Source organism: Aureimonas sp. SA4125 (assembly GCF_019973775.1).
Taxonomy (GTDB): domain Bacteria; phylum Pseudomonadota; class Alphaproteobacteria; order Rhizobiales; family Rhizobiaceae; genus Plantimonas.
Window position 1 is genome coordinate 736,757 of the sequence record NZ_AP025032.1, and the last position, 56,269, is coordinate 793,025.

Annotated in this window: 47 protein-coding genes, 2 tRNA genes and 6 pseudogenes (2 of these 55 cut by a window edge); 31 read left to right on the forward strand and 24 right to left on the reverse strand. The window is 66.0% G+C overall.

Going from position 1 to position 56,269, the window contains the following annotated elements; genetic code table 11:
• From Sa4125_RS03345 to Sa4125_RS03355, 3 genes are all read right to left on the reverse strand, one after another.
• On the reverse strand, positions 1 to 1,499 hold the 5' portion of the coding sequence (locus Sa4125_RS03345) for a sugar ABC transporter ATP-binding protein (RefSeq protein ID WP_224007491.1). Its footprint begins 31 nt before the window's first position; only the first 1,499 of its 1,530 coding nucleotides appear in the window; it begins with the start codon at positions 1,497 to 1,499; its stop codon lies off the left edge, out of view.
• Positions 1,500 to 1,551: 52 nt separating this feature from the next.
• Positions 1,552 to 2,556: an ABC transporter substrate-binding protein gene (locus Sa4125_RS03350; protein ID WP_224003663.1), complete on the reverse strand. Its 1,005-nt coding sequence runs from the start codon at positions 2,554 to 2,556 to the stop codon at positions 1,552 to 1,554.
• A gap of 168 nt (positions 2,557 to 2,724) precedes the next feature.
• Entirely contained in the window at positions 2,725 to 3,399 is a 675-nt protein-coding gene (locus Sa4125_RS03355) for a GntR family transcriptional regulator (RefSeq protein WP_224003665.1), read from the reverse strand.
• 333 nt (positions 3,400 to 3,732) lie between these two features.
• On the opposite strand from Sa4125_RS03355, the gene Sa4125_RS03360 reads away from it, so the two are divergent.
• On the forward strand, positions 3,733 to 5,661 hold the full coding sequence (locus tag Sa4125_RS03360) for a methyl-accepting chemotaxis protein (RefSeq protein WP_224003667.1): 1,929 nt from the start codon (positions 3,733 to 3,735) through the stop codon (positions 5,659 to 5,661).
• Positions 5,662 to 5,713: 52 nt separating this feature from the next.
• Entirely contained in the window at positions 5,714 to 7,429 is a 1,716-nt protein-coding gene (locus Sa4125_RS03365) for a PAS domain-containing methyl-accepting chemotaxis protein (RefSeq protein WP_275967462.1), read from the forward strand.
• Positions 7,430 to 7,451: 22 nt separating this feature from the next.
• Here the strand turns inward: Sa4125_RS03365 and Sa4125_RS03370 are convergent, their stop codons facing one another.
• The 6 genes from Sa4125_RS03370 to Sa4125_RS03395 form a co-directional block, all read right to left on the reverse strand.
• The gene (locus tag Sa4125_RS03370; RefSeq protein ID WP_224003669.1) at positions 7,452 to 7,877 is read right to left on the reverse strand and encodes a DUF3830 family protein; all 426 of its coding nucleotides are present in this window, start codon (positions 7,875 to 7,877) and stop codon (positions 7,452 to 7,454) included.
• A gap of 53 nt (positions 7,878 to 7,930) precedes the next feature.
• Positions 7,931 to 8,578: an aspartate/glutamate racemase family protein gene (locus tag Sa4125_RS03375; protein ID WP_224003671.1), complete on the reverse strand. Its 648-nt coding sequence runs from the start codon at positions 8,576 to 8,578 to the stop codon at positions 7,931 to 7,933.
• 142 nt (positions 8,579 to 8,720) lie between these two features.
• Positions 8,721 to 9,602, reverse strand: a complete 882-nt coding sequence (locus Sa4125_RS03380) for an ABC transporter permease (RefSeq protein ID WP_224003673.1) — start codon at positions 9,600 to 9,602, stop codon at positions 8,721 to 8,723.
• A gap of 2 nt (positions 9,603 to 9,604) precedes the next feature.
• Positions 9,605 to 10,483: an ABC transporter permease gene (locus Sa4125_RS03385; RefSeq protein ID WP_224003675.1), complete on the reverse strand. Its 879-nt coding sequence runs from the start codon at positions 10,481 to 10,483 to the stop codon at positions 9,605 to 9,607.
• Positions 10,484 to 10,720: 237 nt separating this feature from the next.
• Positions 10,721 to 12,010, reverse strand: a complete 1,290-nt coding sequence (locus Sa4125_RS03390; RefSeq protein WP_224003677.1) for a PotD/PotF family extracellular solute-binding protein — start codon at positions 12,008 to 12,010, stop codon at positions 10,721 to 10,723.
• 35 nt (positions 12,011 to 12,045) lie between these two features.
• Positions 12,046 to 13,038 (reverse strand): ABC transporter ATP-binding protein, encoded by a 993-nt coding sequence (locus Sa4125_RS03395; protein WP_224003679.1) that lies wholly within the window; start codon positions 13,036 to 13,038, stop codon positions 12,046 to 12,048.
• Between the two features lie 245 nt (positions 13,039 to 13,283).
• Here Sa4125_RS03395 and Sa4125_RS03400 point away from each other — a divergent pair, with 245 nt between their 5' ends.
• Together Sa4125_RS03400 and Sa4125_RS03405 are read left to right on the forward strand one after the other, a co-directional pair.
• A complete protein-coding gene (locus tag Sa4125_RS03400; RefSeq protein ID WP_224003681.1) occupies positions 13,284 to 14,051 on the forward strand; it encodes a GntR family transcriptional regulator in 768 nt (255 codons plus the stop codon).
• 130 nt (positions 14,052 to 14,181) lie between these two features.
• Positions 14,182 to 14,931, forward strand: a complete 750-nt coding sequence (locus Sa4125_RS03405) for a GntR family transcriptional regulator (protein ID WP_224003683.1) — start codon at positions 14,182 to 14,184, stop codon at positions 14,929 to 14,931.
• Positions 14,932 to 14,955: 24 nt separating this feature from the next.
• Here Sa4125_RS03405 and Sa4125_RS03410 read toward each other — a convergent pair whose 3' ends face one another.
• Positions 14,956 to 15,372 (reverse strand): nuclear transport factor 2 family protein, encoded by a 417-nt coding sequence (locus Sa4125_RS03410; RefSeq protein ID WP_224003685.1) that lies wholly within the window; start codon positions 15,370 to 15,372, stop codon positions 14,956 to 14,958.
• 235 nt (positions 15,373 to 15,607) lie between these two features.
• Between Sa4125_RS03410 and Sa4125_RS03415 the strand changes: the two genes are divergently transcribed.
• From Sa4125_RS03415 to Sa4125_RS03465, 11 genes are all read left to right on the forward strand, one after another.
• Positions 15,608 to 16,396 (forward strand): ABC transporter substrate-binding protein, encoded by a 789-nt coding sequence (locus tag Sa4125_RS03415; protein ID WP_224003687.1) that lies wholly within the window; start codon positions 15,608 to 15,610, stop codon positions 16,394 to 16,396.
• Positions 16,397 to 16,845: 449 nt separating this feature from the next.
• Positions 16,846 to 17,520: an amino acid ABC transporter permease gene (locus tag Sa4125_RS03420; protein ID WP_224003689.1), complete on the forward strand. Its 675-nt coding sequence runs from the start codon at positions 16,846 to 16,848 to the stop codon at positions 17,518 to 17,520.
• Complete coding sequence (locus Sa4125_RS03425) at positions 17,520 to 18,254, forward strand: amino acid ABC transporter ATP-binding protein (protein ID WP_224003691.1); 735 nt, start codon at positions 17,520 to 17,522, stop codon at positions 18,252 to 18,254. Before Sa4125_RS03420 ends, Sa4125_RS03425 begins: the two co-directional genes overlap by 1 nt.
• Before the next feature lie 38 nt (positions 18,255 to 18,292).
• Positions 18,293 to 19,513, forward strand: a complete 1,221-nt coding sequence (locus Sa4125_RS03430; RefSeq protein ID WP_224003693.1) for a cysteine desulfurase-like protein — start codon at positions 18,293 to 18,295, stop codon at positions 19,511 to 19,513.
• Positions 19,514 to 19,524: 11 nt separating this feature from the next.
• Complete coding sequence (gene hydA, locus Sa4125_RS03435) at positions 19,525 to 20,937, forward strand: dihydropyrimidinase (protein ID WP_224007493.1); 1,413 nt, start codon at positions 19,525 to 19,527, stop codon at positions 20,935 to 20,937.
• 299 nt (positions 20,938 to 21,236) lie between these two features.
• Positions 21,237 to 22,265 (forward strand): ABC transporter ATP-binding protein, encoded by a 1,029-nt coding sequence (locus Sa4125_RS03440; RefSeq protein ID WP_345944334.1) that lies wholly within the window; start codon positions 21,237 to 21,239, stop codon positions 22,263 to 22,265.
• The gene (locus Sa4125_RS03445) at positions 22,265 to 23,386 is read left to right on the forward strand and encodes an oligopeptide/dipeptide ABC transporter ATP-binding protein (protein ID WP_224003697.1); all 1,122 of its coding nucleotides are present in this window, start codon (positions 22,265 to 22,267) and stop codon (positions 23,384 to 23,386) included. Before Sa4125_RS03440 ends, Sa4125_RS03445 begins: the two co-directional genes overlap by 1 nt.
• Positions 23,383 to 24,885 carry an ABC transporter substrate-binding protein gene (locus Sa4125_RS03450; protein ID WP_224003699.1) on the forward strand — a complete coding sequence of 501 codons (1,503 nt, stop codon included), beginning with the start codon at positions 23,383 to 23,385 and terminating at the stop codon, positions 24,883 to 24,885. The genes Sa4125_RS03445 and Sa4125_RS03450 overlap by 4 nt, the downstream gene beginning before the upstream one ends.
• Positions 24,886 to 25,003: 118 nt before the next feature.
• Positions 25,004 to 25,948: an ABC transporter permease gene (locus Sa4125_RS03455; protein WP_224003701.1), complete on the forward strand. Its 945-nt coding sequence runs from the start codon at positions 25,004 to 25,006 to the stop codon at positions 25,946 to 25,948.
• Positions 25,945 to 26,838 (forward strand): ABC transporter permease, encoded by an 894-nt coding sequence (locus Sa4125_RS03460; RefSeq protein WP_224003703.1) that lies wholly within the window; start codon positions 25,945 to 25,947, stop codon positions 26,836 to 26,838. Before Sa4125_RS03455 ends, Sa4125_RS03460 begins: the two co-directional genes overlap by 4 nt.
• A 57-nt stretch (positions 26,839 to 26,895) precedes the next feature.
• Positions 26,896 to 28,695, forward strand: a complete 1,800-nt coding sequence (locus tag Sa4125_RS03465) for a gamma-glutamyltransferase family protein (RefSeq protein ID WP_224007497.1) — start codon at positions 26,896 to 26,898, stop codon at positions 28,693 to 28,695.
• An 83-nt stretch (positions 28,696 to 28,778) separates the two neighbouring features.
• Here Sa4125_RS03465 and Sa4125_RS03470 read toward each other — a convergent pair whose 3' ends face one another.
• The 4 genes from Sa4125_RS03470 to Sa4125_RS03485 all read right to left on the reverse strand — a co-directional run bounded on the left by Sa4125_RS03470 (position 28,779) and on the right by Sa4125_RS03485 (position 33,598).
• Positions 28,779 to 29,987: an IS256 family transposase gene (locus tag Sa4125_RS03470; RefSeq protein ID WP_223998301.1), complete on the reverse strand. Its 1,209-nt coding sequence runs from the start codon at positions 29,985 to 29,987 to the stop codon at positions 28,779 to 28,781.
• A 324-nt stretch (positions 29,988 to 30,311) separates the two neighbouring features.
• On the reverse strand, positions 30,312 to 31,592 hold the full coding sequence (locus tag Sa4125_RS03475; protein ID WP_224003705.1) for an FAD-binding oxidoreductase: 1,281 nt from the start codon (positions 31,590 to 31,592) through the stop codon (positions 30,312 to 30,314).
• Between the two features lie 295 nt (positions 31,593 to 31,887).
• Positions 31,888 to 33,120 carry an NO-inducible flavohemoprotein gene (gene hmpA, locus Sa4125_RS03480; protein WP_224003707.1) on the reverse strand — a complete coding sequence of 411 codons (1,233 nt, stop codon included), beginning with the start codon at positions 33,118 to 33,120 and terminating at the stop codon, positions 31,888 to 31,890.
• Between the two features lie 34 nt (positions 33,121 to 33,154).
• Entirely contained in the window at positions 33,155 to 33,598 is a 444-nt protein-coding gene (locus Sa4125_RS03485) for a group III truncated hemoglobin (RefSeq protein ID WP_224003710.1), read from the reverse strand.
• A 103-nt stretch (positions 33,599 to 33,701) separates the two neighbouring features.
• On the opposite strand from Sa4125_RS03485, the gene Sa4125_RS03490 reads away from it, so the two are divergent.
• Positions 33,702 to 34,202 carry an Rrf2 family transcriptional regulator gene (locus tag Sa4125_RS03490; protein WP_224003712.1) on the forward strand — a complete coding sequence of 167 codons (501 nt, stop codon included), beginning with the start codon at positions 33,702 to 33,704 and terminating at the stop codon, positions 34,200 to 34,202.
• Positions 34,203 to 34,418: 216 nt separating this feature from the next.
• Here the strand turns inward: Sa4125_RS03490 and Sa4125_RS03495 are convergent.
• A tRNA-Pro gene (locus Sa4125_RS03495) sits at positions 34,419 to 34,495 on the reverse strand.
• Between the two features lie 288 nt (positions 34,496 to 34,783).
• Positions 34,784 to 35,992: an IS256 family transposase gene (locus Sa4125_RS03500; RefSeq protein ID WP_223998301.1), complete on the reverse strand. Its 1,209-nt coding sequence runs from the start codon at positions 35,990 to 35,992 to the stop codon at positions 34,784 to 34,786.
• Positions 35,993 to 36,169: 177 nt separating this feature from the next.
• On the opposite strand from Sa4125_RS03500, the gene Sa4125_RS03505 reads away from it, so the two are divergent.
• Positions 36,170 to 36,244: transfer RNA gene (locus tag Sa4125_RS03505), tRNA-Gln, on the forward strand.
• A gap of 171 nt (positions 36,245 to 36,415) precedes the next feature.
• Here Sa4125_RS03505 and Sa4125_RS03510 read toward each other — a convergent pair.
• Positions 36,416 to 36,880: pseudogene (locus Sa4125_RS03510) on the reverse strand (shikimate dehydrogenase); the annotation flags it as partial.
• Between Sa4125_RS03510 and Sa4125_RS03515 the strand changes: the two are divergent.
• The 5 genes and pseudogenes from Sa4125_RS03515 to Sa4125_RS03535 form a co-directional block, all read left to right on the forward strand.
• A pseudogene (locus Sa4125_RS03515) lies at positions 36,880 to 37,119 on the forward strand (hypothetical protein); the annotation flags it as partial. The pseudogenes Sa4125_RS03510 and Sa4125_RS03515 overlap by 1 nt on opposite strands.
• Positions 37,017 to 37,568 (forward strand): annotated as a pseudogene (pcaG, locus tag Sa4125_RS03520) (protocatechuate 3,4-dioxygenase subunit alpha); the annotation flags it as partial. The pseudogenes Sa4125_RS03515 and pcaG, both read left to right, overlap by 103 nt.
• 76 nt (positions 37,569 to 37,644) lie before the next feature.
• Positions 37,645 to 38,379 carry a 3-oxoacid CoA-transferase subunit A gene (locus tag Sa4125_RS03525; RefSeq protein WP_224003714.1) on the forward strand — a complete coding sequence of 245 codons (735 nt, stop codon included), beginning with the start codon at positions 37,645 to 37,647 and terminating at the stop codon, positions 38,377 to 38,379.
• Positions 38,376 to 38,609: pseudogene (locus Sa4125_RS03530) on the forward strand (CoA-transferase); the annotation flags it as partial. The gene Sa4125_RS03525 and the pseudogene Sa4125_RS03530, both read left to right, overlap by 4 nt.
• Before the next feature lie 50 nt (positions 38,610 to 38,659).
• Positions 38,660 to 39,004 (forward strand): annotated as a pseudogene (locus Sa4125_RS03535) (lyase family protein); the annotation flags it as partial.
• A gap of 118 nt (positions 39,005 to 39,122) precedes the next feature.
• Here Sa4125_RS03535 and Sa4125_RS03540 read toward each other — a convergent pair.
• Positions 39,123 to 40,187: a LacI family DNA-binding transcriptional regulator gene (locus Sa4125_RS03540; protein ID WP_224003716.1), complete on the reverse strand. Its 1,065-nt coding sequence runs from the start codon at positions 40,185 to 40,187 to the stop codon at positions 39,123 to 39,125.
• 179 nt (positions 40,188 to 40,366) lie between these two features.
• Here Sa4125_RS03540 and Sa4125_RS03545 point away from each other — a divergent pair, with 179 nt between their 5' ends.
• The 7 genes from Sa4125_RS03545 (at position 40,367) to Sa4125_RS03575 (ending at position 47,895) form a co-directional block, all read left to right on the forward strand.
• Positions 40,367 to 41,377 (forward strand): ABC transporter permease, encoded by a 1,011-nt coding sequence (locus tag Sa4125_RS03545; RefSeq protein ID WP_224003718.1) that lies wholly within the window; start codon positions 40,367 to 40,369, stop codon positions 41,375 to 41,377.
• A gap of 36 nt (positions 41,378 to 41,413) precedes the next feature.
• Complete coding sequence (locus Sa4125_RS03550; RefSeq protein WP_224003720.1) at positions 41,414 to 42,421, forward strand: substrate-binding domain-containing protein; 1,008 nt, start codon at positions 41,414 to 41,416, stop codon at positions 42,419 to 42,421.
• A gap of 130 nt (positions 42,422 to 42,551) precedes the next feature.
• Positions 42,552 to 44,099, forward strand: a complete 1,548-nt coding sequence (locus Sa4125_RS03555) for a sugar ABC transporter ATP-binding protein (protein ID WP_224003722.1) — start codon at positions 42,552 to 42,554, stop codon at positions 44,097 to 44,099.
• Positions 44,100 to 44,101: 2 nt separating this feature from the next.
• Positions 44,102 to 45,145, forward strand: coding sequence for an ABC transporter permease (locus Sa4125_RS03560; protein ID WP_224003724.1), 1,044 nt, complete (start codon positions 44,102 to 44,104; stop codon positions 45,143 to 45,145).
• A 5-nt stretch (positions 45,146 to 45,150) separates the two neighbouring features.
• Complete coding sequence (locus Sa4125_RS03565) at positions 45,151 to 46,152, forward strand: dihydroxyacetone kinase subunit DhaK (protein ID WP_224003726.1); 1,002 nt, start codon at positions 45,151 to 45,153, stop codon at positions 46,150 to 46,152.
• 9 nt (positions 46,153 to 46,161) lie between these two features.
• Complete coding sequence (locus Sa4125_RS03570) at positions 46,162 to 46,806, forward strand: dihydroxyacetone kinase subunit L (RefSeq protein ID WP_224003728.1); 645 nt, start codon at positions 46,162 to 46,164, stop codon at positions 46,804 to 46,806.
• 42 nt (positions 46,807 to 46,848) lie between these two features.
• Positions 46,849 to 47,895, forward strand: a complete 1,047-nt coding sequence (locus tag Sa4125_RS03575; RefSeq protein ID WP_224003730.1) for an aldo/keto reductase — start codon at positions 46,849 to 46,851, stop codon at positions 47,893 to 47,895.
• Here the strand turns inward: Sa4125_RS03575 and Sa4125_RS03580 are convergent.
• Positions 47,892 to 50,006 (reverse strand): glycosyltransferase family 2 protein, encoded by a 2,115-nt coding sequence (locus Sa4125_RS03580; protein WP_224003732.1) that lies wholly within the window; start codon positions 50,004 to 50,006, stop codon positions 47,892 to 47,894. The two genes, Sa4125_RS03575 and Sa4125_RS03580, sit on opposite strands and share 4 nt — an antisense overlap.
• Positions 50,007 to 50,123: 117 nt before the next feature.
• Here Sa4125_RS03580 and Sa4125_RS03585 point away from each other — a divergent pair, with 117 nt between their 5' ends.
• Entirely contained in the window at positions 50,124 to 50,963 is an 840-nt protein-coding gene (locus Sa4125_RS03585; RefSeq protein ID WP_224003734.1) for a transporter substrate-binding domain-containing protein, read from the forward strand.
• A gap of 119 nt (positions 50,964 to 51,082) precedes the next feature.
• Positions 51,083 to 52,741 carry a lysine--tRNA ligase gene (locus Sa4125_RS03590; protein WP_224003737.1) on the forward strand — a complete coding sequence of 553 codons (1,659 nt, stop codon included), beginning with the start codon at positions 51,083 to 51,085 and terminating at the stop codon, positions 52,739 to 52,741.
• Here Sa4125_RS03590 and Sa4125_RS03595 read toward each other — a convergent pair.
• From Sa4125_RS03595 to Sa4125_RS03615, 5 genes and pseudogenes are all read right to left on the reverse strand, one after another.
• On the reverse strand, positions 52,704 to 53,567 hold the full coding sequence (locus Sa4125_RS03595; protein WP_224003739.1) for a hypothetical protein: 864 nt from the start codon (positions 53,565 to 53,567) through the stop codon (positions 52,704 to 52,706). The two genes, Sa4125_RS03590 and Sa4125_RS03595, sit on opposite strands and share 38 nt — an antisense overlap.
• A 13-nt stretch (positions 53,568 to 53,580) precedes the next feature.
• Positions 53,581 to 54,228 (reverse strand): helix-turn-helix transcriptional regulator, encoded by a 648-nt coding sequence (locus Sa4125_RS03600; protein WP_224003740.1) that lies wholly within the window; start codon positions 54,226 to 54,228, stop codon positions 53,581 to 53,583.
• Between the two features lie 115 nt (positions 54,229 to 54,343).
• Positions 54,344 to 54,775, reverse strand: a pseudogene (locus Sa4125_RS03605) (DsbA family protein); the annotation flags it as partial.
• 66 nt (positions 54,776 to 54,841) lie between these two features.
• Positions 54,842 to 56,050: an IS256 family transposase gene (locus tag Sa4125_RS03610; protein ID WP_223998301.1), complete on the reverse strand. Its 1,209-nt coding sequence runs from the start codon at positions 56,048 to 56,050 to the stop codon at positions 54,842 to 54,844.
• Between the two features lie 109 nt (positions 56,051 to 56,159).
• A protein-coding gene (locus Sa4125_RS03615) for a hypothetical protein (RefSeq protein ID WP_224003742.1) crosses the window boundary here: on the reverse strand, positions 56,160 to 56,269 show its 3' portion. It continues 76 nt past the right edge of the window; 110 of the gene's 186 nt are visible here — the last part of the coding sequence; the start codon falls outside the window, past its right edge; the stop codon is at positions 56,160 to 56,162.

Genomic DNA, 56,269 nt, shown 5'->3' on the forward strand with positions numbered 1-56,269 from the left:
TCGTGGCTGCTCTTCATGAAATCGTTGGAGGCGACGAGCCTGCCGGAGCGGAAGACGTGCAGCCGGTCTGACAGTTCGTAGACCTCGGGCAGGTAGGAGGAGATGAGGATGATGCCGGCGCCGCGCTTCAGGAGCGCGCCGAACAGGCGGTAGATCTCGGCCTTCGTGCCGACGTCGACGCCGACCGTCGGCTCGTCGAAGATGAAGAGCTCGGCGCCGTGGTTCAGCCATTTGCCGATGACGATCTTCTGCTGGTTGCCGCCGGACATGGAGGAGGCGAGCGAGTGCCGGCTCGGCGTCTTGATGCCGAGGCTCTTGATCTGCTCGTCGGCGGCCTCCGCTTCCAGCTTGCGCGACACGGTGAGCCCCCGCGTCAGCCGCTCGTAGATCGGCAGGTTGAGGTTGAGGCCGATCGGCAGGTTCATGCAGAGGCCCTGGTCGCGCCGGCTCTCCGGCGCCAGCGCGATGCCGAGGCCGATCGCCTTGCGCTCGCTCGAGATGTCGACCTTCTCGCCCTTCCAGAAGGTCTCGCCCTTCGTCTTGGCGGTGCGGCCGTAGAGGCCCATGACGAATTCCGACCGCCCGGCGCCGATGAGGCCGTAGAGACCGACGATCTCGCCCGAGCGCACCGACAGCGAGACGTCGGAAAAGCCGGGTCCGGAAAGGTCGCGGACGTCGAGGATGGTCGCGCCCAGCGCGATCTTTTCCTTGTGGTAGATCTGTTCGAGCGAGCGGTTGATCATCAGCGCCACGAGCTCGGCGTCGTTGGTCTCCGAGATCATCCGCGTGCCGACATGGACGCCGTCGCGCAGCACCGAGACGCGGTCTGCCAGCTCGAACACCTCCTCCATGCGGTGGCTGATGTAGACGATCGTCACCCCGTCCGCCTTTAGCCGGCGGATCAGCGTGAACAGCTGGTCGGCCTCCTGGCGCGTGAGATAGGCGGTCGGCTCGTCGAAGATGAGGAATTTCGTGCCGCGCAGCGAGGCCCTGGCGGTGGCGACCAGCTGCTGCTGGCCGATGGTCAGCGAGCCCAGTTCGGCGCCCGCCGGCAGGCGAAAACCCATGTCGTCGAGGATCGCCTGAGCCGCGCGGGTCATTTCGCGCTTCTGCAGGAGGCCGTATCGGACCCTCTCGTCGCCGAGAAAGATGTTGGCGGCGACCGACAGGTGCCGGCAGAGCACCACTTCCTGGTGAACCGCATTGATGCCGAGGTCGATCGCATCCTGCGGAGTGGCGAGTGCCGCGGGGCGACCCTGCCAGATGACGTCGCCGCTCGTCCGGCGGATGACGCCGGTGAGGAGCTTGATCAGCGTCGACTTGCCCGCGCCGTTCTCGCCGACGATGGCGTGGATCTCGCCGGCCTCGAAGGCAAGGCTGAGGGGCTTCAGAGCGAGGACCTGCCCGTAGCTCTTTTCGAGGCCCCTCAGTTCCAGAATGGGCGCGCCGGGAGGCGCGGTCGCGTCAGCCGGGGAGCCGTGGCTCCCCGGACGCAAGATGGTCTTTTCTGTCACGCGCGCTCCTCCCGGCGTTCCCTTGATGAACGAAGGCTCAGTTCACTTTGGGATTGAGGAGTTCCTGCGAGCGCGGCTCTTCCATGTTGGCGGTGGTGATGAGGTTCGCGCCGGTGTCGACGTTCTTCTCGACCGTCTCGCCCTTGGAGACGGCGAGCGCCGTCTTGATGCCGTCATAGCCCATCCGGTAGGGATCCTGGACGACGAGGGCCGAGATCACGCCTTCCTTCAGAAAGCTGACCAGCTTGTCGTCGCTGTCGAAGCCGACCAGCGCGACCTTGTCCTGCGCCTTGTTCTCGGCGACCGCCTGGCCGGCACCCTGAGCCATGATGAGGTTCGAGGCGAAGATCCCGACGAGGTTCGGGTTGGCTGTCAGGAGATCGGTCGTGATGTTGAGGCCGGTCGAGGCCTGTCCGTCGGCATATTTGTCGGCGACGAGGTTGAGGCCCGGATACTTCTCCTTCAACTGCGCGACAAAACCTTCCTTGCGCTGTTCGAGCGAGCCGGCGCCGGGCGCATTGGTGATGAGCGCGACGTCGCCCTCGGCCTTGCCGCCGTGTTTGGCAGCAATCGCGGCCGCGAGGCCGTCGGCCGCGATGCGTCCGCCCTGGACGTTGTCGGTGGTGAGGAAGGACGAGAACTTGTCGGAAGACGCCGACGAGTCGATGCCGATGATCGGAACGCTGGCGGCAGCCTCCGTGATCGGGGCGCCGAGAGCGTCCTTCTCGGTCGGCGCGATGACGATGGCGGCCGGCGAACCGGAGACGGCGTTTTCGAGGATGGAGACCTGGCCGTTGATGTCGGTCTCGGCCTGTGCGCCGAGTTCGGGCACGGTGACGCCGAGGTCCTTGCCCGCGGCGCGGGCGCCGGCGAGGACGATCTGCCAGTAGAAGGACGTGGTGTCCTTGACGATGATCGGGATGGTGACGTCGGCAGCGGAAGCCGAGCCAGACGGCAGCAGGCCGGACGTGGCGACAAGCGCAGCGGCAGCGGTTCCAAGCAAAGCACGACGGCTCAGTGCGGAAAGTTTCGTGAACGACATGGATTTCCTCCCAGAAATGATTGCGCACTTGAATTGCGACCCACGCCGGCGCTGAGCGTGAGGCGATCTCTCTCCCCGTCACCGCCCTCCCGGACGGCGGCTTCGTACTCACATGGCCGTGCCGGCGAAAGCTCCCTGCCTCCCCGTGCCGGCTCTTGCCCCGGTCCCCTAGCGCACGGGCAACTCGTCCGGTCGCCGGGCGATGAGATCGTCGCGGCTGGAGACGAGATGATCGCGCAAGGCAGCGACCATCTCCTCGATCCGGCCGCCGGCGAAAGCGTCGATGATCCGCTGGTGCTCCCGGCTCATCCGCTCGAAAACGTAGGTCTCTACCGAATAGGTGCGAACGGTCTGGATGCGCAGCTGAATGGATTGATGCCAGCCGGTCAAGACCTCGTTGCCGCCGAGCTTCATGATCATTTCGTGGAACTCGCGGTCGAGCGCGATCGCCTTGACCAGAACGCCCTGGCTGCGCGCCGGCATCAGCCGGAGCTGCGCCTGGCAGAGATCGGACGCCTTGCGGATGAAGGCTGCGTCGACCCGCGACGCGGCAAAACCGGTGCTGAGCGCATTCGTCTCGAGAAGAATGCGCGCCTCGTAGATCTCGCCGATGTCGGCGACGCTGAAGCGGCGCACCAGCGATGCCCGGCGATCGGTGCCGGTGACGAGACCGTCGCGTTCCAAGAGCGCCAGCGCCTCCTTGATCGGCGTCTGGCTGACGGCCAGTTCCTGCGCGAGCTCGTCCGGGAGCAGTCGCTGGCCGGCACTGAGCTCGCCCGACAGGATCTTGCTCTGGATCTCCGCATAGGCCTGGCGTGCCAGTGTCGGCCGTCCGATCGTCATTGCGCTCCCTTCCGGTGTCGCGCCGAGATCAACACGCCTGTGGAAACGCCGTCAAATAAAAAATTTTCTATCGAGTTTTTCCGGTCGGCATGAGAGCCATAGTGACGGCAACTTCGGCCGTTCCGCCCGCCTTGCGCGCCGCCCTTCGATGCCGGGAGGGCGACGATGTCGCTGGGGCATGTCACCGACATACAGGATATGAATGGTGTGCATTGCTTTAAAGCGGCCGTGATATGCTTGGGCAGTCAATAATAACCTGGAAAATTTTATAATTTGGTTCATAATATGAGCGTAGAAATGGATAGGTATTTGACCATTTGATAAGGCGGACTGATGTCATTCACTTCACTCTCCATCGCCGGACGACTTCGTCTTGTCATGTTTCTGGCGGCGGCCGCCTTTGTTGTGATGGCAGCGATGGCGTGGGTGCAGGGTCAGAGGGTGATCGACAGCATGACGGTCGCCGACACGCTGCGTGACGGACTGGGCGACATCTCTGTCGCGCGCCTCGCCAATGTCAGGCTGGTACTGGCCGCCATGGACAGCATCATCGACCGGGACGACGGCGCTGTTTCCCCCGAGCGCCTGAAGATCATCAGCGACGAGTTCCAAACCCTGCGCCAGATGGCCAAGGACGGGCCCTCGCTCGCCGCGACGCTTGGCATGACCGGCGGCATGGACGGCTTTGCCGCCAATGTCGAAAGCCTCGCCGAGGCGATTTCGACGACGCTGCCTGCGCTGATCGGCGATCGTGCGCCGATGGAGGCCTTCGCTGTCATCGACGACACCATCGACGGCTCGGGCGAGCAACTCTCCAACACGCTGACGCTGCTCCAGGAGAAGGCCGATGCGCGGCTCGCGCAGGAGATCGCCACCGCCGACGAAGCCGCACACAACGCCTTTTACTTCCAGCTCGGCGCAGCGATCGCTGCCTTTCTGATCATCATACCTCTGATGATGATCATCTCGCATTCGATCGTCAGTGCGATCCACTCGCTCGGCCTCAGCATGTCTGCCTTGACGCGCGGCGACCATGATTCGCCGGTCGTCGGCCAGGACCGGTCGGACGAGATCGGCGCGATGGCCCGGGCGGTTCAGGTGTTCAAGGCCGCCGCCATCGAAAACAAGCGTCTGGCGGCCGAGGCGGCATCTGCGCGGGCGGCGCAGGCAAGCCAGCGCGAGCGGCAGTCGGCCATCGATCAGTCCAAGGAAGAGGACCTGCGCACCTTCGTGCACGCGGTCGAGAACAGCTTCGACGCTCTGTCGGCGGGCGATCTGACGGTGCGCATGGATCAGGCCGTGGCGCCGGAGTTCGAGCCGATCCGGGAGAAGTTCAATGCCAGCGTCGCCGAGCTGGAAGCCGCCATCGGCGGCGTCGCCGGGGGCGTGGCGACGCTGCGCACCGGTCTTGCCGAAATCTCCGTCGCCTCCAACGACCTCGCCCAGCGCACCGAGCAGCAGGCGGCGAGCCTCGAGGAGACGGTCGCGGCGCTGTCGGAAGTGACGACGGGCGTCAACCAGACGGCGGAGGGCGCAGCCCAGGCCCAGGTCGGCGCGACGGCGGCGCAGAAGAATGCCGAGAAGGGTGGCGAGATCGTCGCCAAGGCGGTCGCGGCGATGAGCCAGATCGAGCATTCCTCGGAGGAAATCGGCAAGATCATCGGCGTCATCGACGAGATCGCCTTCCAGACCAACCTTCTGGCCCTCAACGCCGGCGTCGAGGCGGCGCGGGCGGGCGAGGCGGGCCGCGGCTTTGCCGTCGTCGCGCAGGAAGTGCGCGGGCTCGCCCAGCGCTCGGCGGAAGCGGCCAAGGAGATCAAGGCGCTGATCTCGACCTCGTCGAAACAGGTCGGCGAGGGCGTCGAGCTGGTGACGGCGTCGGGCAAGTCGCTGGATGCCATCGTCACGCAGGTCGCGGAGATGTCGGCGGTCGTCGCCGAGATCGCCCGCAGCGCCAAGGAGCAGGCGATCTCGCTGCGCGAGGTCTCGGGCGCCGCCGACCAGATGGACAAGGTCACGCAGCAGAACGCCGCGATGGTCGAGGAGGCGACGGCCGCGGCGCAGACGCTGTCGGACGAGACCGACGAGCTCGCCGCCATGGTCGAGCGCTTCACCACCAGAACCGGCCACGGCGGCAAGGCCGCCCCGGCGCGCAGCCAGCCGTCCCGCCCGGCCGCCGCTCGCCCGACAGCCCGCCCGGTGACGCAGATGCGCACCACCGGCCAAGCCGCCCCGGCGGCCGACAGCTGGGAAGAGTTCTGAGCCTGCCTGCCACCACTGCGTATTTCCTTGAGCCACAGCTGGAACCCATGACATGACCCTGTTCGCTAGTCGTTCGGACGATATTCTGAGGGCTCTGGGCCGATCGCTTGGTGTCATCGAGTTCGATCCCTCGGGAAAAGTGCTGGCCGCCAACGCGAATTTTTGCGCGCTGATGGGGTACGAGCCGAGCGAGATCATCGGACAGAAGCACCGCATCTTCGTCGAGCCGGGCGATGTGATTTCGCAGGACTACCAGTCGTTCTGGCCAAACCTTGCCGATGGCTCCTTCCTTTCCGATGAGTTCAAGCGCATCGGAAAGGGCGGCAAGACCGTCTGGATCCAGGCGAGCTACAATCCGATCACTAACAGCAAGGGACGGGTCTATAGGGTCGTGAAGTTCGCGACCGACATCACCGACGCCAAGCGGCGGGCAATCGAGGATGCCGGCAAGCTCAAGGCGCTGTCCGATTCACAGGCGATCATCGAGTTCACGCCGGATGGCGACATCCTCTCCGCCAATGAGAATTTCCTGCTGACCGTCGGCTATTCCCTCGACGAGGTGAAGGGCCGCCATCACCGCATCTTCGTCGATCCGGCCTATGCGGCAACCCCGGCCTACGGCGCGTTCTGGGACGAATTGCGCGCAGGGCGCTTTCAAGCGGCCGACTTCAAGCGATTCGGCAAGGGCGGCAAGGCGGTCTGGATCCAGGCCTCCTACAATCCGATCCGCGACGAGAATGGCGTGGTGGTGAAGGTCGTGAAGTTCGCCACCGATCTGTCCGACCGGATGATGGCCGTGTCGTGCCTTGGCGAGGCTCTCGGCCGCCTGGCCGACGGCGATCTGGCCCAGCGTCTGGAACGTCCCTTCATTCCTTCGCTGGAATCCCTGCGGGAGAATTTCAACGCGTCGCTGGAAAAGCTGCAACTGGCGATGTCGTCGGTCAGCCGCAATGCCGATGTCATTCATTCCGGCTCTGCACAGATCATGACTGCCTCGGAAGATCTCTCGCAGCGCGCTGCGCAGCAGGCCGCAGCCCTGGAAGAGGCCTCCGCGACACTGTCGGAAATGACCAGCACCGTCAGGGATTCGAGCCTGCGCGCCGAGGAAGTCGGCTCCATCGTGTCGCAGACCAAGCAGGACGCGGAAAAGTCGGGCACCGTCGTCGAACAGGCCGTCTCGGCCATGGCGGCGATCGAGCGGTCCTCCGAGGAGATCGGCAAGATCATCGGCGTCATCGACGAGATCGCCTTCCAGACCAATCTCCTGGCGCTGAATGCCGGCGTCGAGGCGGCGCGGGCGGGCGAGGCGGGCCGTGGCTTTGCCGTCGTCGCCCAGGAAGTGCGCGGCCTCGCCCAGCGCTCGGCCGAGGCCGCCAAGCAGATCAAGGACCTCATCTCGATGTCCGGCAAGCAGGTCGATTCCGGGGTGAACCTCGTCGGCCAGGCCGGGACGGCGCTTCGCGGCATCGTCGCCAGCGTCGTCACCATCGACGCCCTGATCGCCACGATCGTCGAGGCCAGTCGCAGCCAGACCTCAGGTCTCGCCGAAATCAACGGTGCGGTCGGAACCCTCGATCAGGGCACGCAGCAGAACGCTGCCATGGTCGAGCAGTCGACCGCCGCAAGCAACGAACTGGCGAGCGAGGCCGCGGCGATGCACGCGCTGTTGTCGCACTTCAAACTGGGCGCCGCCGGCGGGCGCCGGCCGGCTGTTCACGCTCTTCGCGACAGGGTCGCGCAGGCCTATCCCGCACGCCGAAAGGGGTGACGGTCGGGAGGGCCGCGTCTCCTCAGGCGGCGATGCCGCCCGTCTCCCTCAGCCGGATCGTTTTTGCCCCGGTCCACAGCGTTTCCCGCCCAAGCCGCGCGAGATCGTCGAGGCCGTCGGTGATGGTCAGGAAATGGTTGCCGGCGAGCGGTCCCGCCTTCGAGGCGAAGGCGACGGGGCCGTAGGCGAGGAGGAATTCCGTTTCGCTGACGCCGCCGGGATAGAGGATCATCTGGCCGGGCGCCGGATGGCTCGTGGCATTCTCGTAGCCGAGGCCGAAATCATGGGCGCCCAGCGGAATCCAGCAGGCCTCGCCCGACCAGCGGACATGGATGATGCGCTGATCGTAGGGAAGGATGCGGCGCACGGCCGCGACGGTCTGCGGCGCCGCCTCGGTCTCGAAGCGGGCGGAAAAGCGGATGCCGTCGATCTCGACCGTGACGGTCATGGTGTCGCTCCTCAAAGCAGGTTCGCCGTTTCCTCGTGGGCAGGGAGGACTGTCTATGCCCGAACGCGGCCTTCGAGAAGGCGGACGGCGGCGACCACGCCGTCGACGACGGGCAGGCCGAAACGCGCCGCATACGCCTGCGCCAAATCCGCCATGCCGGCACAGCCGAGGACGATGGCGTCGGGGCGGTCCTCCGCCAGCGCTTGGGCGATCTCCTCGGCGACCGTTTCGCGCGCCGCCGAGCCTTCGCGCTCCAGCGCCAGCACCGGTACTTCCGAGGCGCGCACCTTGATGCAATCCGCCGCCAGCCCATAGGTCTCGATATTCTCCTGGATCACCGGGATCGAGACCGACAGCGTCGTGACCACGCAGAAGCGCCGCCCGCCCGTCCGTGCTTCCAAAAAGGCCGCCTCGCCGATGCCGACGACGGGCTTGTGCGTCAGGCGGCGGGCTTCGAAGAGGCCGGTGTCGTCGAAGCAGGCGATGGCGAAGCCGTCCACGGCGTCGGCATGCTCGGCCACCAGCGCCAAAAGCCCGGGCACCGCTGCCTCTCCGTCTTCCGGTCCTTGGATCGAGGCCGGCCCCGTGCGGGAGGTGAGGGCGACGATCTCGGTATCGGGCGCCGCGGCAGCCCGCGCTGCCGCGGCGATCTTGTCCGTCATCGACGCCGTCGAATTGGGGTTGATGAAGCACAGGCGCATCGGGAACTTTCGGAGCAGATCATGGCCGCGAAAAGCGCGACGAGGTTACAGTAGGACGGGGCGGTAGGGGGCAGTTTAAGCGGCGGCAGTCAGCGCGAGCCCCGCACGGACTGCTCTGTCCCAGCCGTCGACGAGGGGCGGCCTAGACGCCCTTGCCGGCATCGGAGGCGCCACGCGTCCGGCGTCGGCGAAGGAGAAGGCCGGTGCCGAGCGTCAGGCCGATGACGAGGAAGGAGATCGCCGTCGTCATCGTCCCGAGCGCGTAGATCGCCGGCGTCGTGACCGTCGAGGTGAGGCCCTGGAGTTCCAGCGGCAGCGTGTTCGGCCCGCCGATTGCCTGGCTGGTCCTGGCGATCTCGTCCCAGGAAAGGGTGAAGCCGAACAGCGCGACGCCGATGAGATAGGGCGAAATGATCGGCAACACGACATGGCGAAAGGTCTGCCAAGGCGTCGCGCCGAGATCGCGCGCGGCCTCCTCATAGGCCGGATTGAAGCGGTTGAAGACGACGAACATGATCAGCATGCCGAAGGGCAGCGTCCAGGTGAGATGGGCGCCGAGCGCCGAGGTGAAGAGACCCATGGCCGACTGGAAGCCCGGGCCGGCGAGACCCGTCGATTTCAGGAAATCGTCGACGATGCGAAATTCCAGCGCGATGCCGAGCGAGACGACGATCGATGGCAGGATGAGACTTGCGATGGCGATGTAGAAGAGCAGCGTCGAGCCGAAGAAGCGGCGGCGGAATGCGAGGCCTGCCAGGACCGAGATCACCACCGTCAGCACGGTGACGGCAAGGCCGAGGCGGAAGGACCGGCCGAAGGCGGCCCAGACGTCGACGACGCCGAGCCCTTCCCACAAGACGCCGAACCAGTGCAGCGAGACGCCGTTCATCGGGAAGGTCATGCCGCCCTGCGGCCCCTGGAACGACAGGATGACGATGGTCAGCGTCGGCCCGTAGAGGAAGGCGACGAACAGCGTGAAGAAGGCGGCGAGGACGTAGAAGGTCGGGGTGCGGCTCTCACCCATGCTCAGAGTTCCTTCCGGATGTCGACGACCCGTGTCAGGGCGAAGATCATGATGAGGACGGTGAGGAGCAGCACCACGGCGTTGGCCGCGGCGATCGGGAATTGCAGGTAGCTGATCTCGACCGAGATGGTCTTGCCGACCGAGGCGATCTGCTGGCCGCCCATGAGGCCGATGGTGATGAAGTCGCCCATGACGATGGTGACGACGAAGATCGAGCCGATGGCGATGCCGGTCTTTGACAGGGGGATGATGACGTTCGTCAGCGTCTGCCAGCCGGTGGCGCCGGCATCGCGCGCCGCCTCGATCAGCGACCGGTCGATGCGCAGCATGGAATTGTAGATCGGCACCACCATGAAGAAGGTGAAGAGGTGGACGAAGGTGATGGTCACCGAGAACTTCGAATAGAGCAGCCAGTCGAGCGGCATGTCGATCGCCCCGATATTCTGCAAGGTCTGGTTGACGAGGCCCTCGCGCCCGAGCAGCGGGATCCAGGAGATCATCCGGATGACGTTGGAGGTCCAGAACGGGATGGTGCAGACGAGGAACAGCACCGACTGCACCGCCTTGCTGCGCACCTCGAAGGCCAGGAAATAGGCGACGGTGAAACCGATCAGAAGCGTCAGCACCCAGACGATGACGCAGAAATAGAGGGTCGAGAGATAGGTCTTGAAGGTCGTGCACAGGTCCGGCAGCCGGACGATGCAGCGGTCGAACACGTCCATGTAGTTCTGTACGACGAAAGCCGGCTGGATCGAATAGTTCTCGTAGGTCCAGAAGCTGACGACGAGGATGAAGACCAGCGGGATGACGAGGAACAGGAAGAAGACCAGCGCCAGCGGCAGGGCCTGCAGATAGGGGGCGATGCCGACGCGTGTGCTCATGGGAGGATCCGGGTGCGAGGTCGAAGCTGTTGATCTCCCCCCTTGAGGGGGAGATGGCCGGCAGGACAGAGGGGGTGAGCCGCCGCTGGCGCCCCTCCATCTTGCCGGTCCCGGGGCGCGAGGTCCCGGAACCAAAGTCGACGCGGAGGGTGGAAGCGCCGGCGCTTGACGGCGCCCCCCTCTGGCCTGCCGGCCATCTCCCCCTCAAGGGGGGGAGATCAGCCAGCTTCCGCCGCCTTACGCGGCGACGAACTCGTTCCACTTGCGGACCATGTAGGCGTCCTCGTCCATGACGGCGTTCCAGCAGGCGACGGCGCCCATCCGCTCCTCGTAGGAACCGCCGTCGCGCTTGGCGCCTTTCAGGGCGATGGTCTCGCCGGACGGGGACTTGATGTCCTGCTCGGCTTCCTTGCCCTCCATCCAGTAGGCCCATTCATAGGGCTCCATGGCCGCCTTGGCGGTCGGCAGCACGCCGGAATAGTAGCCCTGGCGGTTGAGGAAGGCGCCGGCCCAGCCGGACAGGAACCAGTTGACGAACTCGTAGGCCGCGTCGAGTTTTGGTCCTTCGAGGGTGGCGGGCAAAGCAAAGCCCGAGGCCCAGGCGCGATAGCCCTCCTTCAGCGGCTGGAAGACGCAGTCGATGCCCTTGCCGCGCACGGCGGTGACCGCCGGCGACCACATCGACTGGATCACCACTTCGCCCGAGGACATGAGGTTGACGCTCTCGTTGAAGTCCGACCAGAGGGCGCGGAACTGACCGGCCTGCTTGGCCTCGATCAGCGTCGCGATGGTCATGTCGATCTCGTCGCGGGTCATGTTGCCCTTGTCGGGATATTTGTACTTGCCGGTCGCCTCGATCGCCATCGCGGCGTCCATGATGCCGATCGAGGGAATGTTGAGGATCGAGGCCTTGCCCTTGAATTCGGGGTTCAGCAGCTCCGACCAGCTCTCGATCGGCCGGCCGATCAGGTCTGGGCGGATGCCGAGCGTGTCGGCATTGTAGGTGGTCGGGATCAGCGAGATCCACTGCGTCGGTTCGGTGGCGAATTCCTTCGACTTGTTCTCCTTGAGGTAGAGAACCTCCCAGGGCGCGGTGCCCTGGTCGCCGATCTTCTTGCCGCCGATCTCGCCCTTGGTGAAGACGGGCGTGATGTTGTCGAATTCCTTGATCTTGGTCGCGTCCATGCCCATCAGATTTCCCGACGGCACGAACTTCTTCAGCGAGAAGTATTCGGTGTCGACGATGTCGAACGTGTTGGGCTGGGTGATGATCCGCTTGGTCACCTCGTCGGTGGTGACGGGCACGTATTCGATGGTGATGCCGAGGTCTTCCTTGACCTTGTCGGCAATCTCCTTCGACTGGTTCACCGCCGTGCCGAGATAGCGCAGGGTTTTCGCCTCCTGCGCGCGGGCACTGCTGACATAGGGAAAGCCGGTGATCTTGCCGGCGCCGATGGTGCCGGCGACGGCGGCCGTGGTCTTCAGGAAGCTGCGGCGGCTGACGCCGGAAAAGAGCTTGTCGGTCATGTCTGTCCTTTGGTTCTTGCGGGGACGGGAAGGGTTCAGGCGTTGGCGGAGAGGACGATCTCGTCCTCCCGCGCCCAGTGGATGGTGCGGCTGTCGCCGAGTGCGGCGGGGTCGGGGAAATACAGTTCCTCCGGGATCACGGCGGTGATCTCGCCGGCGTCTGGCGTGGCGAGGACGACGGTGACCGAGGCGCCCTGGTATTCGACGCCGCGCACTTCGCCGGACAGCGTGCGCGTCGCTTCGCCGCCCTGGCCGAGGCGGATGCGGTCGGCGCGCACGGTCAGCGGCCGGCCCTCCATCGTCACGACGTTATGCCCGCCCATGAAGCGCGCGACGAAGGCGGTGCGCGGCCGATGGAAGACGTCCTGCGGCGTGCCGGACTGCTCGATCTTGCCGTCCTTCATGATGACGACGAGATCGGCCAGCGCCATGGCCTCGTCCTGGCCATGCGTCACGTGCAGGAAGGAGATGCCGAGCTCGCGCTGCAGACGCTTCAGTTCCGTGCGAACGCGCAGGCGCAGGAACGGGTCGAGCGCCGACAAGGGCTCGTCGAGGAGGAGAATGCCCGGATCGGTGACGAGTGCGCGGGCGAGCGCCACGCGCTGCTGCTGGCCGCCGGAGAGCTGCGCCGGCATGCGCTCGGCGAACTTGCCGAGATCGACGAGTTCCATCACCGCGCCGGCCTTGGCATAGCGCGCCGTCTTGTCCTGCCCGCGCATCTTCAAGGAGAAGGCGATGTTGTCGCGCACCGTCAGATGCGGGAACAGCGCGTAGTTCTGGAACATCATCGCCGTGCCGCGCTGCGACGGGGGCAGGTTGGTGATGTTGGCATTGCCGAGGATGATGTCGCCCGTCGAGGCGATCTCGTGGCCTGCGATCATCCGCAGGGTGGAAGACTTGCCGCAGCCGGATGGTCCGAGAAAGCAGCAATAGGTGCCGGCGGGAACGCGGAGGTCGACCGCGTCGACGGCGACGGTTTCGCCGTAGCGCTTGGTGACCTTGATCAGTTCCAGCTTGCCGTCGCTCATGCATGTCTCCGGGCTATCCGTTCTCTCCCATGCATCGGCCGTGCCAATTCTCGCGCGGCCGGCTTTTGACGAGGATGGTAGGCAAGGCAGAGGGTTAGGCGGGGCGGCTGTCAGGGGGATCTGTCGCATTCGTCGGCAGCTTGCCGGTTCATCTGCACAAATTGTGTACAATTTTTGTGCGCGATTTTCTTTTGCACTGCAAAGGTGCTTCTGCCATCCTAGAGGCATCAGCGAAGGATGGGGACATGGCGGAGCCTTCGATGGCGCGGCAGAGCGGGGAGGCGTCATGGAAGCCGATCCACGACGCGCTGCACGACGCCATCATCCGCCATCGGCTGGATCCCGGCGCCAAGCTCGTCGAGGACGAGATCGCAGAACTCTTCGGCGTCTCGCGCACCATTGTCCGGACGGCGCTGCAGGCGCTGGCACGCGACGGCGTCGTGGTGATGCAGCGCAACAGGGGGGCGAGCGTGGCGCATCCGCCGCCGCAGGAGGCGCGCGAGATCTTCGAGGCCCGAGCGCTCGTCGAGCCGGAGATCGCGGCGATGGCGGCAGCGCGATTTGCCGCCGGCGATAGCGAACGGCTCCGCGGCTGCCTTGCTGCCGAGCATGCCGCCGTTGCCGCCGACAATCCGCGCGAGGCGGTCTATCTCTCGGCTAAATTCCACCGCGTCATCGCGGATCTTGCCGGCCATGCCGTGCTGGCGTCCATCCTTGGCGACCTCCTGTCACGCTCCTCGCTGGTCATCGCTCTCTACTGGCGGCGCCCGGAGGCGATGTGCGAGAGCCGCGCCCATCACGCCATCGTCGACGCGCTGGAGGCCGGCGACGGTGCGCGGGCGGCGTCGCTGATGCGCCGCCATCTCGCCGAGCTTCTCGCCGGGCTCGACCTGTCGGAGCGGCCAGTCCGGCGGTCGAGCCTGTCCGAAGCGCTTTTCTCTCCCTTGCGAGAAGCCGGTTCCGTCCCGACGCCGCCGACGCTGCCGCGGCTGCAGCGTTCACGAGAGGGGTAGAGATCGCATTCGATTTGATCAGAAAGTGCATGCATAACTGTGCGCGATCTAGGCATTTGAGTGCGTGCATTGCGTTCGCGTGCAGTGCGGCGCTATCACCGGAGGACGACTGGCGAGAGAGCGGATCGGCATGCGAGGCGACGGCGACATCAAGAAGGCGACGGCGGACAAGGTCGGCACCATCTGCCGGGCGATCCGCCGGGCGATCCTGGAGCGGGCCCTGGCGCCGGCCGACAAGCTGCCGGAAGATTCGCTCGGCGAGCGTTTCGGCGTCAGCCGCACCATCGCCCGTCACGCCTTGGGGCAATTGGCGTCCGAAGGCCTGGTCGAACTCCGACGCAACCGCATGGCGGTGGTCGCGACGCCCTCCTTCGAAGAGGCACGCGACGATTTCGACATCCGCATCGAGCTCGAGCGCCTCGTCGTGCGGGCTCTCGTCGGCCGTCTGACGCCGGCCCAGTTGCGCGACCTCGAAGCCCATCTCGCCGCCGAGGAGGCCGCGCATGGTGGACCCGAGGCGAACTCCATCCGCCTTGCCACGGAGTTCCACGTCCTTCTCGCCGAGATGACGAAGAAGCCGATCCTCATCCGCTATGTCAGCGAGATCGCCTACCGCTCCTGCCTGGCGCTCGCCACCTTCGGTCGGCCGCATTCGTCGGAATGCGCGGTCAGCGAGCACCGGCGTTTGCTGGAGGCCCTCGCTTCCGGCGATGGCGAAAGGGCGATGGCGCTGATGGCCGAGCATCTCGACGCCGTCGCCCAGCGCGCTCTTCTCACCGCGCCCGAGCCGCGCGGCCGCGACCTGATGGACATCCTCGCGCCCTATGCCGAGGCGGTGCAGCCGCAACCGAAGAGCGGCCAGGCATCCGCCAAGACCTGAGCCGCCGCGGAGAAAGGCCCGGCCTCAGCGGCGAAGTGCTGGATCGAGGATCCATTCGGCGCTGTCGTTCCACACGTCCATCTTGACGATCCGTCCGTCCCTGACGACGAAGCGGTCGACATAGCGGTTGCCGTCGAAGGGCGTGCCATCCGGCCAGGCGCCATAGAGATAGCCGGTCGAATAGACCACGGTCTCGCCGTGCCCCGGCGCCACGTCGAACCGCAGCATGCGCTTCTTCACCCAGGCATAGCGGCCGGCGTTCACCGAGGTCGGACCCCGCGGATGATCGAATTCCCGCCCGCCGGTGAAGGTGATGGTGCAGCCCGGCGCCATGTATTGCGCGGCCGCATCGGGATCGGGAATCATCGACGCCTCGAGATAGTCGTGAACGATCTGCGCATCGGCTGTGAGCGCTCCGCCGAGCGGATTGGATGCAGTCATCGCGTTTTCCTCTTCACATCGCTGAAAAACAGTCATACAGTTTGACCTAGAAAATGCATGCAGAATTTTTGGGCAGTTTTCCCCGGTTTACGCCACAAATTAGGCATCGCCTGCTCTGCCGACCGGACGCGGTCGTCATTCCACCTGCTTCCGCCCGCCGTGCCTGTCTCTGGATCCGCCTTCGACGCCCGAGACCTCGTCGCCACCCTCTGCAACCCAACGACTGGAGAAACCGATGCGCCTGAAACTCCTTGCCGCCGCGATCGCGACTTTCGCGCTCGCCCATCCCAGCTTTGCCGAGAGCCTGAAGGTCGGCGCCAACATCGGCAATGTTCCCTGGGAGTTCCAGGACGAAACCGGCCAGAATGTCGGCTTCGAGATCGAACTGGCGACGGAAGTCGCCAAGCGGATCGGCTACGAGGACATCGCCATCGAGAACATCCCGTTCAACGGCCTGTTCTCCGCGGTCCAGTCCGGCCGCGTCGATACGGCGATCTCCTCGATCACCATCACGGCCAAGCGCCTGTCCTCGGTCTCCTTCGCCCAGCCCTATTACGACAGCGACCAGTCGCTCTCGGCGCTGACGACCTCGGACGTGAAGGGCACGTCGACCCTGAAGGGCAAGATCGTCGGCGTCGATACCGGCTCGACCGGCGACATCTATGCGACGGAAAAGCAGGCCGAGCTCGGCATTGCTGACATCCGCCGCTACGAGGGTCTCGCCCCCGCCATGCTCGACCTCGCCGCCGGCCGCATCGACGGCTACATCTCCGACATCCCGGCCGTTGCCTACTACATCAAGGACAAGCCGCAATACGCCGTGGTCGAGCGCATCAAGACCGGCGAGCAGTATTCGATGATGTTCGCCAAGGACTCGCCGCTCACCGCCAAGGCCAGCGAGGCGATCTCGGCGCTGAAGAAGGAGGGCTTCATCTCCAAGCTGCACGAGAAGTGGTTCGGCACCGTGCCGGAGGCCACGACCAGCTCCGTCGCCGAGGCCGAGACGCCGAAGACCACGGACTGATCGGGACGAGACGCCACTCTTCTCCCCGCCGGGGAGACGATGGACGTCGCGCAGCGACGGCTGGATCAGGGGGTATGCGTCCGGCGAGAAGGCATCGGTTCTGACCCGGCGCTCCCCTCATCCCGCTGCCGCGACCTTCTCCCCAAAGGGGAGAGGAAGCTATCGATACAGGCCGCGACCGTCTTCCAGTAAAGCGCTGACCTTTGATGTCGTCATCCCGGGCTTGACCGGGGACCCCTGCCGAGACGCTGTCATTGCCAAATCGGGTCCGGATATTGCACCCGGTCCACCGTTCTCGATTGTGTTCGACGGTTTGGCATGAATCCCGGATCAAGTCCGGGATGACCAATCTTCAAAGGAAGCGGCAAGCTTCGAGCCACCGCACCGCTACTCTTCGCGCTCATTCGCAATGACCGAACTTCCACCACCCCACCGACCCGAAAGCCCGAATGGATATCGTCACCACCTTCTTCAACGTCGACGTGCTCTGGCAGAGCCTGCCGCGACTCTTCGAGGGCCTGTGGGTGACGATCGCGCTGGGCGCGCTGTCGATCGCGCTCGGGCTCGTCGGCGGCATGGTCCTGGCGCTCGTCCGGCTTTATGGCGCGGCGCCGTTCCGCTTTCTGGCGGTGGCCTATATCGACGTGTTCCGGGCGCTGCCGGTGCTGGTCTGGCTGGTCATCGTCTACTACGCCTTTCCCTTCATCGGTATCCGCTGGTCGCCCTTCGTCTCCGCCTGCTTCGCGCTGACCACGGTGTCGAGCGCCTACACTGCCGAGATCTACCGTGCCGGCATCGAGGCGATCCCGCGGGGCCAGTTCGAGGCGGCGCAGTCGATTGGCCTTTCCTCCTGGCACGTGATGCGCGACGTCGTCCTGCCGCAGGCCATCCGCATCGTCATCCCGCCGCTGACCAACAACTCGATCAACGTCATGAAGGACACGGCGCTCGCCTCGGTCGTGGCCCTGCCGGACCTGTTGAAGCAGGCGACGCAGTCGCAGGCGCTCGCCGCCAACCCGACACCGCTGATCGGTGCCGCGATCCTCTATCTCCTGCTTCTGCTGCCGCTCGTGCGCCTCGTCGCGCGCTTCGAAAGCCGCTATTCCAGACGGGAGGCGAGATGATGGAGCCGCTCATCCGCATGCGCGGCGTCGGCAAGCGTTTCGGCCAGTTCGACGCCCTGAAGAATGTCGATCTCGACGTCGCCGCGGGCGAGGTCGTCGTGCTGCTCGGCCCGTCCGGGTCCGGCAAGTCGACGCTGATCCGCTGCATCAACCACCTCGAGGAATATGACTCCGGCGACGTCTTCGTCGGCGGCATCCGCGTCGAGCGTGGCCGCAATCTCCTGAAGGTACGCCAGCAAACCGGAATGGTTTTCCAGGCCTTCAACCTCTTCCCCAATCTTTCCGTACTCGACAATGTCGCGCTCGGCCCGGTCCGCGTAAAGAAACTGTCCTGGGAGGCCGCCCGTGAGAAGGCGCAGGCGTTGCTCGCTCGTGTCGGCATCGCCGAGCAGGCCGAAAAGTTTCCGACGCAGCTTTCCGGCGGCCAGCAGCAGCGCGTCGGCATCGCCCGGGCGCTGGCGATGGAGCCGCGCATCCTCCTCTTCGACGAGCCGACCTCGGCGCTCGACCCTGAAATGGTCGGCGAGGTGCTGGACGTGATCAAGCGCCTGGCCCATTCCGGCGTCACCATGGTTCTCGTCACGCACGAGATGGGGTTCGCCCGCCAGGTCGCCGACCGCATCGTCTTCATGGAGGCCGGCGAGATCAAGGAGATCTCGAGGCCTGACGTGTTCTTCACCGCGACAACGAACGAGCGGGCGCGCGCCTTTCTCGACGCCGTCCTCAACCACTAGTCAGACTGACGGCGCCCGGCGCCAGACAAGGCAGACGCATGACCCTCGATCTCGATTTCGTTCGCTCCCAGTTCCCCGCGCTCGCCGGCGAATGGGCCTTCATGGACAATGCCGGTGGCAGCCAGGTGCTCCAGCGCGTCGCCGACCGGATGAGCGATTATCTCCTGACGTCGAACGTCCAGACCGGGGCGAGCTACGCACCGAGCCAGGTGTCGACAGCCCGCGTCGGCGAGGCGCGCAAGGCGTTCGCCACGTTCATGAACGCCGCCGACGCCGGCGAGATCGTCATGGGCCCGTCGACGACGATTCTCATCCGCTTCCTGTCCGAGGCGATGACGGGCCGCCTGCAGCCGGGCGACGAGATCATCCTCACCAACACCGACCACGAATCCAATATCGGCCCCTGGCTGAAGCACGCCGACCGCGGCGTCGTCATCAAGTTCTGGAAGTGCGATCCCGAGACCTTCGAGCTCGACCTGGCCGACCTCAAGGCGCTGATGACGGAGAAGACGAAGTTCGTCTGCGTTACCCATGCCTCGAACATCCTCGGCACGATCAACCCGATCGCCGAGATCGCCGGGATCGTCCATGCCGGCGGCGCGGAACTCTGCGTCGATGCCGTCGCCTATGCCCCGCACCGCGCCATCGATTTTGCAGCGCTCGGCGCCGACTACTACATCTTCAGCGTCTACAAGGTGTTCGGGCCGCATTTCGCGGTCATGGCCGGCAAGCGCGACAAGCTGCTGCAGCTCGACAACATCTACCACTATTTCTTCGACAAGAGCCGCGTGCCGCACAAGCTGGAGCCCGGCAATGTCAGCTACGAGGCGGCCTGGGCCTCGGTCGGCGCCGCCGACTATGTCGAGGAACTCGGCACGCGGGGAGGGGCTCCGGCCGGCCGGCCGGCCATCGAAGCGGGCTTTGCCGCCATTGCCGAGCAGGAGCGGGCGCTGACGGCGCAGCTGATGGATTTCCTCACCAGCCGCAATTCCGTCCGCATCATCGGCCGCACCTCCACCGCGATCGCCGACCGCGTCTCGACCGTCAGCTTCACGGTCGGGCAGGAGAACTCCCGCCGCATCGTCGAGGCCGTCGACGGCCACAAGGTCGGCATCCGCCACGGCGACTTCTACGCCAAGCGCCTCGTCGAGGAGCATGGACTTGCGGCCCAGGAGGGCGCCGTGCGCGTGTCCATGGTGCACTACAACACCGCAGCCGAAGTCGACCGGCTGATCGCCGCCCTCGAGCCGAACCTCTGATGGCGGCCGGCATGGAATTCGACCTCGTCATCGCCGGCGGCACGGTGGCCACGGCCTCCGACATGTTTTCCTGCGATATCGGCATCAAGGACGGCGTCATCGTCCAGCTCGGCCGTGATCTCGGTCCGGCGAAGGAGACCATCGATGCCGCCGGCAAATACGTGCTGCCGGGCGGCATCGACAGCCATGTCCACATCGCCCAGCCCTCGGGCGAGGGCATCGTCATGGCCGACGGCTTCGAGTCCGGCACGCGCTCCGCGCTCTTTGGCGGCAACACGACCATCATGCCCTTCTGCCTGCAGCAGAAAGGCGAGAGCCTTCGCGAGGCGCTCGGCGCCTATCACGCTCTCGCGGAAGGCCAATGCTACACCGACATTTCCTTCCACCTCATCGTCTCGGATCCCACCGCCGCGGTTCTGGGTCAGGAACTGCCGGCGCTCGTCGCCGATGGCTACACCTCGTTCAAGGTGTTCATGACCTATGAGAACCTCCGGCTGAACGATGCCGAGATCCTCGCCACCATGGACGTCGCCCGCCGCACCGGGGCGCTGGTCATGGTCCACTGCGAGAACGAGGACGCGATTCGCTATCTCATCGGCCGGCACGAGGCGGAGGGCGAGGTGCGCCCGCGCGCGCACGCGACGACGCGGCCGGTGGCGGCGGAGCGCGAGGCGACGCATCGGGCGATGTCGCTGGCCGAGATCGTCGACGTGCCCGTCGTCATCGTCCACGTCTCGAACGGCGCGGCGATCGAGGAGATCCGGCGGGCGCGGGCGCGCGGTCGCAAGGTGGTGGCCGAGACCTGTCCGCAATATCTGATGCTGACCGCCGCCGATCTCGAGGGCATGGACTGGGAGGGCGCGAAGTTCGTCTGCTCGCCGCCGCCGCGCGACGAGGCCGAGCAGGAGGCTTGTTGGAACGGCCTGGAGGAGGGGACCTTCGACCTCTTCTCCTCCGACCACTGCCCGTTCCGCTACGAGGATGCGCAGGGCAAGCTGAACCCGAAGGGCGCCGCCAATTTCCGGCACATCCCGAACGGCATCCCCGGTGTCGAGACGCGCCTGCCGATCCTCTTCTCCGAAGGCGTCATGAAGGGCCGCATCGACCTGCCGCGCTTCGTGGCGCTCACGGCGACCAATCAGGCCAAGGTCTACGGCCTCTATCCGCAGAAGGGCACGATCGCCGTCGGCGCAGACGCGGATATCGCGATCTGGGACCCGGCCGCGGAGCGCGTCATTCGCCATGCCGACCTCCACGACGGCGCCGATTACACGCCTTATGAAGGCCTCTCGGTAACCGGATGGCCGACGACCGTCGTCCTCGGCGGCAGGGTCATGGTCCGGGACGGCGAGCTGGTCGGAAACAAGGGCGACGGCGCCTATCGCAGCCGCAGTCTGTCCAGCCTGACCGCAGTCCGCGGATGAAGGTCGCGTCGCGCCAACGCCTTGCACGCCGGTGCCCGTTATATGGGCGCGCAATAAACTTGGGCATATGTGGTTGACACCACCTCGCACTCGGCTAGGCTGACGTCACATACCGGCCCCGACCTGCCGGACTGGCATCCCCGCCTCGCCACCTTCCCGGGTTTATTCGGGGCGGGTGCGCGAGGCTATTTTTTTGGGAGCAACTGTTTGAAGCCGACAGAAATCCCACCCGTCCTGGCGCAGGCCGAGAACCGGCGACGTGCAAGCCGCGACGCTTTGCAGGCGGCAGTGTCTTGGCGGTGGGCAACGGTGCGCGCGGCGTGGTGACGCCAAGCGGTCCGGACAACGTGGTGCTGGCGGTTCGCGGCCTGTCGATCCGCTTCCAGCCCGGCGCCAATCTCGTCGAGGGCGTCGACCTCACCGTTCGGCGCGGCGAGACGCTCTGCATCGTCGGCGAATCCGGCTGCGGCAAGAGCATCACCGCATTGGCGCTGATGGGCCTCCTGAAGATGCCGCCGGCCGAGATCACCGGCGGCACGGCGCACTTCGAGGGCGCCGACATGCTGACCCTTAGCGAGGACGCTCGCTCGGACCTGCGCGGCAACAGGATCTCGATGATCTTCCAGGAGCCGATGACCTCGCTCAATCCCGCCTTCACCATCGGCGACCAGATCGCCGAGAGCATCGTCCGGCACCGCAAGGTGCCGGCGAAGGAGGCGGCGGCGCTCGCGCTCGACATGCTGCGCAAGGTCCGCATCCCCGCGCCGGAGACGCGTTACGGCAACTATCCGCACCAGATGTCGGGCGGCATGCGCCAGCGCGTGATGATCGCCATGGCGCTTGCCAACAGCCCGCGCCTCCTCGTCGCCGACGAGCCGACGACGGCGCTCGACGTCACCATCCAGGCGCAGATCCTCGACCTGATCAAAGCTCTGCAGGACGACACCGGCACGGCGGTCATCATGATCACCCATGATCTCGCCGTCGTCGCCGAGACCGCCGACCATGTCGCGGTCATGTATGCCGGCCACATCGTCGAATCCGGCCCGGTGGCCGAGATCTTCGCCGATCCGCAGCACCCCTATACGATCGGACTGATGGGCGCGATGCCCTCGCTCGGCCGGCGCGAGGCGCAGCTGACGACGATTTTCGGAACCGTGCCGTCGATCGAGCGCATGCCGACCGGCTGCCGCTTTGCGCCGCGTTGCCCCTTCGTCCAGACGCGCTGCACGGAGGCCGCGCCTCCTCTCGGCTCCATCGGCAAAGGCGGCCACCGGGCCGCCTGCTGGTATGCGCCGCTCGAAACCCATTTCGCCGAGGTCGCGTGATGGCCGTCCAGGCCCCGATCCTCGAGACCGTGTCGCTGGTCAAGCATTTCGGCGGCAAGCGCCAGCTCTTCTCGCGCTCCCCGTTGGTTCAGGCGGTCGGCGGCGTGTCGCTGAAGGTGATGAACGGCGAGACTTTCGCCATCGTCGGGGAATCGGGCTGCGGCAAGTCGACCCTCGGACGATTGATGATCCGGCTCCTGGAGCCGACGTCAGGCGACGTCATCTATGCCGGCCGCAATCTCGGCAGCCTGACGAAAGCCGAGATGCGCGGGCTCCGGCGCGAGTTGCAGATCGTCTTCCAGGACCCCTTCGCCTCGCTCAACCCGCAGATGAGCGTCACCGACATCGTCGGCGAACCGCTCTGGCTGCACGGCATCGGCGACAAGTCCGAGCGGCGCGACCGGGTGATGGAGATCTTCCGCACCGTCGGCCTGCGCCCCGACATGGCCGACCGCTATCCGCACGAATTCTCCGGTGGCCAGCGCCAGCGCATCGGCATCGCCCGGGCGCTCGCCGGCGAGCCGAAGCTGATCCTCGGCGACGAGCCGGTGTCGGCCCTCGACGTCTCGATCCAGGCGCAGATCGTGAACCTCCTGGAGGAGCTGAAGGAGCGGCTGAAGCTGACGCTGATCATCGTCGCCCATGATCTGGCCGTCATTCGCCACATGAGCGACCGCGTCGCGGTGATGTATCTCGGCGAGGTCGTCGAGATCGCGGCCACCGACGCGCTCTTCGACACGCCGCTGCATCCCTATTCGCAGGCGCTGCTCGACGCGATCCCGGTGGCGGCCGCGGGCCCGCCACGTCAGCGCACGCCGCTGCAGGGCGACGTGCCGAGCCCGACGAAACCGCCCCCCGGCTGCCGCTTCCACACCCGCTGCCCGCATGCGAGGCCCCTTTGCCGCGAGGCAAGGCCCATCCTGGAAACGCCTGCCGATCAAGGCGGCCGCCAGGTCGCCTGCCATTTCTGGCGTGAGATCCAGGCTGCCGGCGGCACGCCGAAGCTGAGCCCTCCTTCCAATCCTGTCCTGGCACAGCGTCTCGGCCTTTACCGCGCCCGCCAGGGTGGCCACGCCGGCCTCATCTCCGACACGACCTCGACAGAAAAGGAACCCGCATGAACAAGTTCAGATGGATGCTTCTCGCGTCCTGCCTTCTCGCCACCTCCGCGGCCTCGGCCCAGACGCTTCGCATCGGCCTGAAGGAGGATCCGGACGTCCTCGACCCGCACCGGGCCCGCACCTATGTCGGCCGCATCGTCTTCACCTCGCTCTGCGACAAGCTGATCGACATCACGCCCGACCTGAAGTTCGCACCCCAGCTGGCGACGGAATGGTCGTGGAACGAGGCCCAGACCGAACTCACCTTCAAGCTGCGCGAGGGCGTCACCTTCCATGACGGCGCGAAGTTCGATTCCGCGGCGGTGAAGGCCAATATCGAGCGCGCGCTGACGCTGCCCGACTCCAACCGCAAGAGCGAACTCTCCTCGGTCGAAAGCGTTTCCGCTCCCGATCCGCTGACCGCGGTGATCAAGCTGAAGCAGCCGGACGCGACGCTGCTTGCGACGCTTTCCGACCGCGCCGGCATGATGCTGTCGCCCGCCGCCTTCTCGGGCGACGCCGACTTCTCGCAGAAGCCTGTCTGCTCCGGCCCTTACGAGTTCGTCAGCCGTGTCCAGAACGACCGGATCACCCTGAAGAAATTCCCGGGCTACTGGAACGCCAAGGAATACCCAATCGAGGAAGTCGCCTTCATCGCGATCACCGACGCGACGGTGAAGCTGGCAAACCTTCGCTCTGGCGATATCGACATGCTCGAGCGCCTCGCGCCGACCGACGTGCCCTCGGTCAAGGAGGACACGAGCCTTGCATTCGTGCCGGTGACGGGTCTCGGCTACCTGTCGATCCGCTTCAACACCGCCAATGGCGAGCGGGCCAAGGGTCCGGCCGGCGCCGACAAGCGCGTGCGCCAGGCCTTCCAGCTCGCCATCGGCCGCGACGTCATCAACGAGGTCGCCGGCAACGGCATCTATCCGCCGGCGCTGCAACCCTTCCCGCCGTCGAGCCCCTATCACAGCGACAAGTTCCCGCCGGTGGCACGCGATGTCGAAAAGGCCAAGGCGCTCCTGGCCGAGGCCGGCATGCCCAATCCGAGCTTCGAGCTCGCCTTCGGCACCGGCAGCGACAATCAGCAGCTGGCCGAACTGATGCAGGCGATGGCCGCCGAGGCCGGGATCAACATCACGCTCCGCGCCACCGAATTTGCCGCCATGCAGAATGAAATGGAGGCCGGCAACTTCGAGGCGGCGATGATCGGCTGGTCGGGCCGTGTCGATCCCGACGGCAACATCCACCAGTTCGTCACCTGCGAGGGCAATCTGAACGATTCGAAGTATTGCAACGAGGCCGTCGACAAGTCTCTCGACGCCGCTCGCCGCGTCACCGAAGAGACGGAGCGCAAGGCGCTCTACGATGCGGCGCAGGAGATTCTCCAGGACGACCTGCCGCTGGTCTACGTCTACTATCAGCCTTGGCCGTTCGTCCTGAACAAGAACGTCACCGGCTTCACGCCCTATCCCGACGGCATGATCCGTCTCAAGGGCATGAACGTCGGCAGCTGAACCCAGGGCGGGCGGCTTCGGCGGCCCGCTCTGAGCAGGAGGGTCGGCTCCGGCCGCCCGCGTCAGAGCAAGAGGGTGAGGCGGTTCGCCGCCCGCCCGTCCCACGAAAAGAGTGTCCATGCTCCAGCTGATCCTCAAGCGTCTGGCCGTCGCCATCCCGACCGTCATCATCGTCTCGATGCTGGTGTTCGGGCTGCAGAAGATCCTGCCCGGCGACCCCGCGCTGATGCTGGCCGGCGAGGAGCGCGATCCCGCGGTGATCGAATTCCTGCGCGAGAAATACCGCCTCGACGATCCCATCCCGGTGCAGTATCTCGCCTGGATCGCCAATGTCGCGGGAGGCGATTTCGGCAAGTCGCTGCGCACCGACGTTCCCGTGCGCACCCTCATCGTCCAGAAGCTGCCGGTCACCATCCAGCTCGCCGTCATGGCGATGCTCGTCGCCATCCTCATCGGCGTGCCCACGGGCATCATCTCGGCGGTCAAGAAGGGCAGCTTCACCGACTACGCCGCCAATGTGGTCGCGCTTTCAGGCCTGTCGATCCCGAACTTCTGGCTCGGCCTCCTGATGATCTTCCTCGTCTCGGTTCAACTCGGCTGGTTGCCGGCCTCGGGCTACGTGCCGCCCGGCGAGGACTTCTGGCTGTCGATCAAGACCATGCTGATGCCGGCCTTCGTCCTCGGCACCGGACTTGCCGCGACGCTGATGCGCCACACCCGCTCGGCGATGATCGGCGTGCTGCAGTCCGACTATATCCGCACCGCCCGGGCCAAGGGCCTTCGCCAGAACGCCGTCGTCTACAAGCATGCGCTGCGCAACGCCCTGGTGCCGCTGGTGACGCTGCTCGCCCTCCTCTTCGGCGAGCTTCTCGGCGGCGCGGTCCTTACCGAGCAGATCTTCTCCATCCCCGGCTTCGGCAAGCTGACGGTCGACGCCGTGTTCAACCGCGACTACGCGGTGGTGCAGGGCATCGTTTTGTGCACCGCCATCGGCTTCATCGCCATGAACCTCGTCGCCGACGTCGTCTACATCCTCATCAACCCGCGGCTGAGGGGCGCATGAGCACCGTCGAAGTGTCCGCCTCGCTGGAAACGGCACCGATCGAAGAGGCGGCGCCCCGCCAGCGCGGCCGTGCCCTGGGCAAGTTCCTCGCCAACCGCGGCGCCATCGTCGGCGGGCTGGTCGTGGCGATGTTCGTCTTCCTCGCCGTTTTCGCCCACTGGATCGCGCCCATCGACCCGTTGGCGACGAGCTTTTCGGCGATCCGCAAGGCGCCCTCGGCGGCGCACTGGTTCGGCACCGACGAACTCGGCCGCGACGTCTTCAGCCGCATGCTGTTTGGCGCGCAGGCCTCGCTTCTGGCCGGCGTCGTCTCGGTGGTGATCGCGGTCCTCGTCGGCGTGCCCTTCGGCGTTCTGGCCGGCTACTTCGGCGGCTGGACCGACATGGCCGTGTCGCGCGTCGCCGATGCGCTCCTGTCCATCCCCTTCCTGATCCTCGCCATCGCGCTCGCGGCCTTTCTCGGGCCGAGCCTTTCCAATGCGATGATCGCCATCGGCCTCTCCTATACCCCGATCTTCGTGCGCCTCGCCCGCGGCCAGACGCTCAGCGTCAAGGCCGAGGACTATGTCGAGGGAGCGCACGCCATCGGCCTGCCGGCGCGCTGGATCATGGTGCGCTACGTCCTGCCCAACATCCTGCCGCCGCTCATCGTCCAGGCCTCGCTCGCCATCGCCACCGCCATCATCGCGGAAGCCAGCCTCTCCTTCCTCGGCCTCGGCCAGCAGCCCCCCGACCCGTCCTGGGGCTCGATGCTGAACACGGCGAAGAATTTCATGAGCCAGGCGCCCTGGATGTCGATCTTTCCCGGCGCGGCGATCTTCCTTCTCGTCCTCGGCTTCAACCTTCTCGGCGACGGCCTGCGCGACGCGCTCGACCCGCGCGACACCTGAAATGCCGCGGCGGCCGCCCTGCCAGGGCGTCGCTCGGCGTGCGTTTTCCTGAAAGGCATTTCCATGTTCACCACCAGACCCGAACTCCTCGGCACCTTCGGCGCCGTCGCCTCCACCCACTGGATCGCCTCGGCCGTCGGCATGGGCATTCTCGAGCGTGGCGGCAACGCCTTCGACGCCGGCATCGCCACCGCCTTCGTGCTGCAGATCGTCGAGCCGCATCTCGTCGGCCCGGCCGGCGACGTGCCGGTGATCTTCCATTCGGTGAAGACGGGGAAGACCGAGGTCCTCTGCGGCCAGGCGCCGGCGCCCGCCGGCGCGACGATCGAGCACTACAAGGCCGAGGGCCTGACGCTGGTGCCGGGCAACGGCATGCTGGCGACCGTCATCCCCGGCGCCTTCGACGCGTGGATGCTCTTGCTGCGCGACCACGGCACGATGACCGTGCGCGACGTCCTGGAACCCGCGATCTACTACGCCGAATCCGGCCACCCGATGCTGCCGCGCGTCGCCGACACGATTTCCGGCCTCAAGGGCTTCTTCGAAAAGGAATGGCCGACGACGGCGGCGACCTTCCTGCCGGGCGGCGAGGCACCGAAGGCGCACGCGCTGTTCAGGAACCCGGCGCTCGCCGCCACGTGGAAGCGGATCATCTCGGAGGCCGAGTCCGTCGGCGCCGACCGCGAGGCCCAGGTCGAGGCGGCCCGACACGCCTTCTACAACGGGTTCGTGGCCGAGGCGATCGACGGTTTCGTGCGCCGCACCGAGGTGATGGACGAGAGCGGCAGCCGTCACAAAGGCGTTCTGACGGCCGACGACATGGCCGGATGGCAGGCGCATTACGAGGCACCGACCACCTATGACTACGGCGGCCAGACCGTCAACAAGATCGGACCCTGGGGGCAGGGACCGGTCTTCCTGCAGACACTGGCGCTGCTCAAAGGCTTCGACCTCGGCGCGACGAAGCCGGCGGGCGCCGAGTTCATCCACCTCGTCACCGAGGCGATGAAGCTCGCCTTCGCCGACCGCGAGGCCTATTACGGCGATCCCGACTTCGTTGGTGTCCCGGTCGAGACGCTCCTGTCCGACGCCTACAATGACGAGCGCCGCAAGCTCATCACCGACGCCGCCTCCTACGAGCTGCGCCCCGGCACCGTGCCCGGCTTCGAGGACCAGGTGTCGCGCATGATGGCGGCGCTGGAGCGCCTGTCCGACAAGACGGGCACCAAGCAGGTGAACGAGCCGACGACGGCGGCCATGCGCTCGGCCCGGCGCGGCGACACCGTCCACATCGACGTCGCCGACCGCTGGGGCAATGTCATGGCGGCCATGCCGTCCGGCGGCTGGCTGCAGTCCTCGCCAACCATCCCCGAACTCGGCTTCATGCTGAACTCGCGGGCCCAGATGTTCTGGCTGGAGCCGGACCTGCCGGCCTCGTTGGCGCCTGGAAAACGCCCGCGCACCACGCTGACACCGACGCTGACGACGCGCGACGGCAAGCCGTTCATGGCCTTCGGCTCGCCCGGCGGCGACCAGCAGGAGCAGTGGCAGCTGCTCCTCTTCCTGCGCAGCGTCCATCACGGCCTCAACCTGCAGGAATCGATCGACCTGCCGATGTCGCACACCTCGCACTTCCCGAGCTCCTTCCATCCCCGCTCGCGCGCTCCCGGCCGCCTTCACATCGAGGAGAGCTTTGGCCCCGAGGTGCTGGCCGAACTGAAGCGCCGCGGCCACGATCTCGAGGAAGCGCCGGCCTGGACGATCGGCCGGCTCGTCGCCGTCGCGCGCGAATCCGACGGGCTTCTGCGGGCTGCAGCAACGCCGCGGCTGATGCAGGCCTACGCCATCGCGCGCTGAGGGTGGGGCACGCCGCTTGCGAGTAAAGCGGGGTCGTGTCCGTCAACGTGGTGGAAATTGAGTGTAGCTGAAGCGGCTCCGTTTCAGGCGACTTCGGTGGAAATCTGTTCGGGTTTTGCAGTGTTGCCCATGGCCATGAGGTCGGCCATGGGTTCGGTCTGCATGTAGCGGTTCTGGATCTGCCATTCGTCGTTGGCCTCGAGAAGGACGGCGCCGATGAGCCGGATGATGGATCCCTCGTTCGGGAAGATTCCGACGACGTCGGCACGCCGCTTCACCTCCTTGTTCAGGCGCTCCAGGGAATTCGTCGAATGGATCCGGGTCCGGTGCTGACTGGGAAAATCCATGTGCGCCAGCACGTCGGTCTCGCTGTTGTCGATGAAGGCCCCGAGCTTTGGACACTTTCCCCGAAGCTGGTCGGCGACGTGGCGCAGCGCCTGGCTGGCGCTAGCACGATCGGGCTGGGCGAAGGCTTGGCGCAGCGCGGCCGCCGCCATGCTCTGCTGCGCCTTCGGGACATACGACAGGGCGTTGCGCATCCAATGCACCCGGCAGCGCTGCCAGGAGGCGCTGAACACCCGGCGAATGGCGGCTTTCAGCCCTTCGTGAGCATCCGAGATCACGAGCTTCACGCCGGACAGGCCGCGGCGCACGAGGCTCTTGAGGAAGCTCGACCAAAACGTCTCCGCTTCCGAGGGGCCGATGTGAAGGCCGACGATCTCGCGCTTGCCGTCCGTGTTCACGGCCACGGCGATTATGGCGGCGACCGAAACGATGCGTCCACCCTCGCGCTGCTTCAGGTAGGTCGCATCCAGCCAGAGGTAGGGCCAGTCGCCAGTGAGAGGACGGTCGAGGAAGCCGCCGACGCGTTCGTCGATGTCTTTGCACAGCTTCGATACGGTGCTCTTGCCGATCCCCGACAGCCCCATGGCCTGTACCAGATCGTCGACCCGCCGGGTGGAAACGCCGCTGATCCAAGCTTCCTGAATGACGGCAACCAAGGCCTTCTCCGAGAGCTTTCTCGGCTCCAGGAACGGCGGGAAGTAGCTGCCCTGCCGAAGCTTGGGTATCCGAAGCTGCAACGAGCCGAGCCGCGTGTCGAGCGAGCGGTCGCGGTAGCCATTGCGATAAGTCGCCCGTTCCTGCGTCCGTTCGTGGCGCCCGGCGCCGATCATGCCTTCAACGTCGACCTCCATAAGGAGCTGCATCACGCTCTCGGCTATCGTTCTCAGGAAATCGCCGTCCCCGGCTTTCGCAAAAAGCTCGGCAAGCGGTAGTCTGTCCTCGGTCATCGGGTTCTCCGGTCAGGTTGAAGTCTCGCAACTCCACCTTAGCCGCCCTATCCGGTGACCGCCTCAGCCACACCTTTCAATGTCGGAATTTCCACCACGAGCGCGGACACTACCTAAAGCGGACTGGCTTGAGCTTGGGATCACCCCCCTCTGCCCTGCCGGGCATCTCCCCCTCAAGGGGGGAGATCGGCCGAGCGCAAATGACCTTGTCACGATGCTTCAAGACGAGCCTGAGCATGAACCAGACTGATCTCCCCCTTGAGGGGGAGATGGCCGGCAGGCCAGAGGGGGGCGCCTTGCGCCAGCGTTGACGGTCGCGTGCCCTCAGATCTTCGACGAAAGGTGCGCCACCTGCGCGCCGACCTCGTAATAGGCCTCGCGGACGCCGCGAAACCGCTGCGGCACCGGCGCTGTCACCGGCAGCGGCAATTCGCTTTCCGGCAGTTTTCCCAGAATATGCGCCGCCAGCGTCCGGCCGAACACCGTGCCCGGCGCGATGCCGCGGCCGTTATAGCCGGAGAAGGAGATCACCCGCTCGTCCAGCCGGTGGAATTTCGGCAGCGAATCCGCCGTCATGCCGATCTGGCCGTACCATTGCGCCGCGAAGCCGATGTCGCCGAGTTGCGGGAACAGCCTCTGCAGGCTCAGGCGCGCCCAGCGCCGGTGGATCGCCGCGCCGCTGCCGCGCAAGGCGCCGACGCTGCCGAAGACGAGCCGGTTTTCGCGGTCGAAGCGGAAGGAGGTGAGGACGTCCTTGGTGTCCCAGCAGCCCTGGCGCTCCGGCAGGATCGATCGCGCGAGATTGTCCGACAGCGGCGAGGTCGCGATCTGGAAATAGGGAAGGCGGACGATCTCCTCCCTAATTTCCGGCCAGGGGGTGCTCGTATAGGCATTCGTCGCGACGACCACCCAGTCCGCCGTCACCGAGCCCACGCCCGTGTCGACCCGCCAGTGCCCGCCCGCGCGGGCATAGGCGGTGACGGGGCTCGCCGTGTGGATCACCGCCCCGGCGGCGATCGCCGCGCGGGCGAGGCCCCGGACATAGGCGAGCGGCTGGATGGTCCCGGCGCGACGGTCGAGCAGCGCGGCGCTGTAGGCATTGGTGCCGACGCGGCGCGCGGTCTCGGCGGCATCGAGGAGCTCGACGTCGGCGCCGCGCGCCTGCCACTGCCGCGCCCGCTCGGCGAGGTCCGCTGCGCCCTTGGCGCCGACACCGCAGTGCAGCGTTCCCGCTCGCACCGGCTCGCAGTCGATGCCATGGCGTTCGACGATGTCGAAGACGACGCTGGGGCCGCGACCGAGAAGCTCGAGCAGCCGCTGCCCGTGCACCGCGCCGAGAACGCCGGGGAGGGCATCCGGCATGACCCACATGCCGGCATTGACGAGGCCAACATTGCGGCCCGATCCACCGAAGCCGATTTCCGCCGCCTCCAGCACGACCACCCGGGCGCCGGCCTCGGCCAGATGCAGCGCCGCCGACAGTCCGGTGTAGCCGGCACCGACGATGACGACGTCGGCCGTCACCTTGCCCTGCAGCGGTCGCGTCGGCGGGGCTGCCGCGGCGGTCTTCTCCCACAGGCCATGGGATCTGGGATCGTTGAGCATGCGAAAATTCCGACGTGACGGCGATGGGCTGACCGCGACGACGCGCGGATGATGACAACCCACCAAGACCTATCGGCCGCGCGCCTGCAACATCTCGCCTCGCGCCTCGGTCACATAAACAGCGACGGTGGGCACGGCCCAGCTTCCTGCCGGCCCGGTTTTCCGTGCTGTCGGCCATGACGCGCCGGCCAAACGGATAGACGGCCGCGTTGAGGATGAAGAAGAGCGAATCGGCGGACCAGAGGCTTCCAGAGCAGGCCGAAAAGCCCAGGGTGAACGACGGCAACACCCGCCATCAGGCTACCAGCGGAAGGGTTGGGTCTTCGCTGAATTCGTCGGCGGGGCCGAAGAACTCGTAGTGAACCCGATCGTCGTTCACCCCCGCGCGTCGAAGACCCCTGACGAAGGCGGCAAGGAAAGGCTTCGGGCCGCAGAGATAGTAGTCGGCTTGTTTGATTGGCGTATTCTCCCGGAGCCAATCGATCGTGACGACGCCCTCGGCATCATGGGTCCGGCCGAGGACGTCCTCGCTCCGCGGCGACATGTAGAAGGTCGTGGCCTTCAGGTTCGGTCGGCCCCGCACGAGATTGCGGACGTGGTCGCCCATGGCGTGGGTGCCTCCGTCCTGGGTGCCGTGAACATAGTGGAGCGACACGTTCGTCCCGCGCAGCGCAACTGCTTCGAGCATGCTGACCATCGGCGTCAGGCCGACGCCGCCGGACAGGAGAACGATGGGGCCCTCGGCTTCATCCTTGAGGAAGAAGTCACCAGATGGCGGCGCAATCTTGAGGACGGTGCCAATGTCGGCCCGGTCATGCAGCCAGTTGGATGCATCTCCCATAGGTTCGCGCTTGACCGAGATCCGGTAGGTCTGGCCGTTCGGTGCCGAGGAGATGCTGTAGTTCCGCTTCAGCGCAGCGCCCTCAGCCTGTTCGAGCTGGAAGGTCAGGTACTGGCCGGGGCGGTGCCGGATGACAGGCCCGGCGTCGACGGGACGCAGGAGAAAGGAGGTGACGATATCGCTCTCCCGTATCTTCCTTTCGATGCGGAAGTCCCTCCAGCCGAGCCACCCGCCCTCGGCGGCGGCGAGGTCGCCGTAGATGATCTTCTCGCGCCCGATCAGGATATTGGCCAGGAACCAGTAGGCCTCGCCCCAGGCTTCCAGCACCTCGTCGGTGGCGGCATCGCCAAGGACGTCTGCGATCGCCCCCAGTAGGGCGTTCGCGACGGCGGGGTAATGCTCCGGGCGAATCTGGAGGCCGACATGCTTCTGCGCGATACGCTCGACCGCTGCGCCGAGGGCGCCAAGATTGTCGATGTTCCGCGCGTAGGCGAGGATCGCATCCGTCAGGGCCTTCGGCTGCGAGCCCGTTTCCCCGTGATGCGATGGGTTGAAGAGGGCGCGGATCTCCGGGTCTTCGAACATGCGGCCATACATGGTTCTCACGATTTCGAGGCCATGCGCCTCAAGCGCTGGAACCGTGGCCTTGACGATCGTAATCGTCCGCTCGCTGAGGGGCGAGGTCATGGGATGCTCTCCTGGTGTGCACTGTCGGATGGGATCAGGTGGAGGGGAGGGAGACGGCTCTCTGCCCCGCGGGTGTCTCGGGGCGAAACAGCAATCCCGCCTGGAGGCTGTCCGCGATGCGCCTCGCCTTTGCCGCGAGGAGGTCGGCTGTCGCCGGTTCGAATAGCCGTCGGGCGGTGGCGCTCCAGAGAGCCAGCCATCGCTCGAAATGTTCCGCGCTCAGTCGTTCGCGGAAGGGCAGGTGGGCGCCGAAGGGATTGCCCTTGTATCGCCCGCTGCCGAGCATGATCGAGGACCAGAAGTCGGCGACGCGATCGGAATGGGCGTCCCAGTCATCAACCCGAATCTTGAAGATTGGGCCAAGGAGAGGATCTGCGCGGACATCTTCGTAGAAGGCGCCCACCAACCGGCGCAGGTCCGTTTCCGAGAGAGGCTCGGGCGCTGCGCGCGCACTGGGAGGCGGGGATTTCGTGGTCATCGCTTACATGCAATATCTATGTGTCTTGCCGTGAGACGTATCACGTTGCAGAAAACATGCAACAAAAATGCATGTTTTAACATCCCGAGGATCCCGACCCCAAGTGCGCCTGACCCTTTACTCCGACTACTCGATCCGCGTGCTGGTGTTCCTGACGGCACGGCCGGACCGGCTGTCTTCGATCGCCGAGATCTCCCGGACCTACGGCATCTCGCAGAACCACCTGATGAAGGTGGTGCAACAGCTCGGGAAAGCCGGGCTGGTGACGACGGTCCGCGGGCGCTTGGGCGGCATCCGGCTGGGTCGCCCGCCGAGCGAGATCACCGTCGGCGAGGTCGTGCGGCTGACCGAAGACGGCTTCGAAATCGTCGACTGCAGTTCCTGCATCATCGCGAAAGCCTGCGGCATCCGCGGCATTCTCGCCGAGGCTGCGCGTGCTTTCCTGGCTGTCCTCGACAGACACACGTTCGCTGACCTGCCCAAGGGCGAGCTGGACATCCTCGATGTTCTGGCAGCTTTTCCGGACATGCGGCAGAAGACGGCGGCGGCTGTGGGCGGTCCGGACTGCCAGGCGACACCGCAGGCTGACTCCCCCGCGTCGTGAGGGGCAGAGATTGTCCCCTGAATTCGAAGCAGTGTTGAGAGTGGATCGCCTGGTGCGGAGGGCAATCCGAGAACGGATCCCATGCCGTTTGGAAAGTCGGCACGCCTCATCGATGATCCGTTCGAGATGCGGCCACATGCCCCCCGCGGAAGCCTCGGCAGATTTTTCGATGCTGCTTCTGGGAAAGCGATAAGCCCTTGAAGATCAATGGCTGGCTGGTCGGAGTGGCAGGATTCGAACCTGCGACCCCCTCGTCCCGAACGAGGTGCGCTACCAGGCTGCGCTACACTCCGTGACCTGCGGGGTGTCTATAGCGGCCCTGCTGGCGGCTCGCAAGATGGATTCGCCGATTCTTGCCGCGTCTCGCTCCCGTACCTCTGTCGACCGCTGCCGACGCCCGGCAGCGGCAGACACGGTGCAGCGGTGGCAGACTGGGGCTGGCCGTCACCGGCGATCGAACCGGCTGGCGGACGTCGGCGAGCCCTGTCATCGCACTCCTTCCACCCACCCTTCGAAGGATCGCCCGATCGGTCGTGTCCGTCAACGTGGTGGAAATTGAGTGTAGCTGAAGCGGCTCCGTTTCAGGCGACTTCGGTGGAAATCTGTTCGGGTTTTGCAGTGTTGCCCATGGCCATGAGGTCGGCCATGGGTTCGGTCTGCATGTAGCGGTTCTGGATCTGCCATTCGTCGTTGGCCTCGAGAAGGACGGCGCCGATGAGCCGGATGATGGATCCCTCGTTCGGGAAGATTCCGACGACGTCGGCACGCCGCTTCACCTCCTTGTTCAGGCGCTCCAGGGAATTCGTCGAATGGATCCGGGTCCGGTGCTGACTGGGAAAATCCATGTGCGCCAGCACGTCGGTCTCGCTGTTGTCGATGAAGGCCCCGAGCTTTGGACACTTTCCCCGAAGCTGGTCGGCGACGTGGCGCAGCGCCTGGCTGGCGCTAGCACGATCGGGCTGGGCGAAGGCTTGGCGCAGCGCGGCCGCCGCCATGCTCTGCTGCGCCTTCGGGACATACGACAGGGCGTTGCGCATCCAATGCACCCGGCAGCGCTGCCAGGAGGCGCTGAACACCCGGCGAATGGCGGCTTTCAGCCCTTCGTGAGCATCCGAGATCACGAGCTTCACGCCGGACAGGCCGCGGCGCACGAGGCTCTTGAGGAAGCTCGACCAAAACGTCTCCGCTTCCGAGGGGCCGATGTGAAGGCCGACGATCTCGCGCTTGCCGTCCGTGTTCACGGCCACGGCGATTATGGCGGCGACCGAAACGATGCGTCCACCCTCGCGCTGCTTCAGGTAGGTCGCATCCAGCCAGAGGTAGGGCCAGTCGCCAGTGAGAGGACGGTCGAGGAAGCCGCCGACGCGTTCGTCGATGTCTTTGCACAGCTTCGATACGGTGCTCTTGCCGATCCCCGACAGCCCCATGGCCTGTACCAGATCGTCGACCCGCCGGGTGGAAACGCCGCTGATCCAAGCTTCCTGAATGACGGCAACCAAGGCCTTCTCCGAGAGCTTTCTCGGCTCCAGGAACGGCGGGAAGTAGCTGCCCTGCCGAAGCTTGGGTATCCGAAGCTGCAACGAGCCGAGCCGCGTGTCGAGCGAGCGGTCGCGGTAGCCATTGCGATAAGTCGCCCGTTCCTGCGTCCGTTCGTGGCGCCCGGCGCCGATCATGCCTTCAACGTCGACCTCCATAAGGAGCTGCATCACGCTCTCGGCTATCGTTCTCAGGAAATCGCCGTCCCCGGCTTTCGCAAAAAGCTCGGCAAGCGGTAGTCTGTCCTCGGTCATCGGGTTCTCCGGTCAGGTTGAAGTCTCGCAACTCCACCTTAGCCGCCCTATCCGGTGACCGCCTCAGCCACACCTTTCAATGTCGGAATTTCCACCACGAGCGCGGACACTACCGCCCGATCCGTTGCCAGCCCCGCGCCGAGACGCTATAGACCGGGCGCTCGACCTGAGGGTCGATGGGGCGTCGCCAAGTGGTAAGGCAGCGGCTTTTGGTGCCGCCATTCCCAGGTTCGAATCCTGGCGCCCCAGCCAGATTGCCCAAAACGACCGAATTCTCCGCGATCTTTCCGCCCAGGCTCGCCGGGAACCAAGCCTTTGGCGTCACCGCGAGAGTTGCCTGTCAGATCCGGCAGGGTGTGGCCCGTGCCTTGTGGCTGGCCGATCCGTTTCGGATGGGGCGTCGGCTGTCGGCATCCACCTTCGTCAGGCACCCATGGCGGCGAAGCAGGCCAGCATGCGTTCGGCGTCGGGCTTCATGCCGGTGAAATGCCGGAAGGCGCCGGCGGCCTGAAACACCGCCATGCCGCCGCCATCCACCGTGCGGCAGCCCTTCGCCCGGGCAACGCGCAAAAGCTCGGTCTCCAGCGGAAAATAAACGATTTCGGCAACGAAATGACGGGCCTCGATCAGGTCGGGATCGAGCGGTAGGCCGGGATGGGCGGCCATTCCCGTCGGTGTGGCGTGGACGAGGCCGGTCGCAGCCTCCATGGCCGCCCGAAGATCCCGGCCGGCCTCGACGATCGCCTGTGGGAACTGATGCGTCAGCTTGTCTGCCAGCATCTCGGCGCGTGCGGCATCGCTGTCGAAAATCGTCAGCTGCCGGGTGCCGAGCTGCAGCATGGCGCGGGCGACGGCCGCGCCTGCGCCGCCGGCACCGAGTTGTACGGCAGGCCAATGCCGGCGGCCGCTATCGCCACAAGAGGGAGGGGTACCGCGCCGCGCTCGACCCGAACTTCGGCGGCTGCGGCCGCGCCATCACCGACGACCGCGGCGGCTACGAGTTCCGGACGGTGAAGCTCGGGATCCCAACTGGGCGGAGATATCGGGCGTCTGGCGCGACGACCTCGGGCTTGTGCTCGTCGGGCCGGAAACCCTGGGCGAGCGGATCCTCGTCGAGGGACGCCTGACGGACGGGGCGGGTTCGCCCGTGTGCGATGCGCTGGTCGAGATCTGGCAGGCGGATGCCGGCGGCCTTCACAACTCCTCCGCCGAAACGCGCGGTGCCGCTGATCCGAACTTCGCCGGCTGGGGACGTCAGCCCGTTTCGGACGTCGACGGCTCCTTCCGCTTCGAGACGATCCGGCCCGGGCCCGTGCCGATATCCGACGGGCGCCTCCAGGCGCCGCACATCACGGTCTGGATCGTCGCGCGCGGCATCAATGTCGGCCTGCACACGCGGCTCTATTTCGCCGATGAGGCGGCGGCCAATGCGCGCGACCCGCTTCTCCAGCGCATCCCCGAGCCCGAGCGGCGCGAGACGTTGATCGCGCCACGCACCGAGCGTGACGGCGTGCCGGTCTTCACCTTCGACGTCCGTCTTCAGGGCGAGGGCGAGACCGTGTTCCTCGACATCTGAGACCGTTTATCCGGCGCTGCCGGGACATGCCGGACGACGGCCGCCATGCGGCGCGAAAAGTCCGTAAAGGAGAGACATGGACAAGACGCTTTCCGGCCTGCCCGAAGCCGTCGCCGGGATCGGGGACGGCGCGACGGTGATGATCGGCGGATTCGGCGGCTCGGGGGCTCCGATCGAGCTGATCCATGCGCTGATCGACCGTTTTCTCGCCACCGGACATCCCAGGGGGCTGACGGTCGTCAACAACAATGCCGGCAACGGCCATGTCGGCCTTGCCGCCCTGATCGAGCAGGGCATGGCGGCCAAGCTCATCTGCTCCTTCCCGCGTTCGGCCGATCCGCGCGTCTTCACCGAGCGCTACCTTGCCGGGGAGATCGAACTGGAACTGGTGCCGCAGGGCACGCTCGCCGAGCGCATTCGTGCCGGCGGCGCCGGCATTCCGGCCTTCTACACGCCCACCGGCTACGGCACCGACCTTGCCGAGGGCAAGCCGGTCGAGACGTTCGACGGCCGCCCCTATATCCGCGAGCTGTGGCTGAAGGCCGATTTCGCGCTGGTGAAGGCCCATCTTGGCGACACGCTGGGAAACCTCACCTTCAACAAGGCCGCGCGGAACTTCAATCCGCTGATGTGCACGGCAGCCAGCGTCACCATCGCCCAGGTCTCCAGGATCGTCGCGCCCGGCAGCATCGATCCCGAGCACGTCGTCACGCCCGGTATCTTCGTGCAAGGGATCGTCGAGGTGTCCGATCCCGCCCAGGAAGAAGAGCTGAACCGCGCCGACGCGGTCTATCCGGAGTCCGCCCGATGACGGCCAGACTGACCTCCACCCAGATCGCCTGGCGCGCTGCGCAGGACATCGCCGACGGCGCCTATGTCAATCTCGGCATCGGCTTTCCCGAAATGGTCGCGCGCTTCCAGCCGCCGGGAAGGCAGGCGATCTTCCATACCGAGAACGGCATCCTCGGCTTCGGCGAGGCGCCGGCCGCGGGCGAGGAGGACTGGGACCTCATCAATGCCGGCAAGAAGGCGGTGACGATGCCGAACCCTGGCATTCCGATCGCACGACCATCCTCGATGTCGCGACCACGCTGTCGCTTCTGGCCGGAACGCTCGGCAAGATCGGCCAGGATGTCGCCCTGATGGCGCAGACGGAGGTCGGCGCCATCCGCCTCTCCGGTGGCGGCAGCTCCTCCGCCATGGCGCACAAGCACAATCCCGTCGGGGCGGAAGCGCTCGTCGCCCTCGGCCGTCTGGCAGCGGGGCTGACGGGCACGCTCGGGCAATCGATGATCCACGAGAACGAGCGCTCGGGGGCGGCCTGGATGCTCGAATGGATGCTTCTTCCGCAGATCGCGGAGGCGGCGGGCGCGGCACTCGTCGTCGCCGACCGTCTGTTGTCGGGCGCAAGTTTCACGGACGCATCGCACCGGTAGCCGCGGCCGGACTGGGCAGGCTCTCAGGCCATGGAGAATGCGGGTTTCGCGTTCCGGATACCCGGCCTGGGCGACTTCCGGCAAGCACGGCTTCATGGATTTCGGGGCGGGGCGTGCGCTACGCGTCGATCGGCGGCGTCGGTCTCCTGAGGGGCTCGCCGACGCTTTTTCGGACGACGAGGTTGCCGCTGACCAGAACCTTCACGCCCGGCTGGGGCTCCTTGGATATGATGAGGTCGTCGAGGAGCCGGATGGCCATGGCACCGATCTTCTGCTTGGGGACATTGACCGACGTCAGTGCCGGCTCGAACATGTCGCTCATCGGCAGGTTGTCGAAGCCGATCACCGAAACATCGCGCGGGACGTCGCAGCCACGTTTGCGCAAGGCCTTGATGAAGCCGTAGGCGATGATGTCGTTGGCGCAGAAATACGCTTCCGCGATGGTGCGGTCGTCCGCAAGCTGCGCCTGGGCGTCCCGATAGGCGCCTTCCAGGGTGGAGTCGACCGACAGGATCGCCTGCTCTTCGACCGCAAGGTCGAGCGAGGACATGGCACGCAGGAACGCCTCGTGCCGAAGTCTGAAATTGGTGACGGCGGCATAGCTGCTCACCAGCCCGATGCGCCGAAAACCCAGGCTCTTCAGATAGTCCAGCGACTGGAAGATCGCCTGCTCATTGTCCATGTCGACGAAGTTGGCGTCGACGAAAGGCTTGTAGGTGTCGATGAAAACCATGGGAAGGCCGCATCGCAAAAGGGTCTCGACATCCTCGTCCACGAGCTCGGTTCCGAGCGCCACCACGCCGCGAAGATCGCTTCCGGTCAGCGTGTCGATAAGCCCGCGGGTATCCTCGCCGTCGTGGCTGACCACCTGAAGCGAATAGTCGCGCCGCGTCGCCTCGAACGACATGCCATCGATGTAGTCGGAGATGAAGTGGCTGTGGTCGCGGTTGACGGTATGGCCGTGCTTGGCGATCTTCAGGAAGCAGAGCGTGTTGGCAATGTCGGGCCTCGATCGCGGCTCCCGCGGCGCATAGCGCAGATCCTTCACGGCGCCGAGGACGCGCTGGCGCGTCGCCTCCGAGATTTCGCCCTTGCCATTGATCACGAGCGAGGCCGTGGAGGCCGAGACACCAGCCTGCTCCGCCACCTGCCTCAGTGTGATCGGCCTTTTCTGTCTATCCATTCCCGGTTCCGCGGCGGTGACGGTCTCGCCAAAACAGTTTAGTAAACAAGTCGCCGCCGTTTTGCCACGGGATAGGCTGAAAATTCACTGGAACGCGCACCAGAATCCTGTTGAGTCGCCGCACCGATCCTGATATTTAGTAAATGCCGAAATCATTTACTAAACCTTTGGGAGGAGGGATGCGTAAATTCGATGGCCATTTTGTCTTGCTTCTGGCGCTCGTCGCCGTGCTGCTGGCAACGGGCGGCCTGATTTCGAACACCTATCTCTCGGTCTTCAATCTCCAGTCGATGGCCAGCCAGGTTCCGGAAATCGGCTTGCTGGCGATCGGCGTGATGCTGGCGATGTGCGCGGGCAACGGCGGAATCGATCTTTCCGGGATCGCGCTGGCCAATCTTGCCGGGGTGACCTCCGGGCTCGTCGCCATCAGTCTCTTCGACGCGACCCAGTCGCCGCTGCTGTTCACCGTCGCCTTCGCCGCGGGCGCGGTGGTCGTGGGGCTCCTGGGCGGTCTCCTCAACGGGCTGATCATCGCGCGGCTGGGGATCACGCCGATCCTCTGCACGCTGGGTACCCAGATGCTCTACACGGGGCTCGCCGTGGTCCTCTCCGATGGCCGGTCCCTGACGATCGGCTCGCCCGACCCGCTGTATGCCCTCGGCAACGGCCTCATCTTCGAGATTCCGACGAGCTTTCTGATCTTCTGCGGTGTCGGCGTCATTCTCGGCGGCGTGCTGCGCTACACTCCCTACGGACTGCAGCTCATGCTGACCGGAGCCAATCCGAAGGCGGCGCACTACAGCGGATTTCCGAGGACCCGCATCATCGCGGTGACCTACACGCTGTCCGGCATGCTGGCCGGGCTTTCCGGTCTCATCATCGCGGCCCGCAACGTCAACGTGAAGTGGGACTACGGGACGTCCTACCTGCTGATCGCGATCCTGATCGCGGTGATGGCCGGGGTGCGCCCCGAGGGAGGCTACGGACGGGTCGTGTGCGTCGTCCTGTCGGCGGTCGTCCTGCAGCTGTTGTCGAGCCTGCTCAACTTCATCGGACTTTCCAATTTCGTGCGTGATTTCGCTTGGGGGGCCTTGCTTCTGTGCTTCCTCGCGGTGGGGCGGTTCGCCATCATCGAGCAACTCGGCACGATCTTCACCTCGTTGCGCAGCCCTCGCGCCTCGAAGTCCTGATCCAGAGGGCAACCATCCCGGGAGGAATCGTCGACCATGAAACTGTCATTGAAATCCGCCGCCGCGACCGCGCTGCTCGTCTCTTGCGCCTATCTCGGATCCCAGGCTGCTTGGGCCCAGGACGCCAAGTCGATCACGACCGTCGTCAAGATCAGCGGTATCCCGTGGTTCGACCGCATGAAGACGGGCGTCGACAAGTTCGCGACCGAGCATCCCGACTACAAGATCACCCAGGTCGGTCCGGCGTCGGCCGATTCCGCGCAGCAGTCACAGATCATCCAGGACCTCGTCGCCCAGGGCGTGAGCGCGCTGGCCGTGGTGCCGATGGATCCGAGCATTCTCGAGGGCATCTTCAAGCGTGCCATGGAGCGCGGAACGATCATCGTCACCCATGAAGCCGACAACCAGGTGAACACCCATGTCGACGTCGAGGCCTTCGACAATGGCGCCTACGGCACGGCTCTGAACGAGCGTCTGTCCGAGTGCATGAAGGGCAAGGGCAAGTGGACGACCTTCGTCGGCTCGCTCGGCAGCCGGACGCACATGCAGTGGGTCGGTGCGGGCGAGGAGAACGCCAAGAAGTTTCCGGAGATGACGCTCGTCGATCCGAACAACGAATCCTTCGACGATGCCAACGCCACCTATGAGAAGGCCAAGGAGATCCTGCGCAAGCACCCCGACATCGCGGGCTTCCAGACGTCGGCCGGCAACGACGTCCTCGGTGTCGGTCGCGCGATCGAGGAGGCAGGTCTTGCCGGTAAGGTCTGCCTTGTCGGCACCGGCCTTCCGAACCCCTCGGCCTCCTATCTCGACTCCGGCGCGATCACGGCGATCGGCTTCTGGGATCCCCAGAAGGCGGGCATGGCGATGAACTCGGTCGCCAAGTCCTTGCTCGAGGGCAAGACGATCACCGACGGCATGGATCTCGGCGTCGAGGGCTATGAGAAGGTGACCGTGACGAAGGGCGCCGGCGAGGGGCTGCTCGTCGTCGGCAACGGCATGGTTCTCGCCGACAAGGCCAACTACAAGGAATACCTCTTCTAGAAGATCCGGCGACCCGGCGGCGGGAGGTCTCCCGCCGCCGCACAGGGGACGGTGCGTCCTCCCCGATGACGGCTGAACGACCGAGCCCCCGGGGCAGGGCGAAGGTTTCATCTTTCAAGAGGTTGACCGAGTGTCGAATTCTCCGAGGCCAGACGGCAACTTCCTGGAACTGCGCGGCATCCAGAAGCGCTTCGGCGGCGTGCACGCACTGCGCGGCGTGGACATGGCGATCCGGTCGGGCGAGGCCTACCACCTGCTGGGTGAAAACGGCTGCGGCAAGAGCACCGTCATCAAGATCATGTCCGGCGCCCACGCGCCGAGCGAGGGAGACATATTCCTCGACGGCACGCGCCATGCGGCGCTGACCCCGCTGATGGCGCTCGAGGCCGGGATCGAGACGGTCTACCAGGACCTGTCGCTGCTTCCCAATCTCACCGTCGAGGAAAACGTGGCGCTGGGAGAACAGCTCGTGCACGGAGGCGGGAGGCTGCTGCGCAGGCTCGATCGCGCGCGCCTTTCCGTCACCGCGGTCCATGCCGTGGAGGAGGTCGGGCTGCATCCGACGCGCGCCTTGATGACGACTCCCGTGGCCGACCTTCCGCTGGCGATCCGCCAGCGCGTCGCCATAGCCCGGGCGATCGCCTGCAAGGCACGGCTCGTCATCATGGACGAACCGACGACCTCGCTGACGCGCCAGGAGGTCGAGACGCTGATCGAAGTCGTCGCGCGGTTGCGGGCGCAGAACGTGGCCGTGCTCTTCGTCACGCACAAGCTGGATGAATCCTATCGCATCGGCGGGCAGGCCATCGTGTTCCGCGACGGCGTCTGCGTCGCCCAGGGGCCCATCCAGGACTACACCCGCAGCCAGCTTGCCGAACTGATGACCGGGCGTCCCATCGAGGCCCAGCGCTATCGCCTCGGCGCCCCGCGGGACGAGGTGATGTTTCGCATGACCGGTGTTTCGGCTGGCGACGCCTATCGCGATGTCAGCGTCGAGCTCCGGCGCGGCGAGATTCTCGGTCTCACCGGATTGTCGGACTCCGGACGCAACGAGGTCGCCCTGACCCTTTCGGGGCATCTGCCGGCGACATCGGGAAAGATCGAGCTGGAGGGAGCGCCGGTTCGGATCGAAAGCCCGGCCGCCGCGATATCGCTCGGCATCGGCTACGTCCCGGAGGATCGGCTCGCCGAGGGGCTGTTCCTGGAAAAATCGATCTACGCCAACGAGATCCCGCTGATCCTCGACAAGATCACCGGCTGGCTGGGCATTCTCGACGACCGCAAGGGCCGAGAGGCGGCCCGCCGGATTTCGCAGGAGATGCAGCTCAACACACAGGACATCGACCTGCCCGTCGGCTCGCTCTCGGGCGGAAACCAGCAGCGGGTTCTGATAGGGCGCTGGCTCAGCATCGACCCGAAGCTGCTGGTGCTGCACGGCCCGACCGTCGGCGTCGACGTCGGCTCCAAGGACACGATCTACCGCGCCATCCAGGCGATGGCCGAGCGCGGGATCGGCCTCATCATCGTATCGGACGATCTGCCCGAGCTTTTGCAGAACTGCGACAGGATCGTCGTGATGAACCATGGACGGATCGTGGAAAGCGTCGAGGCCGCAGCGGCGGACGAGGATCGCATCTACGCCGTGATGCTGGCGTCGACAGTCGAGGCGGCACAATGACGATGGCGCAGGAAAAGAGCAGTCAGGCGGCGCCGTCGAAGGGCCTTGCACCCGTCGCGGATCTGCTGCGGCGACGTCCGGAAATCGTCAGCCTGACGATCCTCGTCGCGATCTGCACCGCCGTCGCGCTGATCAATCCAGCCTTCCTGCAAGCCTCCTCGCTGATCGACATGGGCCGGGCCAGCGTCGTGACGGGGCTTTTTGCTCTCGGCGTCTTCGTGGTCCTCGCGGCCGGCGGGATCGACGTCTCCTTCACGGCCATCGCGGCGCTGGCGATGTACTCGTTGACGCTTTTCGTGCTGCAGGTCGCCCCCTGGATGCCGGCCGTCGCCATCGTGGGGATCGCCATCCTTCTGGGGGCCGCCCTCGGCGCGGTCAACGGGCTCCTGGTGCATGGTCTGAGAGTGCCGTCTTTGATCGTGACGATCGGGACGCAGTACCTGTTCCGCGGCATCCTCCTGGCCTTCATCGGCACGGTCTGGTTGATGGAACTGCCGCCGCAGATGCTCTCGTTCGGACGGGCCTCGTTCTTTTCGATCGAAACCGCCAACGGCGCCGTCATCTCCCTGCCGCTCTACTTCCTCGTCTTTCCCGCCGCAGCGCTGGTGACCTGGTTTCTGTTCAAGCGCACGCTGATGGGGCGGGCGATCTTCGCGACCGGCGGAAATCCGCAGGTCGCCGCCCGTCTCGGCTACGACCAGCGCATCGTCCACGTCTTCGTCTTTTCCTATGCCGGCGCGCTGGCCGGGCTCGCCGGCATCATCCACGTCTGCGCCAACAGGATGGCCAATCCGTTCGATCTGGTCGGAACGGAAATCAGCGTGATCGCGGCCGTCGTCCTCGGCGGGGCGCGCATCACGGGGGGGACGGGATCGGTCTTCGGCACGGTGCTCGGAGTCCTCCTGATCACGGTCGTCGACAATGTCCTCGTGCTCATCGGCATTCCCAGCACATGGCAGCGCGTCGTCGTCGGCAGTTTCATCCTCCTCGCGGGCGCCTTCTTCGTGACGCGCCAGCGCAAGTTCCACTCCCAGAGCGTGAAGTGAGCCCCATGAAGAAATTTCTGAACAAGCCCGAAGACTTCGCCGACGAAATGCTGGAGGGGATCTACCTCGCGCATCCACAGGTGCGCAGCGTTGCCGAGGACAAGCGCTGCTTCGTCACGGCAAAGCCCGTCGCCGGCAAGGTCGGCATCGTGACCGGCGGCGGCTCGGGCCACCTGCCGCTGTTTCTCGGCTATGTCGGCGACGGCATGCTCGACGGGGCCGCCGTCGGCGGCGTGTTCCAGTCGCCGAGTTCCGAGCAGATCCTCGAGGTCACCAAATACGTGGACCAGGGCTCGGGCGTCCTCTACCTCTACGGCAATTACACCGGCGATATCATGAACTTCGACATGGCCGCAGAACTCGCCGATCTCGACGGGATCAGCGTTTCCACGGTCATCGGCAATGACGATGTCGCCTCCTCGGTGGTCGGCGAGGAACACAAGCGTCGCGGCGTGGCCGGCATCTTCTTTCTCTACAAGGCGGCCGGCGCGGCGGCGGCGGAGATGAGGACACTCGCGGAAGTGACGCGCATCGCCGACAAGGCGCGCCAGCGCACCCGGACGATGGGCGTCGCTCTGTCGGCCTGCATCGTTCCGGAAATCGGACGCCCGAGTTTCGAGATCGGGGCGGACGAGATGGAGATCGGCATGGGCATCCATGGCGAGCCCGGCATTTCCCGCACCAGCCTCGCCCGCGCCGACGACGTCGTCGACGCGCTGATCGATCGCATCGTCGCCGAGCAGGACTACCGGAAGGGCGACGAGGTCGCCGTCCTGATGAACGGCCTCGGCAGCACGCCGCTCGAGGAACTCTACATCATGTACCGCCGGGTGTGGCAGCGGTTCGACGCCATCGGCGTGCGTGTGCGGCACGTCTTTGTCGGCGAGTTTGCCACCTCGATGGAGATGGCCGGTGCATCCGTGTCGGTCCTGCATCTGGACGACGAACTCGCGCCATTGATCGCACGGGCGGCCAACACGCCGTTCTTCCAGCATATTTCCGGCTGAGGGCGCCTCATGGAAGCTCTGACCACGCGAGACGTGACAGCGCTGTTCGAGCGCTTCGCCGCGGTTTTCGAGGACAAGCGGGATTTTCTGATCGCGCTCGACGGAAAGGTCGGGGACAGCGATCTCGGGATCACCATGGCGAAGGGTTTTGCCGCCGCCCGCGACGCGGTGGCAGCCCTCGAGGCGCCGAGCCCCGCCGAGCAGATGAAGATCGCGGGGACGGCGATCGCCAGGGCCGCGCCCTCGACGATGGGCACGTTGATGGCGACGGGATTCCTGCGCGGATCCAAGGCGATCGAGGGCGTCGATCGTATCGATACGCCGGCCCTCGCCCGCTTCTGGACGGCCTATCGCGACGGGGTGGCCCAGCGCGGCCGCGCCGCCGTCGGCGACAAGACGGTTCTCGACGTGCTGCATCCCGTCGCCGAGACGTTCACCGCCGAAGCCGGGCAAAATTCCCCGCTCGAGGCGGCCCTGACCGCTGCGGCCGCCTCTGCTGCCGCAGCCCTCGAAGCGACCAAGGACCTCGTCGCCCAGCATGGCAAGGCCGCGGCCTTCCAGGAGAAGTCGCGCGGCCTTGCCGACGCCGGCGGAACCGTCGCGGTGATCCTCGTCGAGACGCTGCGGGATTTCGTCGCCTCCAAAAAGGGTTAGGTCGACGCGGAAAGCGTCCACACACAATCGAAGGAACGACTGATGGAATATCGCCTGTTGGGGAGAAGCGGCCTGAAGGTCTCCGCCATCGCCATGGGGACCTTTACGTTCGGTGGTCAGGGACCCTTTGCCATGGTCGGTGCCCAGGACGCCCGGGAGGCCCGTCGTCTCATCGACTGCTGCCTCCATCACGGGGTGAACTTCGTCGACACGGCCAACATGTATTCCGCGGGACAGGCCGAGGAGGTTCTCGGAGAAGCCCTGGCCGGTCGTCGCGACGAGGTCGTCATTTCATCCAAGGCGCGCATGCGGATCGGCGACGGGCCCAATGACGAAGGCGCCAGCCGCTGGCATCTGATCCGGGAATGCGAGCGCAGCCTGAAACGCCTGCGAACCGATCACATCGATATCTATCATATCCACGAATGGGACGGTTCGACCCCGGTCGAGGAGACGATGGAGGCGCTCGACACGCTGATCCGCCAAGGCAAGATCCGGTATTCCGGCTGCTCCAACTACACCGGCTGGCAGCTGATGAAATCCCTCATGGCCTCGGAGAAGGCGGGGCTCGCCCGCTTCGTCACGCAGCAGATCCACTACACGCTGGAGGCGCGCGAGGCCGAATACGAACTCTTGCCGATCGCCGTTGATCAGGGCATCGGCGTCACCGTGTGGAGCCCGCTGGCGGCAGGCCTTCTGAGCGGCAAGCATCGCCGCGATTCACCCGTCGCTGCCGGCAGTAGGCAGGACAAGGGCTGGAGCGAGCCGCCGATCCGCGACCACGACCGTCTGTGGCGCATCGTCGACGAACTGGTCGACATCGCGCGCGGGCACGACGTGCAGGCCGCGCAGGTGGCGCTTGCCTGGCTTTTGACGCGCCCGGCCGTCGCATCGCTCATCGTCGGAGGGCGGAGCGTGGAGCAGTTCGAGGCCAATTTCCGGGCCGTCACCCTGACGCTTTCGCCGGAGGATCTGGCTCGCCTCGATGCGGTCAGCCGTCCGCCGCTGATCTATCCGCATTGGCACCAGGCCCAGTTCGCCGCGTCGCGCTTCGGCATCGCCGATCGGGTCCTCGGGGAATGTGCCTAAAGGTGAATCGGCGTTGCCGCAGATGGGCGGAGCACCGACCCCGCCATGTCATGGGCAGGACCTGACCCGGCATTGTCCTGATCGGCGATGGCGTCCAGCCGGGCCGTGACGGAAACAGCGGCTGCCGCCATGGCGGGGATGGCCGGGGACCTCGAAGCGTAGTGCGGCGTCTTTTCCCAGGCATGGGGATCGCTCTTCAGCTGGCGGAACGCCCGGAACGCGGCGAGGCTGATCAACAGCCAGTAGGCGGGGAGCGTCCAGAGGTGGCGCGGCAGGGCCGCGGCCTCCTCTTCGTCCAGCGCTCTCGTGGCCAGGATGACGAAGGCGACATAGCCGGCGACGAGGGCGAAGACGTCGGCTGCCAACAGCCCTTGGGTCAGCATGTCCGGGCTCCCCGCCGACCAGACGACGTAGGCGGTATAGGCCAGGAAGGCGAGGAGGAAGGCATGCGCGACCGCGGAGGTCAGCATGCCGAAGAACAGGAGCTGGAAGCCGAAAAAACCCTTCGCGCCGAGGTCCCGCCAGAGACCGACGGGGTCGCGCATATGGACCAGCCAGGTCTGCAGCCAGCCCTTCATCCAGCGCGTGCGCTGGTTGCGCCAGTCGATGAAGCGTTCGGGCGCGTCCTCGAAGGTGGGCACGTCGATCGTTTCGATCCTGTAGCCCGCACGGCAGAGACGGATGCCGAGATCGGCGTCTTCGGTGACGTTGTGGCTGTCCCAGCCCCCGACCGCCTTCAGCGCGTCCCGCCGGAAATGATTGGAGGTTCCGCCGAGCGGCAGTGGCAGCCCCACGGACGACAGCCACGGCAGATAGCCACGGAAGAGGGCAGCGTATTCCAGCGCGAAATGGCCGCTGAGCCAGGAGGAGGCGCCATTCCGGACGATCAGCGGCGCCTGCAGGCAGGCAAGCCTCGGCTCGCTTGCGCAGAACCGCTGAAAGGCGGCCTCCAGCTGATCGGGCCGGGGACGGTCCTCCGCGTCGTAAATCACCAGAAATTCGCCCGTCGCGAGCGGCAGCGCGACGTTGAGGGCTTTTGGCTTGGTGCGGGGCAGGGAAGGCGGCACGAGGACGATGGCGAACTGCGGCCTGCCGGCGATCGCCGCCGCCACTGCGGCGATCGTTCCTGCGTCGTCTCCCTCGCAGACCAGCATCACCTCCAGCCGCGAGGTCGGCCATTGCAGCGCCGACAGCGCGGCGACCAACTCGCCGGCCATCTCCTTTTCGTCATGGAGGGCGACCAGGACGGAATAGACGGGACGGCGCGTCGCGGATGCGCCGGGTGGCCCCACCGTAAAACCTCCATGGGTCCGGCGCGATGACAGAAGCCGCCGAGCCGCCTGCAAGCGCGCCACCGCGCAGGCGAGAAACAAGGGCAGCATCGCCAGGTGCAGAAGATGGAGAAGCAGCCAGGGGGCCAGAACCGCGAGGGCCGACAGCCCGCTGATCAGCACGCCGGCCACCATGCCCTGCTGGCCCGTCCAGACCTGGCGGGCCGAAAGATGCGGATGGCATGCCGAAAGGCCGAACCGGGCAATTTCCGCCCGCTGCATCAGGGAGGTCGACGCACGGTGGCGCTGGAGGGCGCGTAGCGTCGTCACGCGCAGGATCGATCGCCGGCCCGGATGCGCGTCAATCAGCCTCAGGACGGCGTCGAGATCCTCGATCCGCGGCGCCATGAACAGCCGTGCCTCCAGGCATGGAGTGCAGACCCGCAGCGTTCGGACAGTCCGGCAGAGCTCCATCTCCCAAAATGGCGGTCCGGCGCCGGGGCCTTCGCAATCCACGATGCTGGCCGTCTCGGCGATCGCTTCGGCCGCGATGCCGAGGGCGAGGCCGATGGCCGCCGCCAGCATCTCCTCGCTCACCGCTCCTGCCGAAACCAGTTCCAGTCCGATGTCCGTCCCATTGCCGCAGGCACGGGCCCACGCATCGTCGCATGTCCCGCGCGCCAGTCCCAGCGATGCAAGGGTCGCCAGCATCAGGTCGGAGAATGGCCTGGCTGCAAAAGGCCCCGCCGCAAGGCCCGCCGCTCCGGACTTGTGGGAATCGGGAAAGGGGTCGTAGAATCGACCTGCTGCGTCGGCAAGAGAGCCGGCGTCGTCACGCACAGGGGGATGCCGAGACTGATCTACGGGTCATACGCCGCATCTCGCCACACTCGGAAAGCGTGCATCTTCCGCCAGGTTCTCGTGGCCGGAAACAAACCCTAGGGGGAATGATACGACGTGCTGAATATACGCAGGGTTGTCATTCTGCTGGTCGCAATCCTCGTCGGATCGACCGCGGCCGCTCAGGACGTGGGGACCGTCAATTTCTGGGACCAGCATCAACGGCTCGCCAAGCCGGCCCTCCCGACCCTTGAACGTATCCGTTTTCTCACCAGCGTCGACTATCCGCCCTTCAATTTTCTCGACGCGCGCGGCCGTCTCGGCGGCTTCAACGTCGACCTCGTCCAGGCCGCCTGCGAGGAACTCGGCCTCATCGATCGCTGCCAGATCGAGGCGCGTCCCTTCGCCGACCTCGTGCCGGCGCTCTTGCGGGGCGAGGGCGAGGCGGTCGTTGCGGGCGTGGCCGTCACCGCACCGAACCGCGCGACACTGGCTTTCACGGAAAGCTACTTTCGCTATCCCGCCCGCTTCGTCACCCGCAAGGACAGGCCCCTCGCCGAGCCGCTCGCCTTCTCCAGCACCGGCAAGAAGGTCGGCGTCGTCGATGGCAGCGCGCATGTCGCCATGCTGGCGACCTTCTTTCCCATGGCCGCGCGAGTGGCCTTCGACAATCGTGAACTGGCGCTGGAAGCGTTGCGCAAGGGAGACGTCGACGCCGTCTTCGGCGACGGGGTCGGTCTCTCCTTCTGGCTGGAAAGCGAGGCCGCCGATCGGTGCTGCAGCTTTTCCGGCGGTCCCTATCTGTCGCAGCGGTTTCTCGGCGAGGGCCTGGCGATCGCCGTCGCCCGGAAGAACGCCGACCTTGCCAAGGCGCTCGACTACGGCATCGGCCAGGTCATCGCCAAGCGGCGGTTTTCCGAACTGATGCTGCGCTATTTTCCCGTCAGTGCCTTCTGACGACCGGCTGTCGGCACGCCTTCTTGTTGACGGCGCGGAAGGCGCGCCATAGACGATCCTGACGGTTTTGGGCGGCGACAGGCCGCACGGGTGCCGACCTCCAGCATTGCAGGACTGCCATGGCCGCCGATCGGCACGATTTTCTGACCGTCACCGACGCCCTCGCCGCGGAGGCCGAGACCTCGAGCGCCTGGCCTTTCGAGGAGGCGCGCAAGCTGGTTGCCCGGCACGCCGAGACGGGTTCCGGGACGGTGCTGTTCGAGACCGGATACGGCCCCTCGGGCCTGCCGCATATCGGCACCTTTGGCGAGGTCGCCCGGACCTCGATGGTGCGCACGGCCTTTCGCGTCCTGACCGCGGACAAGGTGCCGACGCGGCTCCTGTGCTTTTCCGACGATCTCGACGGATTGCGCAAGGTGCCCGACAACGTACCCAACCGGGACATGATGCTGGCCTATCTCGGCAAGCCGCTGAGCCGGGTGCCCGATCCCTTTTCCAACGAGCATCCCTCCTTCGGCGCCGCCAACAACGCGCGGCTGAGGGCGTTTCTCGACCGTTTCGGCTTCGACTACGAGTTCGCCTCGGCGACGGACTACTATGCGCAAGGCCGTTTCGACGCGACGCTGCTGACCATGCTGCGCTGCTACGACGAGGTGATGGAGATCATCCTGCCCTCGCTCGGTCCCGATCGCCGCGCCACCTATTCGCCCTTCCTGCCGATCCATCCGCGCACCGGCATCGTCCTGCAGGTGCCGATGATCGACCGCGATCCCGAACGCGGGATGATCGCCTATGCCGATCCCGACACCGGCGAGCGGATCGAGACGCTGGTGACGGGGGGCGCCGTGAAGTGCCAGTGGAAGGCCGACTGGGCGCTGCGCTGGACGGCGCTCGGCGTCGACTATGAAATGGCCGGCAAGGACCTGATCGACTCGGTCACCCTGTCCTCCAAAATCTGCCGCGCCCTCGGCGCCCGGCCGCCCGAAGGTTTCAACTACGAGCTCTTCCTCGACGAAAAGGGGCAGAAGATCTCCAAGTCGAAGGGCAACGGCCTGACGATCGAGGACTGGCTCGCCTATGCCTCGCCGGAGAGCCTCTCCTTCTACATGTTCCAGAAGCCGCGGGCGGCCAAGCGCCTGCATTTCGACGTCATCCCCAAGGCGGTCGACGAGTACTATACCTTCCTTGCAGCCTTCGGCCGCCAGACGCTGGCGCAGCAGATGCAGAACCCGGTCTGGCACATCCATTCCGGCGCCCCGCCCTCGGAAGGCATCGCCATTCCCTTCGCCATGCTCCTCAACCTCGTCTCCGCCTCCAATGCCGGAGACGCCGGCACGCTCTGGGGCTACATCACCCGCTATGCGCCGGGGACGACGGCCGAGACCGCCCCCGAGCTCGACCGTCTCGTCGGCTATGCCCTGCGTTACTTCAGGGATTTCGTCGAGCCGGCGAAAGTGTTCCGGGCGCCGGATGAGGTCGAGCGGGCAGCGCTGGCGGATCTCGACGAGAAGCTCGCCTCGCTGCCTGAAGGGGCGGGATCGGAAGCCATCCAGGACGCCATCCTCGACGTCGCCCGGCCGATCGAGCGCTACCAGGACCTGAAGAAGACCGGACCGAACGGCGGACCGGGCGTCTCGGGCGTCTGGTTCCAGGCGCTCTACCAGACCCTGATCGGCCAGGAACGCGGCCCGCGCTTCGGCTCCTTCGTCGAGCTCTACGGCATCGCCGAAACGCGTGCCCTCATCGCGGCGGCGCTGGAGGGACGGCTGGCGACGTGACGCCGGCGGGCGATTCCGTCGTGGGGGGCGCCTGATCGTCTGCGGGGCCGGTGTCGGTCGCTCGCCTGCTTTCGTTCGCCCGATCGGCCCCGGCCCAAAGCCCGAGACGGGCGCCGCGCGCCACAGCCTCGGCATCGGCGTAGCGACCGCCATCCCGGGCGCGCGCCCAGCCGTTCGCGACAAGCCACTCCCCGAGATCGATGGCGGCCAGGCTGCAGGCGCTGTCGACCGTCGCTTCCCTCTCCATGAAATCGCCGGGGACCGTGCAGGTGATCGACCGTGACCGGACGAGGGCGCGCAGGGCCGACCGCGCCTTGACCCCGCACGGCCACGGCGATGATCCTGGACCGCAGGTCTCGTTCGGCAGCAGCGGATCGATGCCCTCCAGCCGGATGGTGCCGCGCCCGACGCGGAAGCTGCCGCCGTCGATTGCGACTGGCCGCGGCAACAGCATCGGACGCGCCATGTTCTCGTCCATCGGTTCGGCGGTCGACATCGGCTGAGGCTCGTCCGCGGGCTTCTTCCGGTCAAACCGCGAATTGTCCACCGGCAGGAGTTTTTCGGGCGACGGCCTGAGGCCCGGCCCGATCGGTCGCTGGACCGGCACTCCCGCATGGCTGGCCGCAGTCTGCGGCGCGGCGGGGACAGGCCGTGTCGTCATCGCCGCCGCCCGCTCCTTCCATGCCGGGGCATGGCTCGCCGTGCCCCAGGCAAGGAGCGCCACGAGCGCCAGCAGGCAGGCTGCGATCTTGAACGCCTGCGTTGCGGCAGCCGGCCTGGCGTCGGCGCCCGCCGCCCTCAGCATCGGCCGGTCGGCGGTTGCCACCGGCACGCAGCGATCACTGGCTCGCCCACAGGATCCGCGCGATCCACTCGATCTCGTCGACGCCGAACTGCAGTTCCGGATAGTCGGGATTGACCGAGGCGAGTTCGATCGTCTTGGATGTGCGCCTCTGCAGGATCTTCGCCATGACCTCGCCCGCCTTGGTGCGCACCACCACGCGGTCACCGCGCCGGACGGCCGCGCCGGGGGAGACGATGACGATGTCGCCGTCGCGGTACAGCGGCATCATCGAATGCCCGGATACCTCGAGTGCGTACACCGGCTCGGAGCCCCCCGTCTGCGGCAGGGCGATTTCGTCCCAGCCCTGGCCGACGGGAAAGCCGCTGTCGTCGAAATAGCCGCCGGCACCCGCCTCGGCAAAACCCAAGAGCGGGACGGAGGCGGGGGTCTGCAGGCTGCCGGCCGCCTGCATCGAGCCGCCCATCAGCGCCGTGAACTGTTCGATCGAGGTGCTGGTCGCATCGATGATCTTGGCGATGGACTCGGTCGAGGGCCAACGCGGCCGCCCGTCGGCCGCCAGCCGCTTCGACTTGTTGAAGGTCGTGGGATCAAGACCTGCTCGACGGGCGAGGCCCGACGGCGTCATCTTGTGACGCTCGGCAAGCCCGTCGATCGCGGCCCAGACCCGCTCGTGCGAGAACATCTCGATCGGCTCCCGGTCGTCGCTGCGGCAAGGAATAAATACCTCAGACACTACCTGTAAAAGGGAGTTTCCCGATTGTCCAGACCGGAGCGTGGTTTCGCCGACTTTTCCGCCGTCATCCGACGCGGTACGGCGCCCGACCCGAATCCAGCGCGTGTTCGAGATCGTCGATGCGGTCCTGCCCGAAGAACGGCTCGCCGTTGAGGACGAAGCCGGGTACGCCGGGAAGCGATGCCGCGACGGCCGCACCGGCGTTCGCCTTGCGTGCGGCGGCCGATTCCGGGGCTTCGGCCCTTGCCATGATGGTCGCCGCATCGAAGCCGAGTTCGCCCAGATAGGTCTCGATCTGAAGGCGGTCGGAAATGTCCTCCTCACGCGCCCAGTAGCCGGACAGCACCTTGTCCATGAAGTCCAGCGGTGACTGGCCCTCGGCGATCAACGCCACGGCGACGAGATCGGCGAAGGCGGGATCGACGGGGTAGAACTTCGGGCTGACATTGAGGGGAAGGCCCCGCCGCTCGGCCACGCGCTTCAGGTCGATCAGGCGGTAGTCCTGCCGGAGGTCGTGTCCGTCAACGTGGTGGAAATTGAGTGTAGCTGAAGCGGCTCCGTTTCAGGCGACTTCGGTGGAAATCTGTTCGGGTTTTGCAGTGTTGCCCATGGCCATGAGGTCGGCCATGGGTTCGGTCTGCATGTAGCGGTTCTGGATCTGCCATTCGTCGTTGGCCTCGAGAAGGACGGCGCCGATGAGCCGGATGATGGATCCCTCGTTCGGGAAGATTCCGACGACGTCGGCACGCCGCTTCACCTCCTTGTTCAGGCGCTCCAGGGAATTCGTCGAATGGATCCGGGTCCGGTGCTGACTGGGAAAATCCATGTGCGCCAGCACGTCGGTCTCGCTGTTGTCGATGAAGGCCCCGAGCTTTGGACACTTTCCCCGAAGCTGGTCGGCGACGTGGCGCAGCGCCTGGCTGGCGCTAGCACGATCGGGCTGGGCGAAGGCTTGGCGCAGCGCGGCCGCCGCCATGCTCTGCTGCGCCTTCGGGACATACGACAGGGCGTTGCGCATCCAATGCACCCGGCAGCGCTGCCAGGAGGCGCTGAACACCCGGCGAATGGCGGCTTTCAGCCCTTCGTGAGCATCCGAGATCACGAGCTTCACGCCGGACAGGCCGCGGCGCACGAGGCTCTTGAGGAAGCTCGACCAAAACGTCTCCGCTTCCGAGGGGCCGATGTGAAGGCCGACGATCTCGCGCTTGCCGTCCGTGTTCACGGCCACGGCGATTATGGCGGCGACCGAAACGATGCGTCCACCCTCGCGCTGCTTCAGGTAGGTCGCATCCAGCCAGAGGTAGGGCCAGTCGCCAGTGAGAGGACGGTCGAGGAAGCCGCCGACGCGTTCGTCGATGTCTTTGCACAGCTTCGATACGGTGCTCTTGCCGATCCCCGACAGCCCCATGGCCTGTACCAGATCGTCGACCCGCCGGGTGGAAACGCCGCTGATCCAAGCTTCCTGAATGACGGCAACCAAGGCCTTCTCCGAGAGCTTTCTCGGCTCCAGGAACGGCGGGAAGTAGCTGCCCTGCCGAAGCTTGGGTATCCGAAGCTGCAACGAGCCGAGCCGCGTGTCGAGCGAGCGGTCGCGGTAGCCATTGCGATAAGTCGCCCGTTCCTGCGTCCGTTCGTGGCGCCCGGCGCCGATCATGCCTTCAACGTCGACCTCCATAAGGAGCTGCATCACGCTCTCGGCTATCGTTCTCAGGAAATCGCCGTCCCCGGCTTTCGCAAAAAGCTCGGCAAGCGGTAGTCTGTCCTCGGTCATCGGGTTCTCCGGTCAGGTTGAAGTCTCGCAACTCCACCTTAGCCGCCCTATCCGGTGACCGCCTCAGCCACACCTTTCAATGTCGGAATTTCCACCACGAGCGCGGACACTACCCCTGCCGGATCTGCGGCCGCTTGGCGACGGGCACCTGGCCGGAGACCGCCCACATGGCCTGGAGATCCACCGGCAAAGGACGCAGGACCGCGTTGTGGCGGCCGG

Bases quoted from the DNA above. Each gene is read 5' to 3' on its own strand.
- Sa4125_RS03350 (WP_224003663.1), bottom strand. From the start codon at position 2,556: ATGTCGTTCACGAAACTTTCCGCACTGAGCCGTCGTGCTTTGCTTGGA.
- Sa4125_RS03355 (WP_224003665.1), bottom strand. From the start codon at position 3,399: ATGACGATCGGACGGCCGACACTGGCACGCCAGGCCTATGCGGAGATC.
- Sa4125_RS03360 (WP_224003667.1), top strand. From the start codon at position 3,733: ATGTCATTCACTTCACTCTCCATCGCCGGACGACTTCGTCTTGTCATG.
- Sa4125_RS03365 (WP_275967462.1), top strand. From the start codon at position 5,714: ATGACCCTGTTCGCTAGTCGTTCGGACGATATTCTGAGGGCTCTGGGC.
- Sa4125_RS03370 (WP_224003669.1), bottom strand. From the start codon at position 7,877: ATGACCGTCACGGTCGAGATCGACGGCATCCGCTTTTCCGCCCGCTTC.
- Sa4125_RS03375 (WP_224003671.1), bottom strand. From the start codon at position 8,578: ATGCGCCTGTGCTTCATCAACCCCAATTCGACGGCGTCGATGACGGAC.
- Sa4125_RS03380 (WP_224003673.1), bottom strand. From the start codon at position 9,602: ATGGGTGAGAGCCGCACCCCGACCTTCTACGTCCTCGCCGCCTTCTTC.
- Sa4125_RS03385 (WP_224003675.1), bottom strand. From the start codon at position 10,483: ATGAGCACACGCGTCGGCATCGCCCCCTATCTGCAGGCCCTGCCGCTG.
- Sa4125_RS03390 (WP_224003677.1), bottom strand. From the start codon at position 12,010: ATGACCGACAAGCTCTTTTCCGGCGTCAGCCGCCGCAGCTTCCTGAAG.
- Sa4125_RS03395 (WP_224003679.1), bottom strand. From the start codon at position 13,038: ATGAGCGACGGCAAGCTGGAACTGATCAAGGTCACCAAGCGCTACGGC.
- Sa4125_RS03400 (WP_224003681.1), top strand. From the start codon at position 13,284: ATGGCGGAGCCTTCGATGGCGCGGCAGAGCGGGGAGGCGTCATGGAAG.
- Sa4125_RS03405 (WP_224003683.1), top strand. From the start codon at position 14,182: ATGCGAGGCGACGGCGACATCAAGAAGGCGACGGCGGACAAGGTCGGC.
- Sa4125_RS03410 (WP_224003685.1), bottom strand. From the start codon at position 15,372: ATGACTGCATCCAATCCGCTCGGCGGAGCGCTCACAGCCGATGCGCAG.
- Sa4125_RS03415 (WP_224003687.1), top strand. From the start codon at position 15,608: ATGCGCCTGAAACTCCTTGCCGCCGCGATCGCGACTTTCGCGCTCGCC.
- Sa4125_RS03420 (WP_224003689.1), top strand. From the start codon at position 16,846: ATGGATATCGTCACCACCTTCTTCAACGTCGACGTGCTCTGGCAGAGC.
- Sa4125_RS03425 (WP_224003691.1), top strand. From the start codon at position 17,520: ATGGAGCCGCTCATCCGCATGCGCGGCGTCGGCAAGCGTTTCGGCCAG.
- Sa4125_RS03430 (WP_224003693.1), top strand. From the start codon at position 18,293: ATGACCCTCGATCTCGATTTCGTTCGCTCCCAGTTCCCCGCGCTCGCC.
- hydA (WP_224007493.1), top strand. From the start codon at position 19,525: ATGGAATTCGACCTCGTCATCGCCGGCGGCACGGTGGCCACGGCCTCC.
- Sa4125_RS03445 (WP_224003697.1), top strand. From the start codon at position 22,265: ATGGCCGTCCAGGCCCCGATCCTCGAGACCGTGTCGCTGGTCAAGCAT.
- Sa4125_RS03450 (WP_224003699.1), top strand. From the start codon at position 23,383: ATGAACAAGTTCAGATGGATGCTTCTCGCGTCCTGCCTTCTCGCCACC.
- Sa4125_RS03455 (WP_224003701.1), top strand. From the start codon at position 25,004: ATGCTCCAGCTGATCCTCAAGCGTCTGGCCGTCGCCATCCCGACCGTC.
- Sa4125_RS03460 (WP_224003703.1), top strand. From the start codon at position 25,945: ATGAGCACCGTCGAAGTGTCCGCCTCGCTGGAAACGGCACCGATCGAA.
- Sa4125_RS03470 (WP_223998301.1), bottom strand. From the start codon at position 29,987: ATGACCGAGGACAGACTACCGCTTGCCGAGCTTTTTGCGAAAGCCGGG.
- Sa4125_RS03475 (WP_224003705.1), bottom strand. From the start codon at position 31,592: ATGCTCAACGATCCCAGATCCCATGGCCTGTGGGAGAAGACCGCCGCG.
- hmpA (WP_224003707.1), bottom strand. From the start codon at position 33,120: ATGACCTCGCCCCTCAGCGAGCGGACGATTACGATCGTCAAGGCCACG.
- Sa4125_RS03485 (WP_224003710.1), bottom strand. From the start codon at position 33,598: ATGACCACGAAATCCCCGCCTCCCAGTGCGCGCGCAGCGCCCGAGCCT.
- Sa4125_RS03500 (WP_223998301.1), bottom strand. From the start codon at position 35,992: ATGACCGAGGACAGACTACCGCTTGCCGAGCTTTTTGCGAAAGCCGGG.
- Sa4125_RS03525 (WP_224003714.1), top strand. From the start codon at position 37,645: ATGGACAAGACGCTTTCCGGCCTGCCCGAAGCCGTCGCCGGGATCGGG.
- Sa4125_RS03540 (WP_224003716.1), bottom strand. From the start codon at position 40,187: ATGGATAGACAGAAAAGGCCGATCACACTGAGGCAGGTGGCGGAGCAG.
- Sa4125_RS03545 (WP_224003718.1), top strand. From the start codon at position 40,367: ATGCGTAAATTCGATGGCCATTTTGTCTTGCTTCTGGCGCTCGTCGCC.
- Sa4125_RS03550 (WP_224003720.1), top strand. From the start codon at position 41,414: ATGAAACTGTCATTGAAATCCGCCGCCGCGACCGCGCTGCTCGTCTCT.
- Sa4125_RS03560 (WP_224003724.1), top strand. From the start codon at position 44,102: ATGGCGCAGGAAAAGAGCAGTCAGGCGGCGCCGTCGAAGGGCCTTGCA.
- Sa4125_RS03565 (WP_224003726.1), top strand. From the start codon at position 45,151: ATGAAGAAATTTCTGAACAAGCCCGAAGACTTCGCCGACGAAATGCTG.
- Sa4125_RS03570 (WP_224003728.1), top strand. From the start codon at position 46,162: ATGGAAGCTCTGACCACGCGAGACGTGACAGCGCTGTTCGAGCGCTTC.
- Sa4125_RS03575 (WP_224003730.1), top strand. From the start codon at position 46,849: ATGGAATATCGCCTGTTGGGGAGAAGCGGCCTGAAGGTCTCCGCCATC.
- Sa4125_RS03590 (WP_224003737.1), top strand. From the start codon at position 51,083: ATGGCCGCCGATCGGCACGATTTTCTGACCGTCACCGACGCCCTCGCC.
- Sa4125_RS03600 (WP_224003740.1), bottom strand. From the start codon at position 54,228: ATGTTCTCGCACGAGCGGGTCTGGGCCGCGATCGACGGGCTTGCCGAG.
- Sa4125_RS03610 (WP_223998301.1), bottom strand. From the start codon at position 56,050: ATGACCGAGGACAGACTACCGCTTGCCGAGCTTTTTGCGAAAGCCGGG.